General features: G+C 54.8%; 49 protein-coding genes, 1 tRNA gene, 1 pseudogene and 1 riboswitch (1 of these 52 only partly in view). Of the genes and pseudogenes, 34 read left to right on the forward strand and 17 right to left on the reverse strand.

The window, feature by feature from the left end:
• Nucleotides 1-144: 144 nt before the first annotated feature.
• Both putP and DW133_RS00320 read left to right on the forward strand, forming a co-directional pair.
• Entirely contained in the window at nucleotides 145-1626 is a 1482-nt protein-coding gene (gene putP / locus DW133_RS00315) for a sodium/proline symporter PutP (RefSeq protein ID WP_118274099.1), read from the forward strand.
• A gap of 191 nt (nucleotides 1627-1817) precedes the next feature.
• Nucleotides 1818-2867, forward strand: coding sequence for a branched-chain amino acid aminotransferase (locus DW133_RS00320; RefSeq protein ID WP_255415066.1), 1050 nt, complete (start codon nucleotides 1818-1820; stop codon nucleotides 2865-2867).
• Between the two features lie 110 nt (nucleotides 2868-2977).
• Here the strand turns inward: DW133_RS00320 and DW133_RS00325 are convergent, their stop codons facing one another.
• Both DW133_RS00325 and purB read right to left on the reverse strand, forming a co-directional pair.
• Nucleotides 2978-4390: a DASS family sodium-coupled anion symporter gene (locus tag DW133_RS00325; protein WP_118274103.1), complete on the reverse strand. Its 1413-nt coding sequence runs from the start codon at nucleotides 4388-4390 to the stop codon at nucleotides 2978-2980.
• A gap of 109 nt (nucleotides 4391-4499) precedes the next feature.
• Entirely contained in the window at nucleotides 4500-5849 is a 1350-nt protein-coding gene (gene purB, locus DW133_RS00330) for an adenylosuccinate lyase (RefSeq protein WP_118274105.1), read from the reverse strand.
• Nucleotides 5850-6207: 358 nt separating this feature from the next.
• Between purB and DW133_RS00335 the strand changes: the two genes are divergently transcribed.
• Both DW133_RS00335 and DW133_RS00340 read left to right on the forward strand, forming a co-directional pair.
• A complete protein-coding gene (locus DW133_RS00335; protein WP_118274107.1) occupies nucleotides 6208-6942 on the forward strand; it encodes a GntR family transcriptional regulator in 735 nt (244 codons plus the stop codon).
• Nucleotides 6943-7119: 177 nt separating this feature from the next.
• Nucleotides 7120-8535, forward strand: coding sequence for an aldehyde dehydrogenase family protein (locus tag DW133_RS00340; protein ID WP_118274109.1), 1416 nt, complete (start codon nucleotides 7120-7122; stop codon nucleotides 8533-8535).
• A gap of 52 nt (nucleotides 8536-8587) precedes the next feature.
• On the opposite strand, the gene DW133_RS00345 is transcribed toward DW133_RS00340, so the two are convergent.
• Nucleotides 8588-9064 carry a helix-turn-helix domain-containing protein gene (locus DW133_RS00345; RefSeq protein ID WP_118274111.1) on the reverse strand — a complete coding sequence of 159 codons (477 nt, stop codon included), beginning with the start codon at nucleotides 9062-9064 and terminating at the stop codon, nucleotides 8588-8590.
• Nucleotides 9065-9405: 341 nt separating this feature from the next.
• Here DW133_RS00345 and DW133_RS00350 point away from each other — a divergent pair, with 341 nt between their 5' ends.
• On the forward strand, nucleotides 9406-11676 hold the full coding sequence (locus DW133_RS00350; protein ID WP_118274113.1) for a tetratricopeptide repeat protein: 2271 nt from the start codon (nucleotides 9406-9408) through the stop codon (nucleotides 11674-11676).
• Between the two features lie 72 nt (nucleotides 11677-11748).
• Here DW133_RS00350 and thrC read toward each other — a convergent pair whose 3' ends face one another.
• The 9 genes from thrC to DW133_RS00395 form a co-directional block, all read right to left on the reverse strand.
• Complete coding sequence (gene thrC / locus DW133_RS00355; RefSeq protein ID WP_118274643.1) at nucleotides 11749-13182, reverse strand: threonine synthase; 1434 nt, start codon at nucleotides 13180-13182, stop codon at nucleotides 11749-11751.
• A gap of 32 nt (nucleotides 13183-13214) precedes the next feature.
• On the reverse strand, nucleotides 13215-14522 hold the full coding sequence (locus tag DW133_RS00360) for a homoserine dehydrogenase (protein ID WP_118274645.1): 1308 nt from the start codon (nucleotides 14520-14522) through the stop codon (nucleotides 13215-13217).
• 183 nt (nucleotides 14523-14705) lie between these two features.
• Nucleotides 14706-15929 carry an alanine transaminase gene (gene alaC / locus DW133_RS00365; protein WP_118274115.1) on the reverse strand — a complete coding sequence of 408 codons (1224 nt, stop codon included), beginning with the start codon at nucleotides 15927-15929 and terminating at the stop codon, nucleotides 14706-14708.
• A gap of 154 nt (nucleotides 15930-16083) precedes the next feature.
• Nucleotides 16084-17481: an FAD-binding oxidoreductase gene (locus tag DW133_RS00370; RefSeq protein WP_118274117.1), complete on the reverse strand. Its 1398-nt coding sequence runs from the start codon at nucleotides 17479-17481 to the stop codon at nucleotides 16084-16086.
• A gap of 69 nt (nucleotides 17482-17550) precedes the next feature.
• Nucleotides 17551-17796, reverse strand: coding sequence for a type II toxin-antitoxin system PrlF family antitoxin (locus DW133_RS00375; protein ID WP_118274119.1), 246 nt, complete (start codon nucleotides 17794-17796; stop codon nucleotides 17551-17553).
• Between the two features lie 118 nt (nucleotides 17797-17914).
• Nucleotides 17915-18034: riboswitch (SAM-I-IV-variant riboswitch) on the reverse strand.
• A 160-nt stretch (nucleotides 18035-18194) separates the two neighbouring features.
• Nucleotides 18195-19490, reverse strand: coding sequence for a serine--tRNA ligase (serS, locus tag DW133_RS00380; RefSeq protein WP_118274121.1), 1296 nt, complete (start codon nucleotides 19488-19490; stop codon nucleotides 18195-18197).
• Nucleotides 19491-19642: 152 nt separating this feature from the next.
• Nucleotides 19643-20920 (reverse strand): replication-associated recombination protein A, encoded by a 1278-nt coding sequence (locus DW133_RS00385; RefSeq protein ID WP_233542074.1) that lies wholly within the window; start codon nucleotides 20918-20920, stop codon nucleotides 19643-19645.
• 149 nt (nucleotides 20921-21069) lie between these two features.
• The gene (gene lolA / locus DW133_RS00390) at nucleotides 21070-21708 is read right to left on the reverse strand and encodes an outer membrane lipoprotein chaperone LolA (RefSeq protein WP_118274125.1); all 639 of its coding nucleotides are present in this window, start codon (nucleotides 21706-21708) and stop codon (nucleotides 21070-21072) included.
• A complete protein-coding gene (locus DW133_RS00395; RefSeq protein WP_118274127.1) occupies nucleotides 21708-24098 on the reverse strand; it encodes a DNA translocase FtsK in 2391 nt (796 codons plus the stop codon). The genes lolA and DW133_RS00395 overlap by 1 nt, the downstream gene beginning before the upstream one ends.
• Nucleotides 24099-24294: 196 nt before the next feature.
• On the opposite strand from DW133_RS00395, the gene DW133_RS00400 reads away from it, so the two are divergent.
• The 9 genes from DW133_RS00400 (at nucleotide 24295) to DW133_RS00440 (ending at nucleotide 32219) form a co-directional block, all read left to right on the forward strand.
• On the forward strand, nucleotides 24295-24630 hold the full coding sequence (locus DW133_RS00400) for a co-chaperone YbbN (protein WP_233542063.1): 336 nt from the start codon (nucleotides 24295-24297) through the stop codon (nucleotides 24628-24630).
• Nucleotides 24631-24751: 121 nt separating this feature from the next.
• Nucleotides 24752-24827: transfer RNA gene (locus DW133_RS00405), tRNA-Ala, on the forward strand.
• A gap of 215 nt (nucleotides 24828-25042) precedes the next feature.
• A complete protein-coding gene (locus tag DW133_RS00410) occupies nucleotides 25043-26440 on the forward strand; it encodes a sodium-dependent transporter (protein ID WP_118274129.1) in 1398 nt (465 codons plus the stop codon).
• 212 nt (nucleotides 26441-26652) lie between these two features.
• Complete coding sequence (locus DW133_RS00415; protein ID WP_118274131.1) at nucleotides 26653-27777, forward strand: ABC transporter substrate-binding protein; 1125 nt, start codon at nucleotides 26653-26655, stop codon at nucleotides 27775-27777.
• Between the two features lie 24 nt (nucleotides 27778-27801).
• On the forward strand, nucleotides 27802-28839 hold the full coding sequence (locus DW133_RS00420; RefSeq protein WP_118274133.1) for an iron ABC transporter permease: 1038 nt from the start codon (nucleotides 27802-27804) through the stop codon (nucleotides 28837-28839).
• A gap of 52 nt (nucleotides 28840-28891) precedes the next feature.
• The gene (gene rfbC / locus DW133_RS00425; RefSeq protein ID WP_118274135.1) at nucleotides 28892-29467 is read left to right on the forward strand and encodes a dTDP-4-dehydrorhamnose 3,5-epimerase; all 576 of its coding nucleotides are present in this window, start codon (nucleotides 28892-28894) and stop codon (nucleotides 29465-29467) included.
• Complete coding sequence (gene rfbD, locus DW133_RS00430; RefSeq protein WP_118274137.1) at nucleotides 29464-30303, forward strand: dTDP-4-dehydrorhamnose reductase; 840 nt, start codon at nucleotides 29464-29466, stop codon at nucleotides 30301-30303. Before rfbC ends, rfbD begins: the two co-directional genes overlap by 4 nt.
• A complete protein-coding gene (gene rfbB, locus DW133_RS00435) occupies nucleotides 30296-31339 on the forward strand; it encodes a dTDP-glucose 4,6-dehydratase (protein WP_118274139.1) in 1044 nt (347 codons plus the stop codon). The genes rfbD and rfbB overlap by 8 nt, the downstream gene beginning before the upstream one ends.
• Nucleotides 31340-31385: 46 nt before the next feature.
• Nucleotides 31386-32219: an ABC transporter ATP-binding protein gene (locus DW133_RS00440; protein ID WP_118274141.1), complete on the forward strand. Its 834-nt coding sequence runs from the start codon at nucleotides 31386-31388 to the stop codon at nucleotides 32217-32219.
• 73 nt (nucleotides 32220-32292) lie between these two features.
• On the opposite strand, the gene DW133_RS10140 is transcribed toward DW133_RS00440, so the two are convergent.
• Together DW133_RS10140 and DW133_RS10145 are read right to left on the reverse strand one after the other, a co-directional pair.
• Nucleotides 32293-32610, reverse strand: a complete 318-nt coding sequence (locus DW133_RS10140; RefSeq protein ID WP_369907905.1) for an FKBP-type peptidyl-prolyl cis-trans isomerase — start codon at nucleotides 32608-32610, stop codon at nucleotides 32293-32295.
• 30 nt (nucleotides 32611-32640) lie between these two features.
• Nucleotides 32641-32964 (reverse strand): annotated as a pseudogene (locus DW133_RS10145) (FKBP-type peptidyl-prolyl cis-trans isomerase); the annotation flags it as partial.
• A 533-nt stretch (nucleotides 32965-33497) separates the two neighbouring features.
• On the opposite strand from DW133_RS10145, the gene trpD reads away from it, so the two are divergent.
• The 5 genes from trpD to ade are packed head-to-tail and all read left to right on the forward strand — an operon-like array spanning nucleotide 33498 to nucleotide 38906.
• Entirely contained in the window at nucleotides 33498-34535 is a 1038-nt protein-coding gene (gene trpD / locus DW133_RS00450; RefSeq protein WP_118274145.1) for an anthranilate phosphoribosyltransferase, read from the forward strand.
• 32 nt (nucleotides 34536-34567) lie between these two features.
• Nucleotides 34568-35803, forward strand: a complete 1236-nt coding sequence (gene trpB, locus DW133_RS00455) for a tryptophan synthase subunit beta (protein WP_118274147.1) — start codon at nucleotides 34568-34570, stop codon at nucleotides 35801-35803.
• A gap of 30 nt (nucleotides 35804-35833) precedes the next feature.
• Nucleotides 35834-36664 (forward strand): tryptophan synthase subunit alpha, encoded by an 831-nt coding sequence (trpA, locus tag DW133_RS00460; RefSeq protein ID WP_118274149.1) that lies wholly within the window; start codon nucleotides 35834-35836, stop codon nucleotides 36662-36664.
• Nucleotides 36661-37110, forward strand: coding sequence for a hypothetical protein (locus tag DW133_RS00465; protein ID WP_147408833.1), 450 nt, complete (start codon nucleotides 36661-36663; stop codon nucleotides 37108-37110). Before trpA ends, DW133_RS00465 begins: the two co-directional genes overlap by 4 nt.
• Before the next feature lie 23 nt (nucleotides 37111-37133).
• Nucleotides 37134-38906, forward strand: a complete 1773-nt coding sequence (gene ade, locus DW133_RS00470; protein WP_118274153.1) for an adenine deaminase — start codon at nucleotides 37134-37136, stop codon at nucleotides 38904-38906.
• Between the two features lie 223 nt (nucleotides 38907-39129).
• On the opposite strand, the gene dinB is transcribed toward ade, so the two are convergent.
• A complete protein-coding gene (gene dinB, locus DW133_RS00475) occupies nucleotides 39130-40221 on the reverse strand; it encodes a DNA polymerase IV (protein ID WP_118274649.1) in 1092 nt (363 codons plus the stop codon).
• Nucleotides 40222-40562: 341 nt separating this feature from the next.
• On the opposite strand from dinB, the gene DW133_RS00480 reads away from it, so the two are divergent.
• The 9 genes from DW133_RS00480 to DW133_RS00520 all read left to right on the forward strand — a co-directional run bounded on the left by DW133_RS00480 (nucleotide 40563) and on the right by DW133_RS00520 (nucleotide 52498).
• Nucleotides 40563-42401 carry a DEAD/DEAH box helicase gene (locus tag DW133_RS00480; RefSeq protein ID WP_199588764.1) on the forward strand — a complete coding sequence of 613 codons (1839 nt, stop codon included), beginning with the start codon at nucleotides 40563-40565 and terminating at the stop codon, nucleotides 42399-42401.
• A gap of 10 nt (nucleotides 42402-42411) precedes the next feature.
• Nucleotides 42412-42798, forward strand: coding sequence for a hypothetical protein (locus DW133_RS00485; RefSeq protein ID WP_118274157.1), 387 nt, complete (start codon nucleotides 42412-42414; stop codon nucleotides 42796-42798).
• A gap of 137 nt (nucleotides 42799-42935) precedes the next feature.
• On the forward strand, nucleotides 42936-44747 hold the full coding sequence (locus DW133_RS00490; RefSeq protein ID WP_118274158.1) for an aminopeptidase P family protein: 1812 nt from the start codon (nucleotides 42936-42938) through the stop codon (nucleotides 44745-44747).
• A 97-nt stretch (nucleotides 44748-44844) separates the two neighbouring features.
• Nucleotides 44845-46053 (forward strand): RNA-guided endonuclease TnpB family protein, encoded by a 1209-nt coding sequence (locus tag DW133_RS00495; protein WP_118274160.1) that lies wholly within the window; start codon nucleotides 44845-44847, stop codon nucleotides 46051-46053.
• Between the two features lie 323 nt (nucleotides 46054-46376).
• On the forward strand, nucleotides 46377-47486 hold the full coding sequence (locus DW133_RS00500) for an efflux RND transporter periplasmic adaptor subunit (RefSeq protein ID WP_147408834.1): 1110 nt from the start codon (nucleotides 46377-46379) through the stop codon (nucleotides 47484-47486).
• A 21-nt stretch (nucleotides 47487-47507) separates the two neighbouring features.
• On the forward strand, nucleotides 47508-50696 hold the full coding sequence (locus DW133_RS00505; RefSeq protein ID WP_118274164.1) for an efflux RND transporter permease subunit: 3189 nt from the start codon (nucleotides 47508-47510) through the stop codon (nucleotides 50694-50696).
• Nucleotides 50696-51472 carry a ThiF family adenylyltransferase gene (locus DW133_RS00510; RefSeq protein WP_118274166.1) on the forward strand — a complete coding sequence of 259 codons (777 nt, stop codon included), beginning with the start codon at nucleotides 50696-50698 and terminating at the stop codon, nucleotides 51470-51472. The genes DW133_RS00505 and DW133_RS00510 overlap by 1 nt, the downstream gene beginning before the upstream one ends.
• A 38-nt stretch (nucleotides 51473-51510) precedes the next feature.
• A complete protein-coding gene (locus DW133_RS00515) occupies nucleotides 51511-51945 on the forward strand; it encodes a universal stress protein (protein WP_118274167.1) in 435 nt (144 codons plus the stop codon).
• Between the two features lie 169 nt (nucleotides 51946-52114).
• The gene (locus DW133_RS00520) at nucleotides 52115-52498 is read left to right on the forward strand and encodes a hypothetical protein (protein WP_118274168.1); all 384 of its coding nucleotides are present in this window, start codon (nucleotides 52115-52117) and stop codon (nucleotides 52496-52498) included.
• Between the two features lie 197 nt (nucleotides 52499-52695).
• Here the strand turns inward: DW133_RS00520 and rpmG are convergent, their stop codons facing one another.
• Both rpmG and rpmB read right to left on the reverse strand, forming a co-directional pair.
• Complete coding sequence (gene rpmG, locus DW133_RS00525) at nucleotides 52696-52863, reverse strand: 50S ribosomal protein L33 (protein ID WP_118274169.1); 168 nt, start codon at nucleotides 52861-52863, stop codon at nucleotides 52696-52698.
• 16 nt (nucleotides 52864-52879) lie between these two features.
• Nucleotides 52880-53113: a 50S ribosomal protein L28 gene (gene rpmB / locus DW133_RS00530; protein ID WP_118274171.1), complete on the reverse strand. Its 234-nt coding sequence runs from the start codon at nucleotides 53111-53113 to the stop codon at nucleotides 52880-52882.
• Between the two features lie 504 nt (nucleotides 53114-53617).
• On the opposite strand from rpmB, the gene ispH reads away from it, so the two are divergent.
• The 6 genes in view from ispH to DW133_RS00560 are tightly spaced (at most 20 nt apart) and all read left to right on the forward strand, a layout consistent with a single transcriptional unit that may run on beyond the window.
• On the forward strand, nucleotides 53618-54592 hold the full coding sequence (ispH, locus tag DW133_RS00535; RefSeq protein ID WP_118274173.1) for a 4-hydroxy-3-methylbut-2-enyl diphosphate reductase: 975 nt from the start codon (nucleotides 53618-53620) through the stop codon (nucleotides 54590-54592).
• Nucleotides 54585-55118 (forward strand): MGMT family protein, encoded by a 534-nt coding sequence (locus tag DW133_RS00540; protein WP_118274175.1) that lies wholly within the window; start codon nucleotides 54585-54587, stop codon nucleotides 55116-55118. Before ispH ends, DW133_RS00540 begins: the two co-directional genes overlap by 8 nt.
• Before the next feature lie 15 nt (nucleotides 55119-55133).
• Nucleotides 55134-55628, forward strand: a complete 495-nt coding sequence (locus tag DW133_RS00545) for an aminoacyl-tRNA deacylase (RefSeq protein ID WP_118274177.1) — start codon at nucleotides 55134-55136, stop codon at nucleotides 55626-55628.
• A 20-nt stretch (nucleotides 55629-55648) separates the two neighbouring features.
• Entirely contained in the window at nucleotides 55649-56908 is a 1260-nt protein-coding gene (locus DW133_RS00550; protein ID WP_118274179.1) for a lipoprotein-releasing ABC transporter permease subunit, read from the forward strand.
• Nucleotides 56901-57593 (forward strand): ABC transporter ATP-binding protein, encoded by a 693-nt coding sequence (locus DW133_RS00555; protein ID WP_199588765.1) that lies wholly within the window; start codon nucleotides 56901-56903, stop codon nucleotides 57591-57593. The genes DW133_RS00550 and DW133_RS00555 overlap by 8 nt, the downstream gene beginning before the upstream one ends.
• Nucleotides 57594-57611: 18 nt before the next feature.
• Nucleotides 57612-57671, forward strand: the 5' end (the start) of a protein-coding gene (locus DW133_RS00560; RefSeq protein WP_118274183.1) for a TatD family hydrolase. Its footprint extends 735 nt past the window's final position; the window shows 60 of its 795 coding nt (coding positions 1-60); it begins with the start codon at nucleotides 57612-57614; the stop codon falls past the right edge of the window.

Here is a 57671-nt window from a genome sequence, read left to right on the forward strand (position 1 = left end):
CGGGAGTTGCCTCGCGGCTCCCGTCTCTTTTTTCTGCCATGCGGCCTGCCCCGAAGCCGCAGCAATCTCTCAAAAGAAAATACGGCGTAAAGTCGAATCCGCTGATGTGACTGTGCGCCGCCAATCACAAAAAGAACCAAAGAGATGTTTTCTAATCCGACCGCCATTACTTTTACCGGCTACATGATTTTGATGGTGATCCTGGGCTTTGTCGCCTGGCGATACACCCGCAACTTCAACGACTACATTTTGGGCGGCCGTAGTCTCGGTGGCGTTGTGACGGCTCTTTCCGTCGGCGCTTCCGACATGAGCGGCTGGCTGCTGATGGGCTTGCCCGGCGCCGTGTTTCTTTCGGGCATCACGGAAAGCTGGATTGCAATCGGCCTCACGCTCGGTACCTATCTGAATTGGAAATTCGTCGCAGCCCGCCTGCGCGTATACACCGAAGTTTCTCATAATGCCCTGACGCTTCCCGACTTTTTCACGCATCGCTTTAAGGACGATACGCGCATGCTGCGCATTCTCGCGGCCGTCGTCATTTTGGTGTTTTTCACGATCTATTGTGCGAGCGGCGTTGTGGCCGGTGCCCGCCTTTTTGAAAACACCTTCGACATGAGCTATGAACGCGCTGTCTGGATCGGCGCGGCTGCAACCATCATTTATGTGTTCATCGGCGGATTCTTGGCAGTAAGCTGGACGGACACTTTCCAGGCTTCGCTCATGTGCGTGGCGCTCGTCGTAACGCCCATCGTCGTGATGACCGATCTCGGCGGCTTTTCGAGTGCCGTTGAACAAGTCAAAGCCATCGACGTCAACATGGTCAACATGCTCTCGCATCAGACCTTTATCGGCGTACTCAGTCTCATCGCCTGGGGTTTAGGCTACTTCGGACAGCCGCATATTCTGGTGCGCTTCATGGCTACGCGCTCAATCAAGGTGATTCCTCGCGCATGCCGCATTTCTCTGATCTGGATGATCTTTTGCCTTGGTGGCGCCGTCTCGGTGGGCTTCTTTGGTTCGGCCTACTTTGCTGCGCATCCGGATCAGGCCACGCTCGTTACGGAAAACCACGAGCGCGTCTTCATCGTGCTCTCGCAGGTGCTCTTCAATCCCTGGATCGGCGGCATTCTGATGGCTGCGATTCTGGCAGCTGTCATGAGCACGCTCTCCTGCCAGTTGCTGGTTTGCTCATCGACCCTGACTCAGGATTTCTACCGCGGCTTCATTCGCCCCAAGGCCAACCAATGGGAACTGTTGTGGTTCGGTCGAATGATGGTGCTGCTGATTTCGTTTGTGGCCATCTTCATCGCCATGGATCCGCAAAGCCTGGTGCTCTCGCTTGTTAGCTACGCCTGGGCAGGATTCGGTGCGGCCTTCGGCCCGGTGATCCTCATCAGCCTCTGGTGGAAACGCATGAACAAATACGGCGCCATGGCCGGTATGTTTACGGGCGCAGCCACAGTCCTAATTTGGCACCAATTCAACTGGTTCGGTCTCTACGAAATCGTTCCGGGCTTCCTCTTTGCCGCCATCGCCATCTATGTTGTGAGTCTTCTCACGGAAGCTCCCGACAACGAAATCTGCGAAACCTTTGACAAGGTTGAAGCCGAAGTTCGAGCGGGTTAAACACAATCTGGCGAAAAATTCAATCGCGGTCGGTGGTGTCTTTCCACCGGCCGCGCTTGTTTTGCAGGGAATTTTGCCTAGACGCTTTGGACTAAAACGGGAGTATTATTTTTTCGTTACGCCGCCTGCGCCTACCTCGTCGCGCAGACAGCCGGAAAGGATTCCGATAAAAAACAAACTCGCGGAGACAATTGCAAATGCAAAAGAAACCTCTTGATTGGTCCAAACTCGGATTCGCCTATCGTCCGACGGACTTTCGTTATCAAGCGAACTGGAAAGATGGATCTTGGGATGAAGGCGGTCTGGTAACTGACCCCAACATCGTCCTCTCGGAGGCAGCCTGCGTGTTTCACTATGCTCAGAGCTGCTTTGAGGGCTTAAAGGCCTACACCACAAAAGACGGTCGCATCGTCACGTTCCGCCCCGACATGAATGCCGAGCGTATGGCTAACACGGCGCGCCGTCTGGAAATGCCCGCATTCCCGGAAGACAAGTTCGTGCAGGCCGTTGTGGATACCGTACGAGCCAACGCCGCATGGGTACCTCCTTTCGGCACGGGTGCCTCTTTGTATATTCGCCCGTTCATGATCGGCTCCGGCCCGCAGATCGGCGTTGCTCCTGCTCATGAATTTCTCTTCCGCATCACGGTTATGCCTGTGGGCGCATATTTCCAGGGCGCCGTCAAGCCCTTGAAGGTGCGCGTGTCCGACTACGATCGCGCCGCTCCCCGCGGTACCGGTCACGTCAAAGCCGGTCTTAACTATGCTATGAGTTTGTATCCCACGATGGAAGCTCATCGTCACGGCTTTGCTGAAAATATTTATCTGGATCCGGCATCCCGCACTTATGTGGAAGAAGCGGGCGGCGCCAATGTCATCTTTGTCGATAAAGACAACAACCTGATTGTTCCGAAGTCCGATTCGATTCTGCCTTCGATCACCCGCCGTTCGCTCGTATATGTCGGCGAACACTACCTCGGTCTCAATGTGATCGAACGCAAGGTTGCGCTGGAAGAAGTCAAAGACTTCAAGGAAGCCGCCTTGTGCGGTACTGCTGCCGTTCTCGCACCGATCGGCGAAATTCACACCAAGGACGGCGTCATCGCACTGCCCTCCGGTATGGACAAGATGGGCGAAATCTCCGGCAAGTTGCGTGAAACGCTCACCGGCATCCAGGCGTGCGAAATCGAAGCTCCGGAAGGCTGGGTTGTTGAAGTCTGCAAAGAAAGCGACTTTGAATAATCGCTAGACTCCGCTACGAAAAAAATCCCGCTGAAAACGTCCATGTCTTCGGCGGGATTTGTTTTTGCATCGGTCGGACAAAAAAACTTGCCCGACCGAAATTTCGGCGATCAGTACAAACCGATGATCTTCCACCATCCCATACCAACGGCAAACGTGATGAGCACACTCGTCGTCACCAGGATGAAGTTGATCTTATAGAAACGCGGACGTTCGAAGTAGCCCTGACCGAAGTAGATCGGACCGGGACCGCCGGCATATTCCGTAATGCCCCACATCGTGTTCGAGAAGATGGCAAAGCAGATGGCCACCATCATCGGAGGCGCGCCGGCACCGATGGCCACCGCGGCAAAGGGCACGTACATCGCAGCCACATGACCGGAAGCCGTCGCAAAGATGTAGTGCAAATAGATGTAGGCAAAGCCCAGAATCAGGAACGCCGTCATCCAGTCGAAACCGACAAGCATTGAGGTAAAGCCCGCCGACATCCACTTCACGAAGCCGAGCTTGGTGAGGCCCGTGGCCAGCGAAATGATCACGCCAAACCAAATGACCGTATCCCATGCCGCCTTATCGCTCAGCACTTCCTTCCACTTCACGGCGCCCGTCACAAAGAGGAAAGCCGCCAGTGCGATACCAATGGCGTTGGCGTTCAAGCCGGTAAGCATCGTTGTGCCCCAACCGATCAGAGCCAGCACGAAACCGACGGCAACCCACTTTTCACGTGTCGTCAGGGGGCCCATCTTCTGAAGCTCATCGCGTCCCATTTGCTTGGCCTGAGGGGTCTTCTTCAATTCCGGATTGAAGATCTTGTAGGACAACAACGGCATCACGAAGAAGCACACCATTGCCGGCACGACAGCCGCCCAGAACCAACCGACCCAGCTGATTTCCAGACCCAGGCCGCTTTGTGCCAACTGGGCGCACAACGGATTGGCTGCCATACCGGTCATGAACATGGCGCCCGTAATCGGCGTGAACTGGAAGCACGTCATCACGAGGAATTCGCCAATGCGACCCTGCTTGGGACCGGGTTGAGAATCCAACACCATGTTGATGGACTTGGCCACCGGCAACACAATGCCGCCCGAGCGAGCCGTCACACTCGGCATAGCCGGCGCGAGGATGAGATCAGCAACACCCAGACTGAAAGCAATCCCAAGCGAAGATCCGCCGAACAGAGAAAGCATTTTGTAGGCAATGCGGCGTCCCAAACCGGATTCAACAAAGCCCAGAGACAGCACGTAAGCCGAGAAAATCATCCAGACCGTACCGGAAGCCAAGCCCGACAGTGCGGCACTGAAACTCAAAGTATTGGTAAAGATCGTAACGGCAAGCGCTATGAACATCAAAGCGCCTGAAGCAATAGGAGCACACAGAATACCGATAATCGTGGCAACGAAAATGGCAAACATATGCCAGGCCTGAACAGTCAGTCCTTCGGGAACGGGACTGACCCAGATACCCAACAGCAAAACAATCGGAATCGCCCACTGCCACCACTTTACTTGTTTTTCAGCCATGACAATTTTCCTTTGATTTGATGCAAGACAGGCTGAACGATTTCTCATGTCGCCCAGCCGAAAACAGTGACAGGAAGGTGCGGCATGCACCTTCCCTTTAATCACTCCGTCAGATGTTTTCCCACTTGGCGACCACGCGGTCCACGAATTCGGGTGCAAGACCGATGTAGCTGTGCGGGTTGAGCATGAGGTCAACTTCCTCTTCCGTGAAGGCTTGCGTCACTTCCGGGGTCTGCATGAGGATCTGCTTTAAGGGAACTTCCTGTTCATAGGCCTTCATGCAGCTCTTGTAGACGATCTCGTGAGCCGTCAGACGACCGAGCTTGCGAGCCAGATGCATCATTACGCATTCGCTCATCATCAGCCCCTTCTGGGCATTGAGATTGCGTTCCATATGCTTTTCGTACACGATGAGGTTTTCAAGGATGTACTTGGACTTCTGCAATGCAGCGCCGAACATATGGCAGGCACGCGGAATGGCTTCCCATTCGGACAGGAAGCAGCCCCAGTCGCGTTCGTTTTCACTCACCATCGATTCGACGATGGAGGGTGCAATGCTGCGCACATTGCGGCACAGAGCCAGCACGTTTTCCAGCACCGCCGGATTGCGCTTGTGCGGCATGGTGGAGGAACCGACCTTACCCATGAAGAACGGTTCTTCCAATTCAAGAATCTCGGTGTGCTGCAAAGAGAAGATTTCGTGGTTGATACGGCCGATCGTACCGGCGCAAATTGCAAGTGTGCTCACGAACTCAGCCTGGTTGTCGCGAGCAACGTGCCAAGCAATCGTCGGGACGTTCAAGCCCAGGATTTCCATCATGCGCTTTTGCGTTTCGAGCCCCTTTTCAGGCTGAGAAGCAAGCGTACCGACGGCACCGGCCATTTCACCGACGAACACGCGATCCTTCATCGCTTCGAGACGTTCGATGTCGCGTCCGAGTTCATCAGCCCAAACGGCAGCCTTGTAGCCGAACGTGATCGGAATGGCATGCACGACGTGCGTACGGCCGGCCTGAGCGGTATTGCGATACTTCTTGGCCAGCGTCAGGCAGTGCTTAAGGCACTCCTTCATGTCGCGCAAGATCACCTGATAAGCGTCGCGTTCGAGCAGCACCAAACCCGTGTCTACGATGTCCTGGCTCGTCGCACCCCAGTGTACGAATTCACCCGCGTTATCCGGAAGCACCTTCTTGAAAGCCTTCAGAAGCGGGACAATCGTGATGGAGCTCTTGTAGAACTCGCCGATCGAGGCCAAATCAAGCAGATTGGCATCGGCGTACTTGTTAATAATGTCGGCCTTTTCCTTCGGAATCACGCCGAGTTCGCCCTGCGCCTTGGCCAGAGCCGCCTCGGTGTCAAGCCATTTCTGTGCCCAGGACTTGTCACTGAAAATTTCGCGCATTTCGTCCGTGCTGAACAAAAAGCCGTGAATGACGCTGTCAACTGCGCTGGAAGCCATTTTTCTCTCCTGTAGCTGTTTAAAAAATCCAATGAGAACAAGCCTCAAACCGACTACGGCGTCGCTTGCCCCTTGCGGAGAATTTTCAAAAAAGAACTTTCGGAGATCGAAGAAACGCGTCAAATGATTTGATCAATATCAAGAGGTCGAGGGAGTCCGAAGATAAAAATCGTTAAAAATCAAAGGATTAATATTTGTTCCTTCTTTATTTCTGTCAATAGGTCTTTGGAACAAATGCAAAAATACCCCATCAATCAAGGCTTTCTTTGATTTTGGAAAAACGTCTTAACAGGATTTAGTGGTACAAATACCTTGTTCGAAATCCGTATCGTTTCTACGCCAAGCGGCCTACACCAAAATGCGAAAAGAACTCCTGTGGCAGAAACTCGCCAACAAACTGGCGCATCGCATTGCAACCGGACGCTATCCGCTGGGTTCTCAGTTACCCACGGAACTCATGCTTGTGGAAACAGAAAAAGTTTCGCGCAACACCGTGCGGGCGGCACTACAGGAACTCAAAGCTCGAGGACTCATTGAGCGACAGGCGCACAACGGTACTCGTGTCATTTCAACGGGCGGTGCTCGTAATTTCCATCAAAAACTGTCGTCGCTTCGAGATCTCGACGATTTCGGTCATAACTACGGACGTCGCGTCACAGACATTGATTTCGTCACAGCTGATCGGCGTTTGGCCGAAGCCATCAATTGCGCCGTCGGTGCCACCTTTCTACGCTTTGTCAACACGCGCACAAGCAACGATCCTGAAGATCCTGCCGTTGTCTGCACGAAAGTCTTCATCAACGCCGCCTACGGCGAAATCGTGACGCAAGCTCGGCAGCATCCCGAAACGCTCATCATCACCTTCATCGAAGAACTTTTTCACAAGCACTGCGTGCAAGTCAAGCAGTCCATTCAGGCTGTTGCGCTACCCGCCGACATTGCCAAAATTCTCGGCGCAACCGCCGGCGAACCGGCCTTGCGCATCCTTCGCCACTATCTTGACGCCAAAGAACAAGTCCTCGAAATTTCTGTTTCCTACCACCCGGGAAGACGCTATGCGTTCAACATGACGCTTGGGAAAAATTCGCGTTGATCGGGCATTCGCTGGGTACTGCTGATAACAGGTATTGGCATAGAACAGACTATTGCAAAGCCAAATCTCTTGTCGTTGCAAAAATGCCAAACCTCCTAAAAAACGAGAACGGTGCTAGTCTAGACATATACCTGTAATGCGCCGTTTTGTGCCAAAAACACAAACGGCAAGATTGTTATGGCCTACCGTTTTGACAGCTTTTATATCGGCGGCGCTTGGGTCAAGCCAAGCACCACCGATGTTCTCACTCTCGAAAATCCCGCCACACGCGCTCCCTTTGCCACCGTCCCTGATGCCACGCCTGCCGATGCCGTTGCCGCCATTGAAGCAGCGGCCTCAGCGCTACCCGCTTGGTCTGCCACTCCGCTTGCCAAACGCGTTGAGCTGATGCAAAAGGCCTTGGAAATCTTCAAAACCTACCGAGACGAAATCATTCGGCTTGAAGCTCTGGAATTGGGAGCGCCCGTCAGCTATTCGGCAAACGCACACTGCGACTATCAGTTCACCCGCATCGAGTCCTACATTCGCGAAAGCCAGAAGGTCGTTCTCGAAGAACAGTTCGAACAAAGCACCGTCGTTCGCGAGCCCGTCGGCGTCATCGCCTGCATCACGCCATGGAACTATCCGCTCGGACAAGTCGTGCAGAAAATCATCCCGGCGCTTTTGATGGGCAATACGGTCGTGCTTAAACCCAGCCAGCACACACCTCTGACAGCCTATCTGCTCGTGGATTCCCTTGATCGCGCCGGATTCCCGGCCGGAACCGTCAATCTGATCACGGGACGCGGATCAAAACTAGGCGACACGCTTGCCACACACCCGCTCGTCGACATGATCTCCTTTACAGGATCGACGGCTGTTGGCATCAAGCTCAGCCAAAAGGCTCTGGAAGGTGTCAAACGCATTTCTTTGGAGCTCGGTGGAAAATCGCCTTTTATCTGGCTTCCGAGCGAAGACTATGAGGCTGCCATCAATCAGCTCTTTGGTTCCGTTTTCTACAACTCCGGGCAAACTTGCACGGCACTGACCCGCCTTCTGGTTCCTGAATCAGATCTCGAGAAGGTCAAAGCGCTGTTGCTGCGTCGCATTCCGCAACTCGTCGTGGGCGATCCGATGGATCCCAAGACAAACATCGGACCGATGGCGTCCAAAGCGCAATACGACAAGGTGCTCTCGTACATTGAACTCGGCCAATCGGAAGGCGCCGAATTGCTTTGCGGCGGTCGAGCTCCTGAAGCCGGCAAAGGCTACTTCATCAAGCCGACGGTCTTTGTCAACGTCACCAATTCCATGCGCATTGCTCGTGAAGAAATCTTCGGTCCCGTACTTTGCGTGATCACGTACAAGACGGTCGATGAGGCCGTTGACATTGCCAACGATACCCCCTATGGCCTAAATGCCGCCGTTTTCGGCGAACGCGAGCTCGCTTTGTCCGTGGCCAAACGCATCAAGGCCGGCAATGTCTACGTCAACGGAGGTCCGCGCGATGTAACTGCTCCCTTCGGAGGCTACAAACAAAGCGGCATCGGACGCGAAGGCGGCCGCTATGGTTTGATGGAATTCACACAACTCAAAGCAACGTTTGATCGTTGATTATTTGTCATCTCACAGAAGGCGGCCTTTCAGAGCCGCTTTCTCGTTTCCGCTAAATCTGCCAGAGACTGTGGGCCACAACATCGTCAGACAAAAACCGTTGTTGTGGCGTCATACAAATCAACGCGCCGTCACCACGGGCCTTAAACCGGACCATGCCGCCTTTGTGCTGTTTAAAGCGCCTCAGTCCGCGGTCAAGATCCTTGAGTGCCTGCTGCAAAGTCTGGGCCGGAAATTCAGACAACCAGAGGCTAGAATCATCCATCTTCCAGCCAACCAACTGAGAAGCCAGTTCCTTGTAGGAGACAAACGGCCGTTTGTTTTCAAGCTGCCGAATCTGAATTTCAACTGCCTTGTTATAGACGTAGCGGCAATTACCTACAAACTGAGCACACTTAGCCCTCTGTTCGGGCTTCAGAATGAGTTCGAATTTGTAGGCGCAGTTGACTTTCGTGCGCGAGATCTTACCAAAGAGCAGAATTTTGTATACTTTTTCCCAAATCTCAACGCCATTCATTCGCCAGCTCACGCAGGCGGTCTTCTGGCGTTAGTCAGATAAATGTGTGCGCAATGTGCTTTTTCCAACTTGTCGCATACCGCTCACCAAGACGACTTTGAAGTTTTCCGAGAGCTGCACGATTTCTTTCTCGGCCGTTCTGGGCAAATACATGGCGCCCCTCCTGAGCCTATTCTTTCGGAAAAATTCTTTCATTGACTATGGAAAAATCCGATAGTCGATGATCGGAAATTTCCATAGTCAGCCTTGTCAACTCTTGCGACATTTGTCCAATGCAAAGACCTCGTTAAGCTTCGCGAAGTTTTTGGGTTGCCATAATCGGCGCTTCTTGATTCGGTTCCCCATTCTCTGCCATGTTGAAGAAAACCTGCCTTGCCGCATTCTCTCTGAGTCTTTTTGTTCCGCTTGCCAACGCCACTGCCTACACCGACAAAGTCGCTGAGATGCAGGCTAAATACGAGCTTGCCGTCAAAGGAGACAAAGCCGCGGCCGCCTACGTCTGCCGCCAAGGCAACCTGCCGCAGCTCAAAGTGCGCCTCATTGATCGCGACAAGCACGCACAAGCCTGCCGCCTGTATGCGCAAAACATCGCTTCTGATCCGCAGGTCTACCGCTGGTTTATGGAATGGTCGATGCACCTGCCCCACGAATTGATCGGACCGGTCTTTAAGAACCTCACCGACGCCGGCATCTATCCCGTCAACAAAATCAACTATCTCTTTGCCTCTTGGCTCTACGGCGAAAAGAAAAGCGTTGCCAATTTGAGCGAAGCCGAAAGCACCAAGCTCTACCAGAACTGGGTCACTGAAAACTACAAAGCCGGGCACCCCGGTTTTGCGGGCCTCTATGTTTTTCTCAAAACCGAGAAAAACGGCAAAAGCAGCCTTTCTGACGCAGAAATCGACAAAATAGTCGACAATTGCCTGCAAAAGAAGGATTTTGATTCCTTAAAACTCTTCTACTCACGCCTGGGCGAAGGCAACTACGAGGCCGTTGAAAAGAAACTCAACGGCAAGCCCACGCATTCCTCACTCGATATTGCGCGAGCGCTCACGCAAGACAAACTCAAGCTCACGCCCGAACAGTTTGCCGCCATTGTGAAGTCCGCCATTGAGTCGGCCGATGAACGCACACTCGACTCGGACTACACCACGCTTTGCAAAATTGCCCTGAAAGTCAACGACAAGTCCGTGCAAAAAACACTTTTTGAGAAAATGCTCGCCTACCGCATTGATCCTGCGAAGATCGCCGGTGCCATGGATGCGGCAGTGCTTGAGAGCGTCGTCAAAAACGAATTCAACAAAGACGGCTGGGCCGAAGCGGCCATGGCCTCCGTTTATCTCTCCACGGACGACTATCACAAAGCCATCGAAGCCTTTCAAAAGGCAAGCAAATTGGGTTATACGGGAGAAAACCTGCTCTTTAAGCTCGCCGACAGTCTCTTTCACGACGCCAAGGGCAATGTCTCGGCTCAAGACACGCTTGACGCCTACCGGTTCCTTGCCAAGAACTTCTTTTATCCGATCGGTGATCTGGGCATGAGCTTTGAGCTCTATCAGCTCGAAAAATTTGCCAAAGCCACAGGCCAGGAAAATCGTATCGTCGAGTACTATCAAGACAAGTTCGATCATGCTTCCAGCGCCAAGGAAAGCATGGAGATCGCTTATCGCATCGCCAAACATCAGGCTCAAAGCGGTACGGTTTCACAGGGAGATCTCGCCGCTCAACTTGAAAAAGCCTACCAAGAGATCTCCGGTATCCGCTTTATTGCCGCCAATGGCGATGATCCCCGTAAAAAGCCAAGTGCCGCACAAAGCATTGCCAACGGGTTCATCGACGCGTCGCTCTTTGGCATCAACTGTTCGGAAGCCGTGAAGTGGTACCAACGCACACTCTCGGGCATTCTTGAAACAACCGATCCCAAGGACTTGGCAGCCGTCTATCAGGACATGGGACGCTGCTACCTGTGGGCTCCCGATGGCGATGCGCTCAAGCGCGATCCCATCAAGGCTCGAGAAGCATTGAAGAAAGCCTATTCGCTCGTTGAAAAGGGAGACTTTCCGGTCTACCGCGGTGAAATGCCGCACCCGGCTCGCCTGCAGGAAATTGCGAGTCTGCTCACCGACAGTTGTCTGGAAACAGGAAACGAAAAAGAAGCCTTGGACTGGGCCAACCGTGCCGTCACGATCAAGTTCGGTACGAGCGACGTGATTGCCGCCGATGCGGCCTACACCGTGGGTCTTTACTTCGAAAGCAAAGGAAACTATCAGTCTGCACAACACTGGTACGGACTGCTTAAAGAAAAGAGTTCGGCCGGCAGCGACACCAATCTTGCCAACCTGTACTTCTCAGGCAAAGGCGTGAAACAAGATTTCGGAAAAGCCGCTTCGCTCTATCAGTCGGCCTTCTGCAAAGCGCCAGAACCCATGCACGCCAACAACCTGGCCCTTGTCTATGCCGAAGGCAAAGGCGTCAAACACAATCCGAGCTACGCTTATGCGCTCTACAACCTCTCAGGAGACACCCGCGCCAAGCACGGCATGATGATGCTCGACGAGATGCTTTCGGCCGACCAAAAGCAACAGGCCCAGACGCTTAACATGAGAGAAATTCTCTGCAAATAAGCACTGTTCTCGGAAAAAGAGCCGGTTTTCAATCGAATTCCGGCTCTTTTTTGCGAAGTTTGCTGAAAACGACTACGCCTTAAGTGTTTCGGAGATGAACTTCTTCACCGCTCCGACATCGGCCGGCATCACCGTGACGTGTTGTTCGCGATTTTCGATACCGACATAGCTTGAAGGCACTTCGGGAGCCGCGCCGATCGCTTCCTGAATTGTTGCGGCGAACTTCGCCGGAAGCGCTGTTTCCAAAGAAAGCATCTTGACGCCTGCGCGCACGTATTGCCGTGCGGCAAAAATACCGTCGGCCGTGTGCGGATCCACGATGAGGCCTTCTTTTTCAAAGACTTCACGAATCGTATTGATGCGATCGGCATGGGTGCTCTTGGCCGACACGAAGCCGCTTTCGCGCACTTGCGCCATTTCGCTCTCAGTAAGGGCAAAGCCTCCCTTAAGAGCAAGCTGTGTCCAAAGTTCCCTGATGCGCCCGGCGTTGCGCCCGACGATATCGTAGATATAGCGCTCGAAATTGCTCGCCTTGGAAATATCCATCGAAGGAGAGCTCGTCACGAACGTATGTTCGCTGTCGCGCACACGGTAGACACCGGTCTTGAAGAACTCGTCGAGAACGTCATTTTCGTTTGTCGCCACCACAAGTCGCCCGATCGGCAGTCCCATCTGCTTGGCAATCCAGCCGGCCAGGATATTTCCGAAGTTACCAGACGGAACCGTGACGTCAATCACTTCACCGGGCTTTTCTGTGACTTCCAGCCAGCCCTTGAAGTAATAGACGACCTGCGCCGAAACGCGGGCCCAGTTGATGGAATTGACCGTGCCGATGTTGTACGTCGCTTTAAATCCCGCATCCTGACTGCAGGCCTTGACAATGTCCTGCGCGTCGTCAAACGAACCTTTGACCGCGATATTGAAGATGTTGGGGTCCTTGAGGCTGTACATCTGGGCTCGCTGAAACGCGCTCATGCGTCCCTCAGGAGAGAGCATGAAGACGCGCACGCCTTTGCGCCCGCGCATGGCGTATTCGGCAGCCGACCCGGTATCCCCCGATGTGGCCCCCAAAATATTGAGTTCCGTGTTGCGCTTTTCGAGGATGTATTCAAAGAGCGCTCCAAGGTACTGCATCGCCATGTCTTTGAAGGCAAGCGTCGGGCCATTGGAAAGTTCCAAAATGCGAATCTTGCCGCCGTCAATGGACCGCGTCGGCGTGATCTTGGAAAAGTCCTCCCCTGTACGGCCGTTGTTGTAGACATCCTCGCGGTACACGCCCGCAAGCATGGTCTTGAGCGTATCTTCCTCAATATCGGTTGCAAACAAACGCAGGATCTCAAACGCAAGTTCTGCGTAGGACAAATGACGCCAATCCTCAAGATCGGTCTTGGTGACCTGCGGATAAATGCGGGGCATGAAAAGACCGCCGTCGGCCGCAAGTCCCTTGAGCACGATGTCACTGTAGCCCGCGCCCTCGTCTTCGCCGCGCGTGGACTGATAGGTCATTGCGTATTTGATTGCCATTTCTCGGCTCCGGATTAATTGAGTTCTTCCTTGCGGATCATCACCACTTTGCCCCGCGTGCTCGGCAGCGCCTCAATGGCTTCAATGGCTGCCGTCACAGATCCTTCCAGAGCGCTGTGCGTCATCGCCACGATCTCCGTGTCTTTTTCGCCGATCACCGCCTCGGGCTGCAGCACCGACTCGATCGAGATTGACTGTTCGGCAAAAATGCGAGCGACCTGTGCGAGCACGCCCGGTTCATCGGCCACAGGAATGCGCAGATAGTAAGAGCTCACAGTTTGGCTCATCGGCAACCAACCGAGTTGGGTCGTTTCCTGATTGTGTTCTGCGGGCTTAAGCGCCTGAGCGTCGCCCGCTGCCGTCATACGCACGATGTCTACCAAATCGGCTACCACGGCCGAGGCAGTGGGTTCGGCACCGGCACCGCGGCCATAAAAAAGCGTGCTGCCGACAGCGTCGCCCTTGACAACCACCGCATTCATCACACCTTCGACATTGGCAAGCAGGCGGCGCATCGGCACGAGTGCAGGATGCACGCGCAGCTCAATGCCGCGTTCCGTACGCTTGGTAATGCCAAGCAATTTAATGCGGTAGCCCATGTTTTCCGCGTAACGAATGTCGGTCGCCGTCAGTTTTGTGATGCCTTCAACTGTCACGGCATCAAAGTTAACGGGCGTGCCAAAAGCGAGCGCGCTCAAGAGCGTAATCTTGTGAGCGGCGTCAATCCCTTCGATGTCAAACGTGGGGTCGGCTTCCGCGTAGCCCAAGGCCTTGGCCTGCGCGAGCGCCTCTTCGAAGGAAAGCCCCTTGTCACGCATGGTCGACAAAATAAAATTGCAGGTGCCGTTGATGATGCCGGCGATCCATTCGATGCGGTTGGCGGCAAGGCCTTCGCGCAAACTCTTGATGATCGGAATGCCCCCTGCCACGGCAGCTTCATAAGATACGGCCACTCCCTTTTCGGCTGCCGCCGTGAAAATTTCATTGCCATGCAACGCAAGAAGCGCCTTATTGGCCGTTACGACATGCTTGCCGGCGGCAATGGCTTCAAGCACCAGACTCTTGGCTGGCTCAATGCCGCCCATTACTTCCACGACGATGTCGATTTCCGGATCATTGACCAGATCGTGCCAGTCTTTAGAGAGCGTCACTCGTTCGTCAACGATGCCGCGAGCGCGATCAATATTGCGGCAAACCACGGTCTTGACTTCAATGGGAGCACCGGCCCGGCGCGAAAGTTCCTGTGCGTTACGCTTAAGAACGGCATACGTGCCGCCCCCTACGGTTCCGAGTCCGGCGATGCCGATTTTGACTGCTTCCATTGTTTCTTTCCTTTTGTTTTGCAATTGTTCGGGCGCTTTCGTTTGGCCGAAGACAAAAATGAATGCGCTTTCTGTGATTGTATTGATCTGTTGCTCCGCGCACCTCGGCGCTATTGCGTAGCCGAGAAAAATTATGCGGCGCCTTCCAGTAACAAAGACGCCGCTTTTGTTTGCTTTGATCTATCAGCCTTTCACGGGTTCGGGACGAGGAGCATCCGGGTCGATAAGACCGTCTTTTCTGAACATGTGTTTGATACCGTGCAGTGCCTGACGAATTCGGAATTCGTTTTCAATCAACGCGATGCGCACATGATCGTCGCCGTATTCCCCAAAACCGATACCTGGGCTCACAGCCACCTTGGCGTCTTCAAGAAGGCGCTTACTGAACTCTACGGAACCGAGCTTGCGATACGGCTCGGGAATCTTGGCCCAGATATACATGGACGCCCTAGGGCACTCGACCGGCCAGCCGATTTCGTTGAGTCCCTTCCAGAGAATATCGCGGCGCTTCTGATACTTCAGCCGAACCTCCTCGACACAACTTTGATCGCCCTCAAGCGCCTCAATGGCTGCAACCTGCAGCGGCGTGAACGTTCCGTAGTCGTGGTAGCTCTTAATACGAGCCAATGCATGCACCAGCTCTTTGTTGCCGACCATGTAGCCCAGTCGCCAGCCTGCCATGTTGTACGACTTAGACATCGTGAAGAATTCGACGGCAATGTCCTTGGCGCCCGGCACCTGCATAATGGAAGGCGCTTTATAGCCGTCAAAGCAAATATCGGCGTAGGCGAGATCGTGCACAACCCAAATGCCATAACGCTTACCGAGTTCAACAACCTTGGCAAGAAAATCGAGTTCCACGCACTGCGCCGTCGGGTTGGACGGGAAACCCAGAATCATCATCTTGGGGCGAGGCACGGTTTCCACAATGGCGCGCTCGAGCTCTGCCAGAAAGTCGACGCCCGGAATCATTTTGACCGAACGGATGTCTGCGCCCGCAATAATCGCACCGTAGATATGAATGGGATAAGAAGGGTTAGGTACGAGCACCGTGTCGCCACGATCCGTACAAGCAAGCATCAGATGTGCAATACCTTCTTTGGAGCCGATCGTCACGATGGCTTCCTCATCGGGATCGATATCGACGTCGAACTTACGCTTGTACCAATTGCTGATTGCCTTGCGCAGACGCGGAATGCCTTTGGAAACTGAGTAGCCGTGCGTATTGTCGCGCGACGCGACTTCAATCATCTTATCGACGATATGTTTGGGAGTCGGACCGTCGGGGTTACCCATCGAAAAGTCAATGATGTCTTCTCCTCGACGACGCGCTGCCATCTTGAGAGCGCCCGTAATGTTGAAGACATACGGCGGCAGCCGTTTGATGCGAGAAAAGTCGGAATTCATATGGGTCTCCCAAAAATTTTTCAATCCGAATCAATCGGATACATCGGTAGATATTAGCAGGAGCCCAAAGGCACAACACTTCGAAGTAACCTTTTCGCAGCACTCTAGATCAAACGACGCAGAGCGATACCTCCAAATAACTAGGTGGTTAATCTCAGTCGGCCAAAAGCTTTCCGGGGTTCAATATGCCCTTGGGGTCAAGGGCGCGTTTGATGGCGCCCATCAGTTCCAATTCGAGCGGATCTTTAAGCTTGAGAAAGTGCGCACGCTTGAGTTGTCCGATGCCGTGTTCGGCAGAAATCGAACCGTTGTGGCGGCTCACAACCTCGTAGACCGTCTCACGAATGCCCTCTTCATTTTCAAAGGCCAGATTAGGCGGAATGGAGCCGATATTAAAGTGCAGGTTGCCGTCGCCGAGGTGACCGAACACGGAGGGATCAATCCAGTCGAAACGGGCGTTGAGCGCGGCAAGCGCCTCGTCGACAAAAGCAGCGATGTCGCTGATTTCAATGCTCACGTCATTGTGCAGATTGCCGCCCACGTGTGCGTCTGCACTCGGAATCGACTCGCGAATCGCCCAAAAAGTCTGGCTGTCCTTGACCGAATTAGACAAAAAGGCGTCTATCACATTACCTTCCTCGAACTGTTTTTCGAGGATAGATTCCAGCGGATTGCAACCGGGATCTCGAGCATAACTCAATTCCACCAGGCACCACCACGGTGCCGATGAAACATCGCCGGGCAACGTCACCGACTCGATCTGCTCGCCCACGCGCTCAATGCACTTGGCCTGCATCAGCTCAAAGCCGGTCAGCGCCGGACCGGCAGCAGTTTTCACAGAAGCCAACAGTTCGCAGGCTTTATGCGGATCTTCCACACCGACCAAAGCCGTGCAAGTGGTCTGCGGAAGATTAAAGAGTTTGACGACAGCTCGCGTGATGACGCCCAACGTTCCTTCGCTGGAAATAAAAAGCTGCTTCAGATCGTAGCCCGTGTTGTCTTTGCGAAGCCCTCGCATCATGTTGACGACACGACCGTCGGCAAGCACCACTTCCAGGCCAAGCACCAGATCGCGCGTGTTGCCGTAGCGAAGAACAGCCGTACCGCCCGCGTTCGTTGCAATGCAGCCGCCCAGACATGCTGTTCCTTCGGCCGCAAAGCTCAAAGGAAAGAGGCGGCCGGCCTCTTTTGCCGCTTGTTGTGCTTTTTCAAGAACCACACCGGCCTGAACCGTCATGGTGTCGTTGACCGCATCAATCTCCTCAATTTTGTTCATGCGCGAAAGCGACAACAAAATCGCGTCGCCCTTTGGCGAAGGAGTTCCTCCTCCCACCAGACTCGTGTTGCCCGACTGAGGCACCACAGGCGTGCCCGTGCGATTGGCCCAGGCAAGCACTTGGGCAACTTCTTCGGTATTGCCCGGGCGAACCACGGCAGGTGTCTTGCCGAAGAATCGGTTGCTCCAGTCGACCAAATACCCGGCGGTGTCGGCCTCCTCAGTAAGCACATTGTTTTCGCCAACAATGGCGCGCAGTTCGGCAAGCATGTCCATTTCTTCTCTGTCCCTTTTTGTGCGTTATTCGTTTTGCCTCTGATGGTCGCGGCGTAAACCCAAGCAACATCAAACGTAGCAGCCGGCAAGCAGTCCCAGAATTCGGTCGCAGCGATTCGTAACCGATGACGTCGGGACATCTGCAGCCTGCGCTCCGGGGCGACGAGCTTTGCGAACTTGCGCCTTTTGCACGCGTACCGAACCGTCTTCGTCAATGATGAACTCCACGGCGGAACTTCCCGAAGTCAGCCCCAGAAAATCGCGGATGTTCTTCGGCACGGTCACTTGCCCCTTGATCGTTAAGCGCTGGCTCATTTTTTTCACTCCTGTTTAGCCGATTTGTCCCCATCGGACGGGTTCGGCAAGTCGGATTAAATCCACCCTGTTTTCACATACAAAAAAAGCCATCCAATCCATTTCGATCAGACGGCCGTTCTATCCGTTTGGTTGCCTAATCAAGGCCACATCCGCTGTCTCTGAGAGAAGCGTTTCCACCTTGCCCGGACGGAGCAGGTTGGCGCAGACTTTTGGTTTCTGCTTCGAAATGTACCGCTCATCTTACAGATCCGGACAACTCCGCACAATAAGGCATATTGCCTATGTCAACATGGCATTCAAAAGCACAACGTTATGGCATTTTTGATGACCAGACAAAACGGGCGCCTTTTCGTTTGAAGGAAAAGACGCCCTGCCAGCTTTAGTCTTGTGCGCAATTACGCTTCAGGAACCAGCTTTTCAACGCCGCCCATGTAGGGACGCAAAGCTTCGGGCACCGTCACGGAACCGTCGGCATTCTGGTAGTTTTCAAGCACAGCCACAAGCGTACGGCCCACAGCAAGGCCCGAACCGTTGAGCGTATGGACAAAATGCGTACGACCGTCGGCGTCCTTGTAGCGAGCGCCCATGCGGCGAGCTTGGAAGGCTTCGCAGTTGGAGCAGGAACTGATTTCGCGATAAGTGTTCTGAGCGGGCAGCCACACTTCAAGGTCATAAGTCTTGGCCGAGCCAAAGCCCATGTCGCCGGTGCACAGCAACACTTTGCGATACGGCAGGCCGAGCTTCTTGAGGATGTTTTCGGCGCATGCCGTAAGTTCTTCGAGGTGCTCGTAGCTGTCATCGTCGCGCACGATGCGAACCATTTCAACCTTATCGAACTGATGTTGACGAATCATGCCGCGAGTGTCACGTCCATAGGCACCTGCTTCCGAACGGAAGCAAGGCGTGTGAGCGGTGATCTTGATGGGCAGATCGCTTGCCTTGAGCATCTTGCCCGAGACGCAGTTGGTAAGCGTCACTTCAGCCGTCGGAATCAGGTAAAGGGTTTCGCCCTTGCCTTCCTGACCACCCTTCTTGGCTGCAAAGAGGTCCTCCTCGAACTTCGGCAGCTGGCCGGTGCCACGAAGCGTTTCGGCCGTCACGATATAGGGCGTGTAGCACTCGGTGTAGCCGTGTTCGGTCGTGTGCATATCAAGCATGAACTGAGCAAGCGCACGATGCAACTTTGCAACTTGCCCTTTCATGTAGCAAAAACGCGAGCCGGAAAGCTTGGCGGCCGTATCAAAGTCCAAGCCCAACGGAGCACCGACGTCAACGTGATCCTTCACGGGGAAGTCAAACGTACGAGGCGTGCCCCAGCGGTACTGCTCAACGTTGTCGTGTTCATCGCGCCCCACGGGCACAGATTCGTGCGGCAAGTTGGGAATGCTCATCAGAAGTTCGTTCAGGCGTTCACGCACGCTGTCGAGCTGAGCGGACAGAGCGTTTAGCTTTTCAGGGATGGCAGCGGCTTCGGCCATGAACTGAGCGGCATCTTCGCCCTTGCTCTTTGCAATGCCGATCTGCTTGGAGAGCTGGTTGCGCAACGCCTGCAGTTCTTCCGTCTTGGTCTGCACTTCCTTGCGCTCGTTTTCGAGTGCGTTGAATTCCTTTTCGGGGAAGTCGAAGGGACGCGTCTTCAAGCGGGCGATCACTTCGGGGAGCTGCTTACGCAGCATATTGATATCGAGCATTTCTAACCTTCGATGATTTGATTTGTCGCACTGCAGTTATGACAGCAACATTCACTGTTGCGTTTGCAGGCCGATCTATAAGAGAATCCCATAGCAATCCAGCCCCAAAGGGTCTGAATCACACATAAATAAAAATTTTAGCACCGTGCGGCTTAACGCTTCCGTGCCTTTCCCTGCTTGGCCGCCTGTTCGTTGAGTTCACGCAAGCGCGCGAGTTTTTCGCCGATCTTAATTTCAAGTCCGCGGTCGGTTGGTTCGTACCAACGCATGCCTTCGAGCCCTTCGGGCAAATACACCTCCCCCGCGGCAAAGGCTCCCGCCTCATCGTGAGCGTAGCGATAGCCGTCGCCATAGCCAAGTTCATCCATGAGTTTGGTGGGAGCATTGCGAAGGTACATCGGCACAGGCCGCGTACCGTCTTCACGAATAAAAGCGCGCACCGAGTTAAACGCTTTGTAGACGGCGTTACTCTTAGCGGCAACAGCCAGGTACACAACAGCCTGAGCGAGCGCCAGCTCGCCTTCCGGAGAGCCCAACCGCTCATATATGTCAGCTGCATCCAACGCCACCTGCATGGCTCGCGGATCGGCCAGCGAAATATCTTCCACCGCCATCCGAATCAGACGACGGGCGATGTAACGCGGGTCGCAGCCGCCGTCGAGCATGCGGCACATCCAGTAAAGCGCCGCATCCGGATCCGAACCTCGTACACTTTTGTGCAGTGCGCTGATCTGATCGTAGAAGTTCTCTCCTCCTTTATCGAAACGCCGCAGACTCGAAGGCAGCGCGCTTCGCAGGAAATCTCCATCAATCACAGTCAGCTTTCGGTCGCGCGCCATGCCGCAGGTCACTTCAAGCGCATTGAGACATCGGCGTGCGTCGCCGTCGGCCGTTCCTATCACAATCTTGCGCGCATCATCGGTGAGTTCCAATCCGGGAAACTCGCGCTCAAACGCTCGGTCGATGAGTTCCGAGACCTCTTCGGCAGACAAAGGTTCAAGGACGTACACCGCTGAGCGACTCAGCAATGCCGAATTAACCTCAAAAGAGGGATTTTCCGTTGTAGCACCGACGAAAATGAAAAGCCCGGACTCAACATGCGGCAAAAACGCATCCTGCTGGCTTTTGTTGAAACGATGCACTTCGTCAACAAACACCAGAGTTGGGATATGCCTCTGCGCCATCGTCACACGTGCTTCTTCAACGGCTTCGCGGATTTCTTTGACACCGCTGAGGACTGCCGAAATCGCAACAAAGGGAAGTCCGAAAGCATCGGCCATGAGACGAGCAAGTGTCGTCTTTCCCACTCCGGGCGGCCCCCAGAGAATCATCGAATGCGGTCGGTGCGTTTCAAAAGCCACCCGCAAAGGCTGCCCCGGCCCCAGCAGCTTTTTCTGACCGATCACTTCATCTATCGTCTTCGGGCGCATGCGTTCGGCCAACGGCGCGAGCTTATTGAGCAAAAGCGCCGCTCTTGACGCCGCCTCGCTGGCGACCGACGACCGAATCGGCTGTTCGGGCTCAAGCCCTTCAAATAAGTCCTGAGACATCGTTTTGTCCTTGTCTGCCGAACATCGCCTCAGTGCGTATCCTGCAGCACATCAGCGCCCGAGGGAATCTTGAAGTCGAATGCGCCGGCCTCAATCTTGCCATTGGTTTTCACATCTCGGAACGTAAGCGTCACTGTCTGACCGAAATGGTCAAACAGACGCATGCTCGCCATCACGCCCTTGGCATCAAAGCCGATTTCAAAGCGACGATACGTGAAGTCCTCGACGAGCGGCTCGGCCGCCACCCAATCCAGACCGCCGTCGCTTTCCATATCTTTCAAGCGAAAACTTTTCTCAATGTCACCTTTGCCAAACAAAATGGCCGCCGGCGTGGCACTCATCGCTTCGGTGAGTTTTCGCACCGTCACTTGATTAAGATCAGGATCCCACACATAAACGGTTTTGGCATCCGAAACAATCGTTTGCGGATAAGGAGTCTTCGTTTCCCAGACGAACTTGCCGGGACGTTCAAACACAAACCTCCCTGCGCTGTCACTTCCGGCCGATTCCCCCTTCTTGTCGGTCACCTTTTGAACAAACTCTCCCTGCGCCGTTGTCGTCTTATCAGCAAAGGCCAACAGCGCCTCCTTGCCGGAAGCAGCCCAAACCGATGCACTCGAACATGCGGCAATAGTGAAGATCAGCGCATTAACCATTCGTCGAGTCATTACAGAGCCTCCGTATTGTCCTTGACGAGCACTTCTCGCTTGCCCGCAGGATTGGGCTTACTGACGATACCGGCCGCCTCCATGCTTTCAAGCAGATTGGCCGCGCGGTTGTAACCGATATTGAAGCGGCGCTGCACGAAGCTTGTGGCCGCACGCTTGTGCTGAATCACCATCTGCACGGCTTCATCGTAAAGCGGGTCGTTTTCGCCACTGCGCCGAGCTCCAGGACCACCGCTTTCACCCGCGGCAGAGCCCGTTTCCGGCTCGGTAACCGCGTCAACGTATTCAGGCGCACCCTGCGCCTTGAGTTCTTCCACCACGCGCAGCACTTCACTTTCGGCCACCATACAGCCCTGAACGCGCTGCACCCCCTGCCCCGGACGCTTAAAGAGCATGTCGCCCTTGCCGAGAAGGTCCTGCGCTCCGGTGTCGTCAAGCACCACCTGACTGTCAAAGCGGCTTGCCACCTGGAAGCAGACGCGCGCCACGATATTGGCTTTGATAAGCGGCGTCACGATATCCACACTCGGGCGCTGCGTGGCAAGCACCAAGTGAATGCCGGCAGCACGCGCCTTCTGAGCCAGACGCATGATCTGAGTTTCAACTTGCTTGCGGTTGATGAGAATCAAATCGGCAAGCTCGTCAATGAAGCAGACGATGTAAGCAAAAGGCTTGAGTGGAGTATGCGGTTCGGGCGCCTCGGGCGAAACATCGAACGGATCCATTATCGGATTACCGGCAGCAATGGCTGCGCTGACCTTGTCGTTGAAGCTATCGAAGCTTCTCACGCCCAGCTTACTCATCAGGTTATAACGGCGATCCATTTCGTTGACTAGCCAATTGAGCGCATTGGAGGCCTTGTTCATATCCGTCACCACCGGGCAGAGCAGATGCGGAATATCCTGATAAAGCGAAAATTCAACGGTCTTGGGATCAATCAGCACCAAGCGCAGACGATCCGGCGAGCTCTTGTAGAGTAGCGACAGAATCATCGTATTGATGCAAACCGACTTGCCCGAGCCGGTGGTACCGCCCACCAGAAGATGCGGCATCTTGGCCAAGTCGACTACCACGGGCTTGCCCGCAATGTCCTTGCCCAGGGCCAGAGACAGCGACGATTTGCTCTCAGTGAAGTCGGGGCTACCGATGATTTCCTTGAGGTACACCGCCAGGCGCTGTTTGCTGCCGTTGGGAATTTCCAGGCCCATATAGGGCTTGCCGGGAATCACGGGCACCACGCGCACCGAGTCCACTGACAGCGAACGCGTGAGGTCGCGGCGGATGTCATCAACTCGACTGCCCTTGACGCCGGGCGCAAGTTCAAGCCAATACTGCGTGATGACAGGACCGGCCTGCGCCCCCACGACGGTTGCGTCAATGCGATATGTCTTGAGTTTGGTTTCGATGAGGCGGCTGATCTTTTCTACCGTCTCTTCGCTGATACCGCGTTGATCAGAAGGCGGATCGATCAGGATCTCCAGATCAGGCCCCTTGACGCCTTCAGACGAAGTCGCGGCGGCAGCCTTGGCACGCTTGCTTCGTGTTGTAGCCGCAGAGGGGCGCTTGACAACATCCTTTACTTCGGCAGGAGCAGAAAGATCAGCCTCGACTTTTTCTTCCGTCGTTTCTTCGGTAGCTTCGTCTTGTTCAGAGACAGTCTGCGGCTTTTCCTTACGACGCGGCGTAGTGATGAATTTCACGATCGTTTCGAAAATCAGACCGAGTTTTTCGGCCAGATCAAACCAAGAAAAGCCAAAAACAAATGACAGACCGACGGCCGTTAGCAGCATAAAGAGGAAGGTCGAGCCCCAGATTCCGAAAAATGGCGTCACTTGGCTCGCCACAAATTGACCGTAAAGACCACCGGCACCGAGCGGAAGCGTCACGCCCGCATAACCGAACTGCAGCGTCTCCAATCCGACAGAGGCGCTCATAAGAATGACAAAACCGACGCTTGCGGACCAAGGACGAAGGCTGTATTGCACAGTATTGGCGCGAGCCCACAACGCCCGCACCATCTGCACACCGGAAAAAGCGAGCACCGCCACAACCCACCAGGCCGATCGACCAACCAGCCAGTAGGAAAAATCCGCCGCCCAGGCCCCAACGATGCCGCACAGGTTGGCGGCCTTTTGAGTGCCGGTTACGGAAAATCCGGGATCTGCCGGCGAATATGTGGCGAGCGAAAGACCGAACAATACGGCCAACGCGATGCACACGACCCAACCACCGGCAATCATGAGGTAGCCGGCCGCTCCGGAAAAGCGAGCAAACGCCTCGGCACGAGCGACCCTGGCCTGCTCCCGAGCTGCTTTCTGATCGGCACGTTGCTGCGCCTCTTTGTTTTCTCGCCATTCGCTGGCGATAGCGGGTTTCTTGGTTTTACGCATAGCCGATGAATTATAAGGATTTCCGCGCTTTTCTCGCCGTTTTGGACTTGTTCCCACAGCAAGATTTTGCGGAGTTTTCAACAGCTTGGAAGGTTGCGTACATTTGGCAAAACAAAATCAGATTACTCACAAATACCTAAGTCCACTTGTCGGATATACTGCCTCCATCTCATGTCTTTTCGAGGAACGTACCGCTATGCAGACCATGCCCAACATCACGATGGTAACTGACACCAACTTTGACTCGGTTGTCGCAGAAAGCCAAAAGCCCGTACTTCTTGCCATCGGCGCACAGTGGTGTCCTGACTGCCGCCGGCTCCAACCGCTGTTCATGCAATTCGCCAAGGACTACAGCGACAAACTGGTTTTTGCCAGTTGCGATTTCGACAACAACCCCGGCATCAAGGAAAAGTTCGATGTGCGTCACATCCCTGTGTTTGTCGTTCTCAAAGACGGCCAACCGGTCGACACGCTCATTGAGCCCAAGAGCATTGCTCCGTTCAAGGAATTTGTTGAAAAAGCAGTTGCCTAACGTTGAGAAATGGCGCTTTGAACCTCCGTTCGAGGCGCCTTAGGCTCTTGCTTTCAATGTCCGCCTCGGGCATAATGCCTCCTTCGCAGGCGTATGCTTGCGGTTGAAAAATTTGATCAGTGGGGGTGTAGCTCAGCTGGGAGAGCGCTGCGTTCGCAATGCAGAGGTCAGGGGTTCGATCCCCCTCATCTCCACCACTCAAAAGTCCGCCGATGTCCGCTCGCATCAGCGGATTTTTTGTTTGCAACAAGGCCCTCAACCGCCAGGAAATGCTCGAACAGACGCATTGTCATATTAGGTTATATGGTATAGTCGAAAATGGGTTAATAGTTGCAAGAAATCTGAGATCCCGAGCTTGTCTGCCGGGACTCTTTTTGCAATAGAAGAAAAACAAATTTTCGGGAGAAAACGGGTGAGTACACGACAAACCTGGTCAAGCCGCTTGACCTATATCCTGACCGTTGCCGGCGCGACGATCGGATTCGGCGCAACTTGGCGCTTTCCTTATCTCGTCGGTGAAAACGGCGGTGGTGCATACGTGCTCACCTTCATTGCCGTCATGATGCTCGTCGGCATTCCCATCATTCTCGTTGAAAACGTCATCGGCCGCCGCGCACAGGCCAACAGCGTCGACGCCTTTGCTTTGGCTGGCCGTGCTCCCGGCTATTCTCCGAGTCCCTTATGGAAACTCTTCGGCTACACGGGGCTTTTGGGCGCCTTCGGCATTCTCGCCTACTACATGGTAATCGGCGGCTGGGTGATCTCATACATCTGGCATATTTTCCTCGGCGCCGCAGGCGTTGCCGGAGGCCTGGACCTTTCGAGTCCTATCACGAAAGAACTCACCGAAAGTTTCTATTCCGACACAATTGAACATTCGCCCTTTGCAATCACCTGCTACACGCTCGTCTTCGTTCTCATCAACTGGGTGATCCTGCGCAAAGGCGTCATTCAGGGCATCGAACGCTCGGTGAAGTACCTGATGCCTCTGTTGCTGCTGTGCCTGCTGATCATGGTGATTCGCAACCTCACGCTCGACGATGCAGCAGCCGGCGTGAGCTTCTACCTGACGCCTGACTTCTCCAAAATCACACCCCGACTTTTCCTTGACGTGCTCGGCCAGGTGTTCTTTGCCCTGTCACTTGGTTTCGGTGTGATGATCACGCTTTCTTCGCACCTGAACCAGAAGGAAGACATGGTCAAGACAGCTGTTATTACAGGCATCATCAATACGCTGGTGGCCGTAATGGCGGGCTTCATGATCTTTCCGTCGCTCTTTAGCGCTAATTTGGCTCCCGATTCCGGCCCGTCTCTGGTCTTCAAGTCTCTTCCGATCGCATTCTCCGAAATGTTCCTCGGCAACTTCTTTGCGATCGTCTTCTTCCTGTTGCTGGTGATTGCTGCTCTGACGACGTCGCTGACCATCTATCAAGTGATCATCAGCGTGCTTGTTGAACGTCTGCGCATCAGCCTGGGCCGCGCCATCAATCTGACGCTTGGCGGCATCTTCCTGTTCGGCAATCTGCCTTGCATTCTTGCCTATGGTCCGTGGCGCGACGTACGCATTCTCGATCGCAACATTTTCGATGCGTTCGACTTTGTGAGCGGCAACATCTGCTTTGTGATCACAGCACTCGGCGCCACCATTTTCGTGGGTTGGATTATGAAAAACAACGCCAAGGACGAAATCGACAACTGCGGTACGCTGCCGCATAAAACCACCGGCCTTTGGTTTGTCTGGGTGCGTTATGTTATTCCGGTTGTGATCATTGCGATCTTCGCGTACGGCCTGCGAGGCTTCTTCGCCTAACAGCGGGTTGTATCCGATCGGACAGGAAGCGCTTCTAACTTGAGGCGCTTCCTTTTTTTGTTCCTCCGGATTGCCCGTTTCTGCCAAATTCTTGTTCACTGTTGTCGTACGTCTTTCGAGCTATGGCATCCTGAAAAAGCACGGGTATCATACGAAAAGCAAAAACATCATACTGGCGGCAGTCGCGCGCCGTCCTCTTTGAGATTTCGGATATGCTCGGTCGTCTTTTTCAATCCGCTACCCTTGTTTTGCTTTTCGGCATGTTGTCGCTGAGTGCCGCTGCCGCCCCCATAACCGTCACCGATCTCGAGAATCGCACGATCACGCTCAAAGAGACGCCGCAGCGCATCGTCGTGGGAAACTACATCCTTAACTTTCTGATGGTGGGCGGAACCGAGAGTTTGAAAAAAGTCGTCGCCCTGCCTCAGGACGGCTGGCAGGCCACGCGTTTTGGCGAATACACTGCGCTGATGAAGTCTTTTCCTGAGATCAAGAAAATCCCGAGCATCGGCGGCTACCACGACAACATTCTCAACACGGAAAAGATCATTTCGCTCAAGCCCGATCTCCTGCTGATCAACAAGAGCCAGTACGCCGACAACAACAAACGCGTCGAAGTTCTTCAGAAAGCCGGCATTCCGACCGTGGTGCTCGACTACCACGCGCTTACCGCTGCCAATCACACTCAAAGTACGAAAATCCTAGGCGAACTGCTCAATCAGAAATCCACGGCCGAAAGTCTGAATCGACGCTATCTTGAAATTGCCGACATCGTTCGCGAGCGCGTCTCCAAACTCCCCGAATCAGCCAAAGCCCGCCGCGTCTACGTCGAAACCGGAAGCAAAGGCCCGGGCGAATATGGCAACACATACAACAAGGGCGTGCTCTGGGGCGGCATTCTCAATCAACTGCAGGCAAACAATATTGCTGCGGACATGAAGCAGCCCTACGCAGCACTTTCCCGCGAATACGTGATAGCACACAATCCGCAAATTGTTGTCATCACCGGCAGCATCTGGCAAGGTGCTCATGACACCGATCAAATGCGCATGGGGCTTTCCGTCTCCCCCAAAGAAGCACAATCGCGGCTGCGAGGCTTTGCCTCTCGTCCCGAATGGAAAACCCTTGAAGCCGTCAAAACCGGAGAGATCTACGGCGTTGACCACGGCTCTCTCCGCTCCATGGTTGACTACACGTATCTGATGGATCTCGCCAAAATCATCTACCCTGAAACATTTGCCGATTTTGATCCGCTTGCCGAATACAACCGTTTCTGGAAAACATATCTGCCTGAAGTTGACGGCTCGGGAACATTCTTCATCAAGCTCGAACGCTAAACCGATCGCAAAGGAAATCGTACCGTGAGCTGCGACCTGCAATACCGACTTCAAAGCCGAAAACGCCTGCGGATTCTCGCTGCCGGTGTTGTCGGAGTCGTTTTGCTTGCCTTAGCAGACCTGATGACGGGCTCTTCCGGCATGAAACTTGCCGCGGTGCTTCAGGCTCTGCTGCAAGGGCCAGAAGCCGGCACAGCTGAAGCCGTCATCGTCTGGTCCATTCGTCTGCCGATGACGCTGACGGCTTTCTTCGTGGGGGCCGCCTTATCGTTGGCTGGTCTGCAAATTCAAAACATCACCGGCAATGCATTGGCAAGTCCATCAACACTGGGGATTTCCTCAGCCGCCGGATTCGGCGCAGCCGGCGCCATCACCGCCGGATTTACGATTTTCGGTATGCTTTGGCTCGGCACGGCGCTTGCCGCTTTTTCCATGGCCATCATCGTGTCTGCGGCCATCTACTGGCTCGGCGGCCGGCGCGGCATGTCGCCTTCGACCGTGATCCTTGCGGGCATCGTCATGAACTTCTTTTTCATGGCTCTGCAGCAATTCCTGCAGTACCATGCAAGCCCTGAAGTCGCGCAACTCATCAGCGGCTGGACCTTCGGAAATCTGGAGCGCAGCACATGGACCAGCACGGCAGCAGCCGCTGGCGCCGTGATCGCCGCAGCGGCATATTTGATCGGGCGCTCGTGGGAGTTAACGACGCTCACCATCGGTGAAGAAAGAGCCTTGAGCCTGGGCGTTCCCGTGCGTCGTCTTCGCGTTGTCGCTTTTGGCATTAGTGCGCTGTTGATCGCCTGCTCTGTTTCCTTTATCGGAACCGTCAGCTTCGTCGGATTGGTTGCACCGCATCTGGCCAAATTGACGCTCGGTGAAGATCAGCGCTATCTTTTGCCGGGAAGTCTTTTGACCGGCGCCATGCTGATGCTCGCAAGTTCCGTGGCCGCTAAACTGCTCTCGGCCGGCGCCGTCCTACCGGTCGGCATCGTCACAAGTCTTGTGGGTGTGCCGTTCTTGCTTGTTTTACTTTTGCGCAGCACTCACGCCCGTTACGCCTAAGCCGCGTCATTGCTTTGTTTCTGAGACCTCGAAACTATCGAGAAGTTCGCTCATGCAGATTCTTTCAACCGCCATCGCCGACATTGTGCTGCTTGCGCCCGCCGTCTACCGAGACGATCGCGGCTATTTCCTGGAGTCATACAACCGCCGTACGCTTGCTTCGCTCGGCATCCAAATTGACTTTTCGCAGGACAGCGCCTCGTTTTCTCGGCGAGGCACACTAAGAGGACTGCATTTTCAGAAGGGCGAGCACGCTCAAACCAAACTCGTGCGTGCGGTATGCGGTCGCATTCTGGATGTGGCGCTGGATATTCGAGCGGGTTCCCCCACCTTCGGACAGTATGTTGCAGCCGAACTCTCCGACGAAAACAATCTGCAGATGTACATTCCCAAAGGGTTCGCTCACGGCTTTGCTGTTCTCTCTGAGATCGCGCATGTGGCTTATAAAACCGACGCCTACTACGCCCCCGAAAGCGAGGGTGCGATCAATGCCACAGATCCGGATCTTGCCATTGATTGGCAACTGGGCGGCACCGTTTGCCTGCAGTCCGGCAAGGACAGAGCGGCCTCTTCCTGGCAGCATTATTGCCAAGCGCCCGCCTTCCACTATGAAGGAGCTCGCAAATGATCTTGATCACTGGCGCCAGCGGTCAATTGGGACAAGCGCTTACCGCGCTCTGTCAAAGACGAGGCATCGCTTGCCGTGCGTATTCTCGTCAGCAACTGGACATCTGCAATCAAGCCCGCGTAAAAGCTTGTTTTGACCTCGAGTCCTTCGACTGCGTAATCAATTGCGCGGCCTACACCGCCGTTGACGCCGCCGAAAATGATCCGCAAACCGCTTTTGCCGTCAATGCCGAGGGGCCCCGGATTCTTGCCAAAAGCGGCGTACCGGTTATTCACGTGTCAACTGATTATGTCTTTGACGGAAAAAGTTCTTTGCCATACGGCACCGATGCCCCCGTCAATCCGCTCTCGGTTTACGGCCGCAGCAAGCGCGCCGGAGAAACCGCGCTTCTCTCAGGCGGCTTTTCGGGCCTGATCGTGCGCACGGCATGGCTTTACAGTAAGAAAGCGGGCAGCCGCAATTTCTATCAAACCATACGGCAACTCGCATCAAAACAAAACAATCTGCGCGTCGTCAACGACCAGATCGGCGCGCCCACGCTTGTCGATGATCTGGCAAAAGCATTAGTTTCGCTCTACGAGCAAAAGGCACACCTGAAACCAATGCGGCTTTTACACTTTACCAACGCAGGAAGCGGCTCGTGGTATGACTTTGCCTGTGCCATCGTGCGGCATCTCGATTTGTCCTGCTGCATCGAGCCCATTGCTACGAGCGACTATCCGACAAAAGCAAAACGACCGTCCTACAGCGTGTTGTCGCTCGACTCGCTGCAATCTTACGCAATTGAGCCGCGGCATTGGCTGACGGCCTTGACGGAAGATTCTTCCCATGTTTGAAAAAAGCATTCTCGTCACCGGCGGCGCCGGCTTTATCGGAATCAATTTCGTGGCGTACTTTGCGCACACCTACCCGAACTATCGTCTGATCGACCTGGATGCGCTCACCTACGCGGGTTCTCGCTACGCCTTTGACGCACAAGCGCAAATGCCAAACGTCGTGCCTGTCGAAGGTGACATCCGCAATGCCGAGCTCATTCGCGATCTCCTCGAAAAATACGACATCACGGGTGTCATCCATTTTGCCGCTGAAAGCCACGTTGACAATTCCATCGTCGATCCTCTGCTTTTTGTCGACACCAATGTCAACGGAACCGTGGCGCTGTTAAACGAATCCCTTCGCTACTGGAAACGCAAGAGCTGTCTGGCTCAAGCCCGCTTTCATCACATTTCCACCGATGAAGTCTACGGAAGCCTCGGCGAGGAGGGCTTTTTCACAGAAAAAACGCCCTATGCGCCCAACGGCCCCTATTCGGCAAGCAAAGCCGCTTCGGACCTGCTCGTTCGCGCCTATTGCCGCACGTACGGCTTGAACGCGACGATTTCTAACTGCTCCAACAACTACGGCCCCTGGCAGCACAGCGAAAAACTCATTCCCACCATCATCCGCAAGGCTCTTGCGCACGAAGCGATACCGCTTTACGGCAACGGCAGCAACGTGCGCGATTGGATTTGGGTGATGGACCACTGTCGCGCCGTTGACAAAATCTTTCACGACGGTCAAGCCGGCGAAAGCTATAACGTGGGCAGTCACGAGGAACACTCGAATCTGGACATGATGCGCATCGTCTGCCGTCTGTTGGATCGACTCGAACCCTGGAACGGACACAGCTACGAAGAGCTCATCAAAAACGTCACCGATCGCCCCGGTCACGATTTCCGCTATGCCATTGACGCAAGCAAAATCCGCCGTGAGCTCGGCTGGAACCCCGAAATGTCATTTGAAACCGGCATCAAACAAACGGTACAGTGGTATCTGAGCCTTCATCGCCAACGCACAAATCAATACAAAATAAACGACGAAGACGAAAGATAACAGCAAAAGTCACCTTTCAAAAGAGAAATCTCACAAGGACTGAGCTATGGGGCACACTCATCCGCACGACCATGACCATCATCACGAAAGCCTATTGAGCGGGCTCGACCGACCGGTTCACACCGACCTGAAACTAAGCATCGAGAACCTTTCTGTGTCGTTCGGCAGCAAAACCGTTCTCTCCGACGTTTCGGCTGACATCGCAGGCGGCGAACTGGTAAGCGTCATCGGTCAGAATGGTTGCGGCAAAACCACATTGCTCAAAGCCGTGGCAGGGCTCGTGAAAGCAACCGGGCGAGTGCTCGCCACCGAAAACAGCAAAACCCTCTCCAACAGCGCCGTGGCGTATGTTCCTCAGCTCACCGCCGTCCAGAGTCGCCTCACGGTGTTTGAAATGGTGTTGCTCGGACTCGTGAATGATCTTTCGCTTACGGTCGACGGCAAAACGTTTGACCGCGTTGATGCAGTACTTCACGCCATGCACATTAATGAACTAGCCTCCGAACCGGTCCTGTCTCTGTCGGGCGGCCAAAAGCAACTCGTTTTCATGGCGCAGGCTTTTGTTTCCTCTCCGCGCGTGTTGCTGCTTGACGAACCCACAAGCGCTCTGGACCTGCGTCATCAGCTCATCGTGATGCAAGCGGCACGCCGATACACCGAGCGCACGGGTGCCGCAACCGTGTGCGTCGTGCATGACCTGATGGTCGCCGCCCGCTTTTCCGATCGTCTCATCATGCTTGACCACGGTCGCGTGCGAGCCTGCGGCACTCCAAAAGAAGTATTAAAGCCCGATATGCTCGAAGCCGTGTATCGTGTGAGCACTCATGTGGGCCTGACCGAACCGGGCTTTATCAACGTGGTGCCGATCGAACCGCTTTGAACCCAGCGCAAACAAAAGCACCGGGCGAGAAACATTCGCACCGGTGCCTATCGTCGACTCCGAGAATCAGCCGTTACATTTTGGCGACTTTGGTGAGCTCAACGTCAAAAATCAGCGTAGCGTAGGGAGGGATCACACCGGGGTAACCCTGTGCGCCGTAGGCGAGATTGTAGGGAATCGTAAGCTTGCGCTTACCTCCCACCTTCATGCCTTCAATGCCCTGCTCCCAGCCGGCAATCACCATACCCTGTCCAAGCGGGAATTCGATCGGCTCACCGCGCGGGATGCTCGAATCAAACACCGTACCGTCGGTGAGCTTGCCCGTATAGTGCACGCTCACAACCATACCGGGCTTGGCTTCTTCTCCGGTACCGATCTGCACTTCATCAATTTCGAGCTCGCCGGGTTCGGGCACTTCCTCCACCTCGAGAAGCTCAACTTCAAATTCGAGCGTTGCATTGGGAGGAATCACGCCGCCGGCGCCGTATTCGCCGTAGCCGTATTCAGGAGCAATCACAAGCTTGCGCTTGCCGCCCACCTTCATGCCGGCAAAACCTTCGTCCCAACCGCGGATCACCTGACCGGCACCAAGCGTAAAGTCAAACGGCTGGCCACGCGGAATACTCGAATCGAACACCGTGCCGTCGGTGAGTTTGCCCGTGTAATGCACGGTGATGCGCGCGCCTTTTTTTGCTTCGGCGCCGTCGCCGACCACGATGTCGGTAATCTGAAGAGGTTCGGTCATATTTTGGTTTCCGTTGTTTAGGCCGTCGGTTTGCGGCCAAATGGTTGAACTTGGCCCGTATCTTGCCGAGATTTCCTCGTTGGAGCAAATCTTTGGCTCTCAAATGCTGTCTCTAGGCAAGTTACCTTATTGCGGCTTACCGAAAGTCTAGGTAAAGTAAGCGCAACAATCGGTACGTTCTACCGAAAATTCTCTTTTCTTGGATAACAGATGATGTACTCGACAAAGCTTTTCAACCAGTTTTGGTGGTGGCACCTCCCATAGGGCGGGTGCGCTTTGTCACGTCACAACAACGAGTGAAGTTTGAGAAGAAGAACCCGCGGACAACAAGGTCAGCGGGTTTTTTCTTATCCTCAAAAAACCACCAGACAAGGTCCGCGGATCAACAAAAAAAAGGATCTGCAAAATGAAGTCTGCCGTAACACACAAGGATCTTTCCTTCGTCCTGCCGCCTGCTCCGTACTGGCGCCTCTGATGTTTCTCTCAGCTTGGCATCTGCATGACAAACAACACGACGAAAAAGGAAATCCAAAATGACACCGGCTCTTGAACTTCTCTACGCTTCTCAGGACCTTTCGAGCGAACAAACCGAAGAACTCTTTACCAAAATCTTTAACGGCGAAACCGACCCGGCCGTCTTTGCATCCATTCTGACCGCCCTCAAAATGAAGGGTGAGGCTCCTTCTGAAATTGCCGGTGCAGCTCGTGCCATGGTTCGCGCCGCACGGCACTTTCCTCGTCCCGAAGGCATCGAAATCGGCGAAATCGTCGGTACGGGCGGCGACGGCAAACAATCAATCAACGTTTCAACCATTGCCGCACTCGGTGCCGCGTCCAACGGCCTATTCATCGCAAAACACGGCAATCGTTCCGTTTCGTCGAAAACCGGCGCCTCGGATCTGCTGACCGCCTTGGGATTTAATATCGCCCCTGCCCCCGAACAAGCGGCCGAACTCCTTGTCCGAACAGGGTTTGCATTCTGTTTTGCTCAGCTCTACCACACTTCCATGAAAAACGTGATGCCGGTACGTTCCGCTCTCGCTACCCGCACCATCTTCAACATCCTCGGCCCGCTGACCAATCCTTCGCATCCCGACTATGCCGTCATCGGCGTTTACGACACGGCTCTGATCAAACCGGTCGCACAAACGCTCAAAGAACTCGGCATGAAACGCGGTTTTGTCGTACACGGCAGCGGTTACGACGAAGTTTCCGTTTCCGGTCCTTCGGAATATGCCCGACTGTATGAAAACGGCGACATTCAGACCGGTCGTTTTACGCCGGCCGATTTCGGCATCACGGCAAAGTACACCGAAGAAGACGTCAAAGGCGGCCTGCCGGAAGAAAACGCACGCATCGCGCAAGCCGTTTTGAGCGGCCGCGGTAAACCCGCACACAACGACATGGTTTGCGCCAACATGGCGCTTCTGCTTTTGGCCGGCAACCGAGTTCAATCGATAGCCGAAGGCGTAGAGCTCGCGCGCCAGACCCTTGCAACCGGACGCGCCCTTGGAATCGTCGAAGCACACCGCGACTTTGCCCGGAACGGCACGCTCGCGCAAGCCGCTTAAACCACATTCGCTACAAGAGAGGACACATCAAAATGCTGTTGAATCCGTTTTTTGGCAAGTTCGGCGGTCAATTCGTTCCCGAGCTGTTGATTCCGGCCTTGGATCAGCTTGAAAAGGCTTTTGTCGAAACAAAGGATGATCCGAGCTTTCAAGCCGAGCTCAACGGTCTATTGACCACCTACGCCGGTCGCCCCACGCCGATTACGCTGTGCCGCAATCTCACCAAGGGCACCAAAGCCAAGCTCTATCTCAAGCGAGAAGACCTTGTGCACGGTGGCGCACACAAAACGAATCAAGTGCTCGGTCAAGCACTTTTGGCAAAACGGATGGGCAAAACGCGCATCATTGCGGAAACAGGCGCAGGCCAGCACGGCGTAGCCACCGCCATTGTCTGCGCTCTGATGGGCTTTGAATGCCGCATCTATATGGGCGCCAAAGACGTAGCTCGTCAAAAGCCCAACGTGCTTCGCATGGAATTGATGGGCGCCGAGGTTTATCCCGTCACCGAGGGAGCTGCCACGCTCAAGGAAGCATGCAACGCAGCTTTGCGTGACTGGGCCGGTAGCTTCGAGAACACACACTATATGCTCGGTACGGCAGCCGGTCCCCATCCCTACCCCACGATTGTGAAGCAATACCAAAAAATTATCGGTGAAGAAGCCAAACGCCAGCTCATGGAAGTCGAGCATCGTCTTCCCGACGCCGTTGTGGCATGCGTGGGAGGCGGCTCCAATGCCATCGGAATTTTCACGGACTTCATCAAGGAAAAAGACGTCCGACTGATCGGTGTGGAACCCGGCGGCTTAGGCATTGAAACGGGTGAGCACGGCGCACCGCTCGGTCACGGCCAGGAAGGCATTTTCTTCGGGGCAAGATCCTTCAATATGCAAACGCCCGACGGACAGATCAAAGAATCGTATTCCATTTCCGCAGGCCTTGACTTCCCGTCGGTGGGTCCGGAACACGCATACCTGCAGAGCATCGGCCGCGCACAGTATGTCAACGCCACCGATGAAGAAGCACTGCTTGCCTTCCGTGACTTGTGTCTGCATGAAGGAATCATTCCGGCACTCGAAAGCAGTCACGCGCTCGCGCATGCCCTGCGAATGATTCGAGAAAATCCCGACAAGGAACAGATCATTCTGTGCAACCTTTCCGGCCGCGGCGACAAAGACGTCAATCAGGTGCTTGATCGTTTTGAGCGCATCGGACTCTTTAAGGACGGTCACATGAACCGCGAGGCTTACATCAACGCCACAACGCTTTGACCCCAGGTGATTTAGTGAAGGACAACCATCATGACCGATCGTTTTGCAAACCTCTTTAACGCGTTGAAAGCCCGAAAGGACGGTGCTTTGGTTCCGTTCGTCAACCTATGTGATCCGACACCAGAAAAAAGTCTCGAAATTTTGGAGACCTTGACTGAAGCCGGCGCCGACGCTTTTGAACTCGGCATTCCGTTCTCCGACCCCAGCGCCGACGGTCCGGTGATTTGCCTCAGCTCCAAACGTGCACTTGCCAATGGTTCTGACACGCAAAAATGTCTGCAGGTCGTACAACAGTACCGAGCCAAACATCCCGATATGCCGATCAGCCTCATGATCTACATCAACCTCGCCTACGCACCGGGGCTTGATCATTTCTTCGCTCAGTGTCATGAAGCCGGCGTTGACGCAGTGCTGATTCCCGACATTCCAAGTTCGATGCGCGCCAGAGAATCGGAATGGGATACAGCTGCACGCGCGCACGACGTACAGCTGATCAGTTTGGTTCCTCCAAACGCCGACGCTGACAAGATACGCCGCATTTCTCAGCACAGCGAGGGCTATATCTATCTGATGTCGAGAAGCGGCGTCACCGGTACAGATCGCGCCGCCGGCATGCCCACGCATCATGTCGTCGAACTCATGAAAGACGCCGGCGCCCCGCCTGCCTTACTCGGTTTTGGCATCAGCAAGCCCGAACATGTCGCCGAAGCAATGGCTCACGGTGTTGACGGCGTTATCGTCGGCTCGGCCTACGTGCGCATCATCAATGAAAATCTCAATGATGACCGAGCACTCAAATCCCAGCTTGCTTCTTTCACCCGACAAATGAAAGAAGCGACCTGCGGGCGACTGCTCGCTTGAAGTTCACGGGCGCCTTCAGGGCGCCCATAATTTCCTGTCGACCTACAGCAGCGACCATTGAGCGCAGCGTCTGTCAGTTTGTGGAATACTTTGAGTTCTTTTCCAAGCAGCGCACTCAACCTCGCGCACCATACGGCGTGACCGTATCGCTTGCTGACCTGCTCGCAGGCCGCATCGTAGAAAGTGCGGCTTTCAGCACGGCCACCGGTGCGACACCAAAGTCTCGACGTGCTGTCATCCCGGCCAGCCTGTATGCCCGCTATGTCGTGCGCAGTTCTCTGGAGTCGCAAATTGAACACGCGGAAAACTTCTTGCAACTTCTTAAAGCTCGTCACCTTAAGCCCGTCGGAGATTTGTACATTCACGACTTGATGAGTTACTCCCGCGTGGACACTCACGAAGGTTATCTTTCTAAATTTCTGATCCGCGTCGAACGCACCGAATAAAACCATTTTTGGGGTTCTTTGCCATGCGCCAGTCCTCTTTCTCTCCTGCCGCCCTGCAACGCCGCATTGCTTGCGCACTCGGACAATCCGGATGTGATCTGGTGCTGCGAAATGCCCGCATCTTCAATGTCTTCACCAAAGCATTTGTCGACCATTGTGATGTCGCCATTGCTGACGGCATCATCGTCAATGTCGGCCCGCAATTGGCAGTTCACGGAAAATCAGAAATTGATCTTGAAAACGCCATACTCGTTCCGGGCTTTATCGATGCGCACGTGCATATCGAATCCTCGATGCTGCGTCCGACCGAATTTGCTCGTTTGATCCTCTCCAAAGGCACGACGACCATCGTGGCCGATCCGCACGAAATTGCCAATGTATGCGGACTCGAGGGCATTCGGTTCATGTTGCAAGATGCCAAGAATGCCGCCGTTGACATCCGCTTTATGTTGCCGTCGTGTGTGCCGGCCACACCATTTGAAACCTCGGGCGCCTCGCTGACAGCCGACGAACTTCGCACTTTGATTGACAACCCGGATGTCATGGGTTTAGCCGAAGTCATGAACGTGCCTGCCGTGCTGTCCGGCGACAGCGAAATGCTGGAAAAGTTGACGATGGCGCATGTTGCAAATAAGCACATCGACGGTCATGCTCCGATGCTCGAGGGCGACGGACTTTCAGCCTACGTTGCCGCCGGAGTCTCCAGCGACCACGAATGCAGCACCGCCAAAGAAGCGCTGGAGCGCATCAGCCGCGGCATGACGGTTTTCATGCGCGAAGGCTCTGCAGGACAAAACGTTGGCGCCCTGGCATCTGTCGTCACACCGCAAAACAGTTCTATGTTCTGCTTGTGTACGGACGACGCATCGCCCGACGACGTGAGTACCAAAGGCCACATCAACAATGCCGTTCGGTGCGCCGTCGCTCACGGTGTTGCGGTGAAAGAAGCTCTCTGCATGGCCACCATCAACAGCGCGCGCCATTTCGGCTTCAAGCACAAAGGCGCCGTTGCTCCGGGCTACGCCGCAGATCTGGTCGTACTGGAAAACCTGACGGATTTTTCAGTTCGCGCCGTTTTCAAAAACGGGCGTCGACACGAGGAAACTGTTTCGCAACCGTCCGGATCACTGCCCGCATCCGTCACCGGACGCGTCCGCATTCGCCCGTTGCAGGAAACCTCGTTTGCGATTGCCTGTCCTTCGAGACAAGCCCGCATCATCGGCGTTACCGGCGGAGACCTCAACACAAGGTCGTTGATCGAATCCGTTGTCGTTGACCAGGCCGGGTTCGTTGATGTAGCAGCCTGCCGAAATCTCGTCAAGGTGGCGGTCATTGAGCGACACCACGCCACCGGCAACGTCGGCTTATCGCTCGTAAAAGGCCTTCTGGCTTCCGGCCAACGACTCAATGGCGCATTGGCCACCACAATCTCGCATGACTCGCACAATATTATCGTCGCTGGCGACAACGACGCCGATATGCTCGCTGCCGTCAACGCACTGGAACAGTTCGGCGGCGGCATCGTCTTGGTGAGAAACGGTCAGGTCGTTCGATCATTGAAGTTGGAAATTGCCGGACTCATGACAACCGCAAATTGGAAAGAAGTGGCTCATCAAAAAATTGACCTCGTAGAGACGGCGCACAAAGAGTTCGGCATTGCCGACAATGTGGACCCGATCATGGCGCTGAGCTTTCTGGCACTCGCTGTCATTCCAGAATTGCGCATAACGGACAAAGGACTCTTTGATGCGGTTTCTTTCAAGCACATCCCTGTAGACGCAAAAACCAACATGTGACCGCTCAGTCACATGTTGACAAATGTGCTTTCGCTGCAGCCGTATGCGCGGAGGTAATCAGAGGCATTTTGTGTCAACCAAATCAGGACATAGCCAAAAGCCGTCAACCAATTTCAGGCAAGGTCAAACAGCGCAAAACTGAAAATTTCTTCAGTGCGTTGAAGATTTTTTCTATTTGTCCACGTTAGTGCGACACTTCCGGCACTCTCGACCAAGGAAACGATCAGAAAAGCACGCCCTGGCGTTCGTTTTGCTCTTCAACAGGAGAACTCACCGATAGCCCCAGCAATCGAACGCCACGCGACGGAATATCAACGTCCGTGAGCAAAGCCGTTGCAGCCCGAACAATCGAGTCTTTGTCCACCAACGGGGCATCGGCCGTCAGACTTCTCGTCACGGTGCGGAAATCAAAAAACCGCACCTTTAGCGTCAATGTTGTGCCGACAAACCGACTGCGGTTGAGCCGCTTGAGCAGATCGTCAGCAAGAACTCCTATTTCTTCCAGAACGAAAGCCCGATCCGGGATGTCCACTTCGTATGTCACCTCGCAACCCACGCTCTTGCGGACGCGCTCCGACTGCACCGGACGATCGTCAATGCCGCGCGCAAACTTGTAGTACGTTACGCCCGCTTGCCCGAAATGCGACACGAGTTCGGCCAGGGGCATTTTCAAAAGATCCGCTCCGGTCTTGACTCCCATCTTGAGAAATTTTTCCTCCGTCACGGGACCCACGCCCCAAAACGCCTTGATGGGGAGCTGTTCAATGAAGTGCTGAGCCCGCGAAGGATGAATCGTGCACAGCCCATCGGGCTTACGCCAGTCAGAGGCAACCTTTGCCAAGAATTTGTTGTAGGAAACGCCGGCGCTTGCGACCAGGTGCAACTCGTTGCGAATATCCACCTTGATCCGCTTGGCCACATCTACGCCAAGAACGATGCCCTTCTTGTTATTTGTGACATCGAGATACGCTTCGTCGATCGAAATCGGCTCAACCAAATCCGTGTACCGGTGAAAAATCTCGCGGATCTGCATGCCGACTTCTTTGTAGTGACTCATCCGACCTTCGATAAAGACCAATTGCGGACAAAGCATTTTGGCTCGCGAGCTCGGCATGGCACTGTGCACGCCGAATTTTCTGGCTTCGTAACTTGCCGTCGCCACTACGCCCCGCGAATCGGCGTGCCCCACCGCCACGGGTTTGCCGCGCAACTCCGGATGATCACGCTGCTCCACGGACGCGTAAAACGCATCCATATCAACATGGATGATCTTGCGGTTGGTGACGTTGACAAAGGTAGGTTCGGAAGTGCTCATGGCGAAAAGGATACTCACATTTCCACTCAACTTGCCGCATCCCGTTTTTATGACGTAAAGAAATTTGTCCGTTTGACGCACAAAGACTCGTCTTCCCGTTAAAATCTGCGCCTTTTCCTGCATTGTTCAAATGCTGGTTTTGCTGTGCTCCGAAGCCTTGAGCTTGAAACTGCCTCTGTGAGTATTGCGGCTATTGGGCGCCCGACCTATCCGGCGCTGAAGGCTTGAGCCGCGCGTGATCCAATTTTCAGCCCGACTTTGTTTTAGATGGCGAGCTAAGTACGCACTTTTGTTGTACCCATAGACGACAAATTCGGTCTCTACCAAAAATAAGTAAAACCGTGACCAATCTTTTTTCCGAACTCGGTCTGCCCAAGGCCGTCGTTGATGCTGTAACCGATCTCGGCTACATCACCCCCACCCCGGTTCAGCAACAAGCCATTCCCGCCCTTTTATCCGGCCGCGATGTCCTGGCGGCCGCACAGACCGGCACCGGCAAAACGGCTGCCTTTGCACTGCCTGTCATCTCGAAGATGCTCGCCGCACCTAAAGCACGAGCTGCAAAAAAAGTGCGTGCGCTTGTTCTCGCGCCGACGCGAGAACTGGCCGCACAAATAGATGAAAACATTCGAGCATATTGCGCTCAAACCGAGCTCAACACCGTTTTGATTTTCGGCGGCGTCAACATTCGTCCGCAAACGGAAGCGCTGCTCAAAGGTTGCGACTTTCTCATCGCCACCCCCGGCCGCCTGCTCGATCATGCCGGCCAACTCAATGTTGACCTTTCCGAAGTGGAATTTCTTATTCTCGACGAAGCCGACCGCATGCTCGACATGGGCTTCATCCACGATATTCGCCGTATCGTCAAGCTGCTTTCCGCCAAGCGTCAGACTCTGATGTTCTCGGCAACGTTCAGCGCTGAAATTCGTGAGCTCGCCGACTCCTACCTCAACAATCCCGTCTCGGTCGAAATTGCCAAGAACAAGGAAAGCACGCTGATTTCTCAGGAAGCCTGGAGCATCGCCAAGAAACGCAAACGCGAGTTGTTGCGCGACCTGATCGTGGACAATCAGTGGGATCAGGTACTTGTCTTTACCCGCATGAAACACACGGCCAATCGTCTGGCTTCCCAGCTTGAAAAAGACGGCATCGTCGCTGCCGCCATTCACGGCAACAAGAGTCAATCGGCACGCACCAAAGCGCTTGCCGGCTTCAAAGACAAGTCCATTCGTGTGCTGGTGGCAACCGACATTGCTGCTCGTGGCCTTGACATTGAAGGGCTCCCGCACGTCATCAACTACGAATTGCCCAATGTCGCCGAAGACTATGTGCACCGTATCGGCCGCACGGGGCGCGCGGGCGTTCCCGGGCACGCCGTGAGTCTCGTGAGCGACGATGAAAAGGATCTGCTGTCGGCCATTGAAAAGCTCTTGAAAAAGCGCATTGATCTCAAAAAGGCCGAAGGTTACGAAGGCGAACCGCCCGCAGACATCGTCGCCGACGAAAAGGAACGCGATGCCGCACGCAAGCGCGAACTTGAAAAATTGCGAGACTCCCGCCGCAAGCAGCGCAAAGAAAAACCCGCCAAAACCGAAGTTGCCAAGGAAGTGCACGAAGCCGTCAAGCTCGAAGCACAGGCCGCCGGACTATCTGACAATCCCGACGAACGCTTCGAAAAGAAAATTCGCCGCAAACCGCGGCAAAAGGCGACTGAAGTGCAGCAACCGCAAGTCACCAAGAGTCGTCGTACGCGTCGCGAACCGAATCCTGACGTCCGTGGAAACAACGGTCAGACCGCACAGAATACCCAACGCACCAACGAGCGCAACGTCGTCAGTAAGGCTCGTCCCGCACGTCGGGGCACTCCGGGCAATGATCGTCGTTCTTCGCGCGCCTCGTGGGAGCCGGCCGATCCCTTTGCTCCGGAAAATCAGGCAATTTTCCTGCCCCAAACGATGCCCGGCAACTTCCGTTCACACCAGCGCAACAAAACTCTTCGCACGGACAACCGTCGTGATCCTGAAAACAACCGATTCGGTCAGGAACGCCGTCGCGGCAATGCCTCGAATATCAAGTCAACAGTGCAGCGCGCGCCGAAAACGGCCTATTCGGACTCGCGATTTGAGTCAGTGAGTTCAAATTTGCCGCCCGGCATGATTCTGCGCATGCGCCGCCGCTAAAATCAGCACTATGATCGCTTGCCAATCTACTTTTTCATTTCGCTTCGGCACCGCGGCTCTTGCCGCGGTCGCCGCGCTTATTGCGGGCTGCGCCGGGCAGTCCGGTATCGAAGGCCAAGCCATCGATACCGAGTCTCGCCCTGAGACCAAAAACCTGTCGGTACTCATGGAAGCGGGCGACCGCAAACAACTCACCTGCACCTCGATGCAACCTCTGTCAGCGCAACGCGCGCTCAATGAAATCGTGTTTTCCTGCCCTGAGTTCGATGTGCAGGCGACTTTAATCGAGATGCGCGATGCAGGCTGGCGTCTGGTGAGCGTTGATGTGGGCAGCGAAACCTCTCACGACGGCGTTGTGGAAATGCCGCTCACGATCCAGATCATTAAGCTTTTCTGACGCAGCAACCCACTACAACGATGCGCCGCCGATCCGTTTCGACGGCGTTTTTCATTTCTTCGGCCGCTTTTCCGCGTTCAACTTCCTAGAATGGATGTGCCAAGACCACAAGGTCTTTTTTGGAGAACCGATTTCTTATGTCTACCTCTGTTACCGAACGCTTGCAAGCGCTGCGCGACGAAATTCAATTCCTTGGGCTAAACGCCTGGCTCGTTACATCCGCTGATCCCCATCTGAGCGAACACCTGCCCGAACACTGGATGTTTCTGCGTTATCTTTCGGGCTTTACGGGATCATACGGCTGCATGGTCATAACGGCCGATCGAGCCCTTCTTTGGACCGACAGTCGCTATTGGGAGCAAGCTGCACGACAACTTGAAGACTCCGGAATCGAGCTCATGCGTTTCGGTGCGGAAGGCGTCCCCAACGCTCGTCAATGGCTCTGTGAGAACCTTCCGGAAAATGCACAGGTCGGCTGCGATCCGCTTACCATTTCCGAAAACGACTTCCGTCGCTTTGAAATCGCTTTTGCCGAACGCAGAATGATTTTGACGGGCTACATTTCCGTGACCGATCACGTATGGAAAGACCGTCCCCATCCGGACTCCGCTCCTATCTCGGTCTTTACGAACGCTCAGGAGTCTGTCGCCCGTAAGCTCGAAAAGGTTCGCAAAGCCGTGCATGCGGCAGGCGCCGACTCGCTTTTACTCGGCACGCTTGAAGACGTTGCCTGGCTCACCAATCTGCGCGGCAGCGACATCGCCTGCACTCCTGTTTTCACGGCTTATCTCCTCGTCACGGACGACGATGTCACGCTTTACGTAGATCCGAAGAAAATCCAAACGAACGACGTGAAGAAACATCTCAAGGCGAGCGGCATTTCCGTTATCGCCTACTCCGACCGTCGCGCACACATCGCACAGCACCTCAACGGGCACAGCGTGCTTCTTGACGCCGACGCCGTCAACCACGCCGTCTACGCCCTTTTGGAGCAGGAAAGTTCCGCTTATGTCGTAGCCGGAGAGCGTCCTACGGCACTGTTAAAAAGCCGCAAAAACAAGGCTGAGCTTGAGCTTTTAAAGGAAACAATGCGACAAGACGGAGCCGCTTTATGCGAGTTTTTCGCCCGACTCGATGAAATGCTCTGGGATGGCGAAACGCCCACAGAGCAGGAACTTGCCGAGATGCTGCACGCGGAACGCGCCAAGCGCAAAGGCTTTGTCTGTGACAGCTTCCCCGCTATCGTCGCGTTCGGCGCCAATGCGGCTCTACCGCACTACAACCCGCTCACGGGCAACAATGCCAACCTGCAGTCGGACGCCGACACTCTGCTTTTGATCGACTCGGGCGGCCAATACGAAGGCGGCACCACCGACATCACCCGTACGATTCTGATCGGTCGCGCCACGGACGCCATGAAGTCAGATTTCACAGCCGTTCTGAGAGGACACATTGCTCTTGCCACCACCGTTTTTCCGAAGGGCGTGTTCGGCAGTCAGCTCGATACGCTCGTGCGCGCTCCCCTGTGGGAGATCGGAGCCGATTTCGGGCACGGTACAGGTCACGGCGTGGGTTTTTTCCTTTCTGTACATGAAGGCCCCGTGAGCATTTCCCCCCGAGCTCCTGTCAAAGAAAACTCCCGCGTCGTCCCGGGACTTGTGCTTTCCAACGAACCCGGACTTTATCGTGCGGGGCAATACGGTATCCGCACGGAAAACCTGGTGACCCCCGTGGTTGACGAAACCATGCTTTCAGCCATGCAACCGATGCTACGCATGCAAACGCTTTCTCTGGCACCGATCGAGACGCGGCTCATCAAAACCGCCATGATGACACCGGTGGAAATCAACTGGGTCAACGACTATCACAATCGAGTACGCGAAGAACTCATGCCTCTTTTGAGCCCTCGCGCTCGCAAGTGGCTTGAGCGAGCTACTGAAATTATCTAACTAACGCCAGAAGACCGCCTGCGTGAGCTGGTGGATGAATGGCGTTGAGATTTGGTAAAAGTATACAAAAATCATATTCTTTAGTAAGATCTCACGCATGAAAGTCAACTGCGCCTACAAATTCGAACTCATTCTGAAGCCCGAACAGCGGGCTAAGTGTGCTCAGTTTGTAGGTAATTGCCGATACGTCTATAACAAGGCAGTTGAAATTCAGCTTCGGCAGCTTGAAACCAAACAGCCGTTTGTCTCCTACAAGGAACTAGCCTCTCAGCTGGTTGGCTGGAAAAAAGACGATTCCAGTCTTTGGTTGTCTGAATCACCGGCCCAGACTTTGCAGCAGGCACTCAAGGATCTTGACCGCGGACTGATGCGCTTTAAACAGCACAAAGGCGGCATGGTCCAGTTTAAGGCCCGTGGTGACGGTGACTCGTTTCGTCTGCCTCAGCTTCTAAAAGGCGACTTTGACGAAGCCAACGCCCGCATCCGCATTCCCAAAATCGGGTTTGTACGGTATCGTAAATCACGCGACATTCAGGGAAAAGTCAAAAATCTCACAATTTCCATTGAAGCCAGGCGCTGGTACGTGTCCGTCTGTACGGAGATTGAGAATTTTCAGCCACAGGCAACGCGAAACGGTGAGGTCGGCATTGACCTTGGCATTGTCCGTACCGTCCAGTTAAGTGACGGCACGGTCTATCGGCTGGACGTAAACGAGATAAAAAAGCTCGAAGACAGAATCGCGGTTTACCAGAAGCAGCTTGAGAGTAATAAAACCTCAAGGCAGAAACTGGCAAAACTGGGCAAGGCGGCTGACTTTGACAAGAAAGTCCCGAGCCGTAAGCGCAGGAGACTGAAAGAAAAGATTGCCAACTTGCACCGGCGCATTCGCAATATCCGCAAGGACTTCATGTTCAAGACTGCCAGAGCCATAGCGCAGAAGTATGGCTGGGTGGCAATTGAGGATCTGCAAGTTCGGAATATGACGAAAAGCGCCCGGGGAACGATTGAGGAGCCGGGAAGCAACGTCAAGGCAAAAAGCGGCTTGAACCGTTCTTTGCAGCGCGTTGCCCCCGGAGCTTTCCGGCGCATTCTTGAGTGGCAGGTTTTCAAAGCGGGAGGGTATGTGGATGCTGTGGCACCGCAGTACACAAGTCAAACATGTCCGCACTGCGGGCATATAGCAAGTGAAAACCGGCCTACGCAAGCATTGTTTTGTTGTGTGAAATGCGGCCACACGTCCAATGCAGACGTTGTAGCCGCAGGGAATATCCTAAGGAAGAGCCGGGCAGGCTCGGATCGTCTGTGAAGTGAATCCCGTTGGGGATCAGCAACAGAAACCAACTTGCAGCAGGCAATGCCAGCCAGCAGGAATCCCCCGTCGTGAGTCGGTGGGAGGATGTCAATTGACCTATTTTTGGCAGCTTCCGACTACACTGATCTCAATCAAGTCTCTAAAATCAAGGGTTACTACTGCTTTGGGCGTCCCATTTTGCCCGCAAAGCTCGGCACAATATAGGATTCACCCCGACTAGTCAGTTAAGTCTTACAAATTCATATGCTCAAACGGCGTTGTCAACGGCTCGGGTGCGCTGTGCACGCGGGCTCGGCGGCGTTGTTCTCAAAAACAACATGACTTTATTGCCTCGCTTTTTCGCTCGTGCGGGTTTTGCCGCTTGCGCCGGACTGATGTGTTCCGCTCTGTTGCTTACGGGATGCCAGGAAAAAAAGGCTGTCCAGGTGCAACGTCCGCCGATTCCCGTCACTTACGTCACTGCCACGATCGCCGATGAAAACATCTGGGTCGAAGCGCTGGGCGAAACCGAAGGTGTTAAGCAAGCCGAGGTACGCGCACAAGTTTCCGGCATCCTCGAAAAAATTGCCTACAAGGAAGGCGATCGCGTCAAAGAAGGCGATACGCTCTTTTTGATTGATCAAGATACGTATCGTGCCGCCTACAACGCTGCCGTCGCCGAACGCAAGCAAGTTGAAGCGCAACTTGTGCAGGAACGGCGTGAAGCCGAGCGATACAAGCGGCTCTACGAATCCAAGGCCACCAGCAAAAAAACCTGGGACGATGCGCAAAGCGCCGTAGACATTCGCGTTGCGAACCTTCGCATGGCCAGGGCCAATGAAGAGAGCGCCCGCATCAATTTGGAGCGTACCGCCGTCAAAGCCACCAGCGACGGCATCGTGAGTCGCTCGCTTGTCAATACCGGCACGCTCGTGAGCGCCACCGATACGCTTCTGGCTACGATCACGCAGCCCGAAGAAATGCGCATTGTGTTTGCCGTGAGCGAACGCGACCTTGATGGCGCGACCATCTCTCTCGACAACAAAGTGCGCTTGCGTCTGGACAACGGAAAGACAGTGGACGCCAAGCTTGATTATGTTGCTCGCCAGATTGACCCCACAAGCGCATCGCTGATGATGCGCGCCAAAGTACCGGCCGGAACGCCGGGCGTTGTTCCCGGTCAGTTTGTGCACGTTCAACTCCAAACGCGCGTTGAAAAACACGCGATACGCGTACCGCAGCGCTCCGTCATTCAAAAGCCAGACGGGACTTATCAGGTATACGTCATTCGCGGCGACGTTGCTCGCGCGGTTCCCGTAACAGTCGGCCTCTGGAAAGACACGGACTGGATCATTCTTTCGGGGCTCGAAGCCGGAGACAAAGTCGTGACTGATCAGATTCAACGTGTGCGCGACAAGCAGCCTGTCACGCTTGTTGAAAAGAAGTAACGGCGGAGGTTGCGAAACAAAATGCTCAGTGACCTTTGTATTCGACGCCCAATTTTTGCCACCGTTCTGTCCATTCTGATCGTTCTGGCCGGTATTGTTGCCATGCGCGTACTGCCTATGTCGCAGTACCCCAATATCACCCCTCCAACCGTCACCATCTCAACTCAGTACGAAGGCGCCAACGCCCAGACGCTGGCCCGTACAGTGGCCGCACCGATTGAAGATCAGCTCTCGGGCATTGAAGGCCTCATCTATTACACCACCTCCATTCGTGCAAACGGCGAAGTGCGCATTCAGTGTGTGTTCGATGTCGGCACCGACCCGAACTACGCCATGCTCGAAATCAACAACCGCGTGCGTACGGCCGAGCGTCGCCTACCCGAGCAAGTTCGCCAAAACGGCGTTAACGTCCGCAAGCGCTCCGATGAAGTGTTGATGATGGTGGCGATGTACTCTCCCGACGGCTCTCTGACGCCGACGGAAGTGGCTGACTACGCCCTTTTGAATGTTGTCGACTATCTGAAACGTTTGCCCGGCATCGGTGACGTGAACATTTTCGGCAATACCGAAAGCGCCATGCGTATCTGGCTTGACCCCCAGCGAATGGCTCGTATGGGCGTAACGGTTCAGGACGTCGAAGACACTGTAGACGACAAAAATATGGAACGCGGTGCGGGTACCATCGGCGGCATGCCGACAACTTCCACGCAACAGCTCTACTACACCACGCAAAGTCCCGGCCGTCGTTTGACAACAGCCGAATTCGGCGACGCCATCATTAAAAACGACGCCAACGGTTCGCCCATCCGAATCCGCGACATCGCCGATGTGGAAGTCGGCAAGCGCAGTTATGAAACCGTGAACGTTTTTAACGGTAAACCGTCCATTACGATCGGTATCTATCTGCAGACCGGCGCCAACTCCATGGCTGCCGCCGAGGCTGTCAAAGCCGAACTGGATCGCGTTGCCAAAGATTACCCCGAAGGCAAAATCGCGCATGAAATCACCGACGACACGACGGTGTTCGTGAAAGCTTCCTTGCACGAAGTGCTTAAGACTCTGGGCGAAGCCGGTCTTTTGGTGTTAATCGTGGTGTTTCTGTTTCTGCAAAACCTGCGAACGACACTCATCCCGATGCTCGCTGTCCCGGTCTCCCTGGTGGGTACCATGGCCGGCCTTTGGGTCATGGGCTTCTCACTCAATACGCTAACGCTCTTTGCCATGACGCTCGCCATCGGCATCGTGGTTGACGACGCCATTGTGGTGTTGGAAAACATTGAGCGTTTGATGCGCTACGAAGGGTTAAGCCCGGTTGAGGCTGCCAAAAAGGCCATGAAGGAAGTAGCCGGCGCCTTGATCGCCATTGTGCTCGTGCTGTCGGCCGTGTTCACGCCTGTGGCATTCTTGGGCGGCATTGCGGGCGAACTGTACCGACAATTTGCCATCACGATTGCTGTGAGCGTCTGTTTGTCGGGCTTTGTGGCTCTGACTTTGACACCCGCCTTGTGCGCCGTGCTTCTGAAAAACGAAAAGCCCAGTACCAATCGATTCTTTCAGGGCTTTAACCACGGCTTGTCACGTTTTACGTTCGGTTATCTGCAGTTCGTAAAGCTTGCTCTGCGGTTTAGGTTTCTGACGGCCGTTTTGTTGGTTGCCGTGATTGCCGGCTGCTGGCAGTTCGTCAAATCAACGCCCACGAGCTTCGTGCCAAACGAAGACCAGGGCATTATCCGTATGAGCATGCAGCTGCCCGACGGTACGTCCTTTAACCGAACTGTTCAGGAAACCGAAAAAGTTCGCAAAGACATTACTGAAAATCTGGACAATGTTCAGAGCATTCTGGTGATGACCGGCTTCGACACGCAAGCAAGCGACATCCGTCCCAATACCGCCACATACATCGTTCGCCTTGTCGATTGGGATTTGCGCGAGAAAGACTCTGCGCAACTGCGCCGAGAAATGCAGGCCATTGCGGATAAAAGTGCCGATTCCGTCTCGGTGACCACGCTACCCGCATCCATTCGCGGTCTCGGCTCCACCAACGGCTTTACGGGCTTTTTGCAAGCGCGCGGCAATGATGATCCTGCCGCCTTAAAGCAAGTCACGGACGACTTCATGGCCGCTTTGGCTGCAAGACCGGAATTGACCAGTCTGCGCACGTTGTTGCGCGCCAATATTCCGATGCTGCGAGTTGAGCTCGATGAAGACAAGGCCATGCGTCTGGGCATCTCGACAAGCCAGGTCTACGATACGCTCTCAACGCTCTTTGCCGGCAACTACGTCAATGACTTCACGCGTAACGGCCGCACCTATCGCGTCATCATCCAGGGTAATGCTGAGTCTCGCCAAACTCCTGAAGACTTCGGGCGTGCCTGGGTCAAAGCCTCTTCGGGCAAGATGGTGCCGCTAGGTTCGCTTCTAAAAGTAAGCCGCATCTCCGGCTCCGATTCGCTTCGCCGCATGAACGGCTATCTGGCTGCACAATTCATGGGAGCGGCGGTTGAAGGCGTCAGTTCGGGCGAAGCCATCCGCATCGTGGAAGAAATTGCCGAAGAAATTCTCCCCGAAGGCTACGGCATTGAATGGACCGGTCAGGCGTGGCACGAAAAACGAATCGGAGCTTCCTCGTCGACGGCTATCTTTTTCGGTCTGATCATCATCTTCCTGATTCTGGCTGCTCTTTACGAGCGCTGGTCGCTTCCGATTGCCGTGGTGCTGGCGATTCCCTACGCCGTATTGGGCGCCTTCGTTTCGCTTTGGTTCAGGGGCGCGGCCAACGACATCTACTTCCAGATCGGTTTGTTGGTGCTGATCGGCTTGACGGCCAAGAACGCCATTCTGATCGTGGAATTTGCCGTATTGAAGATGGAGGAAGGCCTGAGCGTCTTTGACGCCGCCATTGAAGCCGCCCACCTGCGTCTGCGCCCGATTCTGATGACCTCTCTGGCATTCGTCCTGGGCGTGATGCCGCTCGTGTTTGCCACGGGTCCGGGTGCTGCCGCCCGCCATTCCATGGGTACGGGCGTCTTCGGCGGCATGCTCGCAGCAACCTTCATCGCCACCATCTTTGTGCCGGTGTTCTTCACCTGGTTCGTCCGCAAAAATAAGAGCGGTCGAGCGGCGGAACCTCAGGTGCTGATCGACAACACCAAGCAAGGCACGGAAACTGCCCCGGAAGCCAGTACGACTTCCGACAAAAAGGACGCCTGATGAACCCGAAAGACAGCCGTCGATTCGGCGGCATTGAGAGACTCTACGGGCAAGCTGCGTTTGAGGCCATCACCGCAGCTCACGTCTGCGTGGTGGGTTTGGGCGGCGTCGGCAGCTGGTGCGCCGAGGCGTTGGCGCGCAGCGGTGTCGGTACTTTGACGTTGGTTGACGGCGATACGGTGGCCGAAAGCAACATCAACCGACAACTGCCGGCTCTGGAAAACACGCTGGGACAAGCCAAAGCCGCCGTACTTGCCCAGCGCTTTGCCGCAATCAATCCTGAAGGCAATTTCCGCCCCATTGAGCACTTCATTGACGCCGACAATCTGAGTGTTGTGATTCCTCCTGAGGCAATCATCGTCGACGCCATTGATTCGCTGGCCGCCAAAGCCGCTCTGTCGGCCTGGGCTCGCCAAAACAATCGACTGATCGTGGTAAGCGGCGGCGCCGGCGGAAAAACCGATCCGGGCGCCGTGACGGCGGCTGACCTTTCGCGCACTCAGGGCGACGCGCTTTTATCCAAATTGCGCACCGTTTTGCGCAAGGATTACGGCTTTCCTGCCGGCGCATCAGATCCCAAAAAGATCCGAAAATTCGGTATCACGGCGGTCTTCAGCACTCAACAGGCCATTAAAAGTGCGGTTGCCGATCGAGGCCCCGAATTTGCCAACTTCGGTACGGCCATGCCGGTAACGGCTGCCGTCGGACTACGGCTTGCCGCCGAAGTTCTGCGCATTCTCTCCGAAGCAGCATCAAGCAAACTCGCCGCCGAATAGTACAATGCAAGCACCAGACCAACGGAGTCAATCAAAAAATGTACAAACGCATTCTCGTTCCCACTGACGGATCCCCCCTTTCGATTGAGGCCGTGCGCGGCGCTGCCCGTTTTGCCAAGCCTCTGGGTGCCTCCGTTGTTTTGATCACCGTAATCGAACCCTACAGCTACACCTCCCTTTCCGAATACCGTCCCGAATCGATCGACGACTATGACGAAAGAATGCGTGCCGTGGCCGAAGAGCGCCTCGCGGATGCACGCGCCATCTTCGACAAGGAGGGTGTGCCCGTGGAAACCGTTGCCGTCAAATCCTTCTCGCCGGCTGAAGCGCTGATCGAAACGAGTCAACAGCAAAACTGCGACTGCGTCTTCATGGCCAGCCACGGTCGCAAGGGCCTGGCAGCTGTGCTTCTTGGCAGTGAAACGCAAAAGGTTCTCACCCACTCCAAGATTCCCGTGATGGTTTACCGCTAATCCTTCGGTTCCTCACACAAACAAGCCGCAGCCGTCCGTGCTGCGGTTTTGCTTTGCGCAGTACTTGATATTGTCTCGCTCCATCCCCATATAGGCGGGAAGACGGATGGAAAGGGCATCCCTTGCATCCGTATTTCGATCAACTTCTTTTGTGGATTGCTTTTCAACAATGGCTGATCTTGACAACCTCAGCGCCGACATGGACGCGGCCAACCTGTACACCGAAGAAATCGTGACCGACCGCAAGATGGGCACCATCCATGTGCTCACGCCGATCACGCCCGAAGGCGCGAAGGACCCGACGCGCGCCCCGATCTTTACCGGCGAAGTGCAGATCATGACTCAGATGGGCCCGCTTCCGATCTCTTTTGACATCCCTGCCGCCAGCGTCGCCGAAGCTGTTTCTAAGTACGGCGAAGCCGCTAAGGAAGGCGTGCGTCAGACGCTCGAACGTCTGCAAGAAATGCGCCGTGAAGCAGCCAGCAAGATCGTCACCCCCGGCTCTCCCGGTTTCGGGGTACCGCCTTCTTCCGGCAAGATCCAGATGCCTTAACTCGGCAAATAATTCTTTGAATCCGAACTCTGTCGTTTCCTTGCGAGACGGCAGAGTTTTTTATTTCAGAGTTTGGATTCGCCGTTTCGGATGCACTGAAAAACAAGCGCAAAAAAGCCGCTGCATCCTCATCAGACACAACGGCTTTAGACGTCACCGCCGGAGATTCCTCTTCGACAGGAAGACTCAGCAACGAATTAACGGAGCTTGACTTCCTTGAAGTTGACGTGCTTGCGAGCAACCGGATCGTACATGTTACGTTCGAGCTTGCCCGTGGAATTCTTCTTGTTCTTCGTCGTGGTGACGAAATAGCCGGTACCGGCAGTCGATTCCATCTTGATAATTTCGCGTGCACCCTTTGCCATGGTTCAATCTCCAATATTAGATTTCGCCGCGGGCGCGAAGATCCGCGAGAACCGCATCGATACCAACTTTATCGACAGTGCGCAGGCCAGCCGTCGTCAAACGCAGGCGGACCCAACGGTTTTCACTCTCGACCCAGAAGCGACGATACTGCAGGTTCGGCATGAAACGACGCTTGGTCTTGTTGTTCGCGTGCGAGACTTGATGGCCGACCATCGGCGACTTGCCGGTGACTTGACACACTCGTGCCATCGCTAACTCCCGTAATAAGAAAAAAGTTAAAAACGCTTCACGCTTCGCCGTTTCATATCAAAAGCGTGAGCGCGAAAATCGAAAGAACGTGATTATACGACAAAAAAGAATCCTTGCCAAGCATCTGGCAAAGATCTTTTGAGATTCGGCCTCCTCACAAAGGAAGACGTCTGCTTTTGTCGCGGAGCGGCATTCTACTGAATTTGAAGAGAATTTCCAAACAAGAACAGAAACGAGCTTCCTTTTTCACGGCTCAGTTAGCGCGGGATTCCCGTTTGCATGTCAAACCGCTTCATGGGTAGACGTTTGTAGCCAAAGTGTCGGTGTCTGTCCAAGCAAGTCCCCCAACCGTACGAAAGTGCAGGAGGTTCGAGCACGCAGGACATGGCAACCAATGTTTCGACATTGCTACAAATCGTACAACTCCGTGTGTTGCCCACGTAGCCGACCAACGGTTTGCGATAATGATGCCCGCACCTTCGTAACTTTTATCTCATCGTGTTTATGCAAGTCATCCTCGCTCAACCTCGTGGTTTTTGCGCCGGCGTCAAGCGCGCCATCAAAATCGTCTCCCGCGCCATTGAGGTTTACGGCGCGCCGCTCTACGTTCGCCATGAGATTGTCCACAACCGCACCGTTGTCGAAGAACTCAAGGCCAAGGGCGCCATCTTCGTTGACGACATCTCGCAGGTTCCCGACGGTGCGACGCTTATTTTTTCAGCCCACGGCGTTCCCCGCAGCGTCTCGGACGAAGCGCATGCCCGCCCTCTGCGCATTTTCGACGCCACGTGTCCCTTGGTCACCAAAGTGCACCGTCAGGTCGTCAAGCTTCACAACAACGGCAAGAAAATCATCATGATCGGCCACGCCGGCCATCCGGAAGTCGAAGGCACAATGGGGCAAATTGACGAAGGTATCTATCTGGTCGAGTCCGTCGACGGCGTCAATGCGCTTGAGCTCGAAAGCACGTCCGACGATTTGAGTTACGTAACACAAACCACGATTTCCGTTGACGACGCCGCCGAAGTGATCTCGGCGCTTAAATCCAAATTCCCGTCCATCACTGAGCCGAAGAAAAACGACGTCTGCTACGCCACACAAAATCGCCAGGACGCCGTAAAACGTCTAGCTGATGCCTGCGACCTCGTACTGGTCGTTGGCTCTGTTACCAGCTCCAACTCCAACCGACTCCGTGAAGTGGCCGAACGACACGGCTGCACGGCGAAATTGATCGATACGGCCGCGGACATGCAGGAGGACTGGTTCGAAGGCATCGGCACTGTAGGCATCACAGCCGGCGCCTCCGCTCCCGAATTTCTGGTGCAACAGGTCATCGAGCGACTTCGCTCGGCATACCCGTCGCTTACCGTCACCACGCAGGACGGCGACGAAGAAAACGTGGCTTTCCCGATGCCCCGAGGCCTTTGGGACAGTGACCTTGAAGCTGCACGAGCCCAAAAGGAGCACCGCCATGGATAACCGCAACTTCTATTCAATGCCAGCCCCCTGGGGCGGAATCGTCCTTCGGGAAGAAAACGGTGAACTCGCAAGCATTTGTCCGACGATTGCCTCCATACAAGCGCCGTCACCAGCCCCGCTTGCCATTGCAGACGCAATGCAACAACTCGAAGCTGTACTCACTGTGCCGCAAGCCACTTCTGAGGAACTGCGCGAGACGCTCTTTGCCACACAAGTCTTCCGAAAACTGCCGGACTTTACGCGCCGTGTTCTCGACATTGTCAGCCGCATTGAACCAGGACAATGGATGAGCTATTCGCAGGTGGCGCAAGCAACAGGCAATCCGGCTGCCGCCCGTGCCGTAGGACAAGCGCTCGCAAACAACCCCTTTCCGATTCTGATCGGCTGTCACCGAGTGTGTGCTTCCGCTCAACTGGCTCGATTCGATATCCTTAAACCCGAAACATTTCGTCCGCAGGCCTATTTGGGCGCGCCGGAGCTCGCTGCCGTCGCACAATGGCTGCGTCTTGCGGACTTTTCACTCTGACAAGAAAGGTAACCGATGGCCAAGCATGCCAAACACGAAAGTGCCACCCCTGCAACCGAATGGCTCAAAGCCCACGGGGTGACGTTTCGAGAATTCTCTTACGACTATGTCGAGCACGGCGGTACGCACAAGGCGAGTGAGTCCCTGGGACTTAACGAGCACGCCACAATCAAGACGCTCATTATGGAAAATGAGTCGGCAAAACCTTTGGTAATTCTCATGCACGGCGATTGTGAAGTGTCGACGAAAAATCTCGCGCGGCAGATCGGCTGCAAGAGCGTCACGCCCTGCAAGCCTGAACAGGCTCAGCGCAATTCCGGCTACATGGTCGGCGGCACGAGTCCCTTCGGCACCCGCAAGAAAATGCCCGTTTACATTCAAAAAACAATTCTTGAGCTACCGGAAATCTTTATCAACGGCGGCCGTCGCGGTTATATCGTCGGTATTCCGTCATCGGTCCTTACTGAAAAACTGGGCGCCGTTCCCGTAGACGTTGCGCTTGAACAATAACCATTTCGCGAGAAAACATCTTGGCTCTTCCGTTTGAACTTGCCGTTGGCCTGCGCTACACGAGAGCCGGCCGACGCGGCCGTCGCAAAGACGGTTTCATGAGCTTTATTTCGGGCATTTCTGTCGCCTCCATTGCTCTGGGAGTTATGGCGCTCATCATCGTGCTTTCGGTGATGAACGGCTTTCAGAAAGAAGTGCGCGACCGTATGCTCTCCGTACTGTCCCATGCCGAGGTCTATAACCTCGCGGGCAGTGTCGGCAACTGGCAGGATACACTCGGCACGCTTAAAGTCGCCGAAAGCCGCATCGTAGCCGGAGCCCCCTTTGTCTCCGGCCAGGCTTTGCTTTCAGCAGGAGCGGGCGTCCAAGGTGCCATGGTTCGCGGCATAGATCCGGCTGCCGAACCTTCGGTGAGCGAGATTCCGTCGGCCGTGCGCATGGGCTCGGTCGACAACCTCAAGGCCGGCAGTTTCGGCATCATTCTCGGGCGTGATCTCGCACGACAGCTTCGCGTCGGTCCCGGCGACAAGGTAACGCTCATCGTCTCTAAAGGCAATGTCACCCCCGCGGGTTTCGTGCCGCGCATGAAGCAGATGACGGTGATGGGGCTCGTTGATTCGGGACACTACGAATTCGACAGCACTTTGTGCGTCATAAACGTCAAAGACGCCGCTACGCTCTTTCGTACGGGCGGAGCCACCGGCATACGTCTGAAACTTTCCGACATGAACGAAGCTCCGGCCGTCGTGCGCTCCATCCGTCAACATTTGCCCTCAGGTTGGTACGCCACCGATTGGACAATGCAAAACCGCACCTGGTTTGCCGCCGTTCAGGTGGAAAAGACCATGATGTCGATCATTCTCTTTTTGATCGTGTTGGTGGGCGCTTTCGGACTGGTATCGACGCTGGTGATGACAGTGACGGAAAAGCAATCCGACATTGCCATTTTGCGCACACTCGGAGCAAGTCCCGGCTCAATCATGCGCATTTTCATGATTCAGGGCAGCATCGTGGGCTTTACGGGTGTTGCCGTCGGCGTCAGTCTGGGGCTCTTGATCGCCTGCAATCTGGACGTCATCGTGCCATTTATCGAAGGCATCCTCGGCGTCGAATTCCTGCCCAAGGAAATTTACTTCATCAGTTCCATGCCATCTGACCCGCGCGCAAGCGACATTGTTCCCATTGCCGTTCTGAGTTTTGCCATGAGTCTGATTGCAACGCTCTATCCCTCTTGGCGTGCCGCCCGCACGCGTCCTGCCGAGGCGCTTCGTTATGAATAAGTACGCTATTGAAGCTCAAGCCGTCTGCAAACGCTTTTCCGACGGTACGGGACACTCCATTGACGTTCTTTCCGGCGTGACGTTTGCGGCGGCCCCCGGCGAGGTACTCGCCATCGTCGGCGCATCCGGTTCGGGCAAGTCGACCCTGCTGCACATTCTGGGAGGCCTGGATGTGCCCGACAGCGGGCGCGTTCTCATATGCGGGCAGGACATCGGAACACTTTCGGACAAGGCACTCGGCGACATGCGTAACCACTCGCTGGGCTTCGTGTATCAATTCCATCACCTTCTGCCGGAATTCTCAGCGCTTGAAAACGCAGCCATGCCGCTCTTGATTCGGCGCACGCCCAAAGAGCAAGCGCTTGCCAAAGCTAAAGCCGCACTCGAAGTGCTGGGGCTTTCGGAGCGCCTTACACATCTTCCGAGCCAACTCTCGGGCGGCGAACGCCAGCGCACCGCCATTGCGCGCGCAATGGTTGCCGACCCCTCCTGTATCCTTGCCGATGAACCCACCGGCAATCTCGATCAAGACACCGCTCTTGAAGTATTCGACTGTCTGGTCAAGACCGCCAAAGCAAAAGGCACGGCCGTTGTCATCGTCACGCACGATCTGCAAATTGCCTCGCGTTGCGATCGGGTGCTGCGTTTGGCCGCCGGCGTCATCGAAGAAGTCTCCGGCGTTTAATTTTGCAGGCAATCCGACATGTTCCCGCTTATCGACACGCACTGTCACTTCGCCGAATCGTCCTTGGCGAGTGACGAC

It is taken from the genome of Sutterella sp. AM11-39 (genome assembly GCF_003472385.1).
In the GTDB taxonomy this organism is placed as follows: Bacteria; Pseudomonadota; Gammaproteobacteria; order Burkholderiales; family Burkholderiaceae_F; genus Duodenibacillus; species Duodenibacillus intestinigallinarum.

What these genes read in the sequence shown, in the direction of transcription:
- putP (WP_118274099.1), top strand. Translation starts at nt 145, where the DNA reads ATGTTTTCTAATCCGACCGCCATTACTTTTACCGGCTACATGATTTTG.
- DW133_RS00325 (WP_118274103.1), bottom strand. Translation starts at nt 4,390, where the DNA reads ATGGCTGAAAAACAAGTAAAGTGGTGGCAGTGGGCGATTCCGATTGTT.
- purB (WP_118274105.1), bottom strand. Translation starts at nt 5,849, where the DNA reads ATGGCTTCCAGCGCAGTTGACAGCGTCATTCACGGCTTTTTGTTCAGC.
- DW133_RS00335 (WP_118274107.1), top strand. Translation starts at nt 6,208, where the DNA reads ATGCGAAAAGAACTCCTGTGGCAGAAACTCGCCAACAAACTGGCGCAT.
- DW133_RS00340 (WP_118274109.1), top strand. Translation starts at nt 7,120, where the DNA reads ATGGCCTACCGTTTTGACAGCTTTTATATCGGCGGCGCTTGGGTCAAG.
- DW133_RS00350 (WP_118274113.1), top strand. Translation starts at nt 9,406, where the DNA reads ATGTTGAAGAAAACCTGCCTTGCCGCATTCTCTCTGAGTCTTTTTGTT.
- thrC (WP_118274643.1), bottom strand. Translation starts at nt 13,182, where the DNA reads ATGACCTATCAGTCCACGCGCGGCGAAGACGAGGGCGCGGGCTACAGT.
- DW133_RS00360 (WP_118274645.1), bottom strand. Translation starts at nt 14,522, where the DNA reads ATGGAAGCAGTCAAAATCGGCATCGCCGGACTCGGAACCGTAGGGGGC.
- alaC (WP_118274115.1), bottom strand. Translation starts at nt 15,929, where the DNA reads ATGAATTCCGACTTTTCTCGCATCAAACGGCTGCCGCCGTATGTCTTC.
- DW133_RS00370 (WP_118274117.1), bottom strand. Translation starts at nt 17,481, where the DNA reads ATGGACATGCTTGCCGAACTGCGCGCCATTGTTGGCGAAAACAATGTG.
- DW133_RS00375 (WP_118274119.1), bottom strand. Translation starts at nt 17,796, where the DNA reads ATGAGCCAGCGCTTAACGATCAAGGGGCAAGTGACCGTGCCGAAGAAC.
- serS (WP_118274121.1), bottom strand. Translation starts at nt 19,490, where the DNA reads ATGCTCGATATCAATATGCTGCGTAAGCAGCTCCCCGAAGTGATCGCC.
- DW133_RS00385 (WP_233542074.1), bottom strand. Translation starts at nt 20,920, where the DNA reads ATGCGCCCGAAGACGATAGATGAAGTGATCGGTCAGAAAAAGCTGCTG.
- lolA (WP_118274125.1), bottom strand. Translation starts at nt 21,708, where the DNA reads ATGACTCGACGAATGGTTAATGCGCTGATCTTCACTATTGCCGCATGT.
- DW133_RS00395 (WP_118274127.1), bottom strand. Translation starts at nt 24,098, where the DNA reads ATGCGTAAAACCAAGAAACCCGCTATCGCCAGCGAATGGCGAGAAAAC.
- DW133_RS00400 (WP_233542063.1), top strand. Translation starts at nt 24,295, where the DNA reads ATGCAGACCATGCCCAACATCACGATGGTAACTGACACCAACTTTGAC.
- DW133_RS00415 (WP_118274131.1), top strand. Translation starts at nt 26,653, where the DNA reads ATGCTCGGTCGTCTTTTTCAATCCGCTACCCTTGTTTTGCTTTTCGGC.
- rfbC (WP_118274135.1), top strand. Translation starts at nt 28,892, where the DNA reads ATGCAGATTCTTTCAACCGCCATCGCCGACATTGTGCTGCTTGCGCCC.
- rfbD (WP_118274137.1), top strand. Translation starts at nt 29,464, where the DNA reads ATGATCTTGATCACTGGCGCCAGCGGTCAATTGGGACAAGCGCTTACC.
- rfbB (WP_118274139.1), top strand. Translation starts at nt 30,296, where the DNA reads ATGTTTGAAAAAAGCATTCTCGTCACCGGCGGCGCCGGCTTTATCGGA.
- DW133_RS00440 (WP_118274141.1), top strand. Translation starts at nt 31,386, where the DNA reads ATGGGGCACACTCATCCGCACGACCATGACCATCATCACGAAAGCCTA.
- trpD (WP_118274145.1), top strand. Translation starts at nt 33,498, where the DNA reads ATGACACCGGCTCTTGAACTTCTCTACGCTTCTCAGGACCTTTCGAGC.
- trpB (WP_118274147.1), top strand. Translation starts at nt 34,568, where the DNA reads ATGCTGTTGAATCCGTTTTTTGGCAAGTTCGGCGGTCAATTCGTTCCC.
- trpA (WP_118274149.1), top strand. Translation starts at nt 35,834, where the DNA reads ATGACCGATCGTTTTGCAAACCTCTTTAACGCGTTGAAAGCCCGAAAG.
- ade (WP_118274153.1), top strand. Translation starts at nt 37,134, where the DNA reads ATGCGCCAGTCCTCTTTCTCTCCTGCCGCCCTGCAACGCCGCATTGCT.
- dinB (WP_118274649.1), bottom strand. Translation starts at nt 40,221, where the DNA reads ATGAGCACTTCCGAACCTACCTTTGTCAACGTCACCAACCGCAAGATC.
- DW133_RS00485 (WP_118274157.1), top strand. Translation starts at nt 42,412, where the DNA reads ATGATCGCTTGCCAATCTACTTTTTCATTTCGCTTCGGCACCGCGGCT.
- DW133_RS00490 (WP_118274158.1), top strand. Translation starts at nt 42,936, where the DNA reads ATGTCTACCTCTGTTACCGAACGCTTGCAAGCGCTGCGCGACGAAATT.
- DW133_RS00495 (WP_118274160.1), top strand. Translation starts at nt 44,845, where the DNA reads ATGAAAGTCAACTGCGCCTACAAATTCGAACTCATTCTGAAGCCCGAA.
- DW133_RS00500 (WP_147408834.1), top strand. Translation starts at nt 46,377, where the DNA reads ATGACTTTATTGCCTCGCTTTTTCGCTCGTGCGGGTTTTGCCGCTTGC.
- DW133_RS00505 (WP_118274164.1), top strand. Translation starts at nt 47,508, where the DNA reads ATGCTCAGTGACCTTTGTATTCGACGCCCAATTTTTGCCACCGTTCTG.
- DW133_RS00510 (WP_118274166.1), top strand. Translation starts at nt 50,696, where the DNA reads ATGAACCCGAAAGACAGCCGTCGATTCGGCGGCATTGAGAGACTCTAC.
- DW133_RS00515 (WP_118274167.1), top strand. Translation starts at nt 51,511, where the DNA reads ATGTACAAACGCATTCTCGTTCCCACTGACGGATCCCCCCTTTCGATT.
- DW133_RS00520 (WP_118274168.1), top strand. Translation starts at nt 52,115, where the DNA reads ATGGCTGATCTTGACAACCTCAGCGCCGACATGGACGCGGCCAACCTG.
- rpmG (WP_118274169.1), bottom strand. Translation starts at nt 52,863, where the DNA reads ATGGCAAAGGGTGCACGCGAAATTATCAAGATGGAATCGACTGCCGGT.
- rpmB (WP_118274171.1), bottom strand. Translation starts at nt 53,113, where the DNA reads ATGGCACGAGTGTGTCAAGTCACCGGCAAGTCGCCGATGGTCGGCCAT.
- ispH (WP_118274173.1), top strand. Translation starts at nt 53,618, where the DNA reads ATGCAAGTCATCCTCGCTCAACCTCGTGGTTTTTGCGCCGGCGTCAAG.
- DW133_RS00540 (WP_118274175.1), top strand. Translation starts at nt 54,585, where the DNA reads ATGGATAACCGCAACTTCTATTCAATGCCAGCCCCCTGGGGCGGAATC.
- DW133_RS00545 (WP_118274177.1), top strand. Translation starts at nt 55,134, where the DNA reads ATGGCCAAGCATGCCAAACACGAAAGTGCCACCCCTGCAACCGAATGG.
- DW133_RS00555 (WP_199588765.1), top strand. Translation starts at nt 56,901, where the DNA reads ATGAATAAGTACGCTATTGAAGCTCAAGCCGTCTGCAAACGCTTTTCC.